The sequence below is a fragment of the Alsobacter soli genome (assembly GCF_003004785.1).
Lineage (GTDB): Bacteria > Pseudomonadota > Alphaproteobacteria > Rhizobiales > Beijerinckiaceae > Alsobacter > Alsobacter soli.
Genome location: NZ_PVZS01000020.1, coordinates 1 through 56,313 on the forward strand (window position 1 = coordinate 1; position 56,313 = coordinate 56,313).

The window sequence follows — 56,313 nt, forward strand, 5'->3', positions numbered from 1 at the left end:
GTGAGCGCCGCCGCGCCCGGGCGCCGCTACCCCGGCCTGCCCGCGGACGCGGCCCGCGCCAAGGCGCACGCGCATCGGGCGCAGACGCCCGAGGACGCCTACGCGCGCTTCGCCCCGCTCGCGCGCCGCATGGGCGTCACGCGCGTAGGCGCGCTCACGGGCCTGGACACGCTGGGCGTGCCCGTGTGCTTCGCCGCGCGCCCGAACTCGCGCTCGATCGCGGTCCACCAGGGCAAGGGCCTGACGCTCGCGGGCGCGCGCATCTCCGCCCTCATGGAGGCGGCCGAGACCTGGCACGCTGAGGACGTGCTCGCGCCCGTGCGCCTGGCGCGCGCGGCGGACCTGCGGGCGGCCGGGCTCGCCTGCGCGTGGCGCGGGCTCCCGCTGGCGCGCGCCTTCGACGACCACCAGCCCATCCCCTGGGTCGCGGCGCGGGACGTCGCGACGGGCGGGGAGGTCCTCGTTCCGCTGGAGGCCGTGTCCTCGGACTATACGGCCGAGGCGGAGCAGCGTTTCGGCGGCTATTTCGAGGCCACCACCAACGGCCTGGCCTCCGGGTCCACGGTGGCGGAGGCGCTGGCGCATGGGCTCTGCGAGGTGATCGAGCGCGACGCGGTCGCCTTGTGGCGCCTGCGGGAGGGCCATCGCGAGCCCGCCCTGGACCTGGACAGGATCCAGGACCCCGGCTGCCGCTGGCTGCTGGAGCGCTTCGCTTCGGCCGGCGTGCGCGTCCGGCTCTGGGACGCGACGTCGGACGCCGGCGTCCCGACGTACCTGGCGCTGGCGGTTGACGCCGGCGAGACCGCAACCGACCCGGAGGTGGGCTCGGCCTGCCACCCCAGCCCGGTCGCGGCCATGGTCAAGGCGCTGGCGGAGGCCGCCCAGGCGCGCACCACCTGGATCGCCGGAGCGCGGGACGACTTCGAGCCGGCGCTGTACCAGGCCTCGGCCCGGAGCCGACGGCGCCGGGACAGCACGCGTTGGCTCGACGGGCCCGCCGACGCGCCGCCCGAAGCCCGGCCGGATCTGTCGACCGACAGCGTCCTCGGCGATCTCGAGGCTATCCTGGACAGGCTCGCCGCGGTCGGGATCGAGCAGGTCCTCTATGTCGACCTGACCCGGCCCGATATCGGGATCCCGGTCGTCCGGACCCTCGTGCCCGGTCTGGAGTCGCCCCTGACCGGTGAGGACCCGGCCAAGGCGGGCGGGGCCCGCGCCGCTCAGGCCGGGTCCGGGCGAGGAGGCCGGCCGTGAGCGGCCTCCTGTTCCTCGGCCCAAGCCTGCCTGTTGAAGAAGCCCGCGCGCTCACGGAGATGCGCATCCTGCCGCCAGCGGCCCAGGGCGACCTCTACCGGGCGATCCTGGACCATCGGCCGCGGGCGGTGGGGATCGTGGACGGCTATTTCCACCAGGTCCCGTCGGTCTGGCACCGGGAAGTCCTCTGGGCGATGTCCGAGGGCGTCGCGGTGTTCGGCGCGGCCAGCATGGGGGCGCTGCGGGCCGCCGAGCTGTGCGACTTCGGCATGGTCGGGGTGGGCCGGGTGTTCGAGGCCTATCGCGACGGCCGATATGGCTCCTTCCCGGAGCTTTTCGAGAATGACGACGAGGTCGCGGTCCTGCACGGGCCGCCGGAGACCGGCTTCCTGCGCCTGAGCGACGCCCTGGTCGATCTCCGGCAGGGGCTGATCGAGGCCAGCGACGCCGGCGTGATCAGCGCCGCGCTCCGGGACCGGCTCGCGGCCGAGGCCGCCGCCTTGCCGTATGGCGAGCGCAGCGCGGAGGCCCTCCTGGCCAGCCCGAGCCTCGAGGGCGAGGCGGCCCAGGCGCTCAGGCTGTGGTGGGAGCGCGGCTACGAGTCGCAGAAACGGCGGGACGCCATCGCCTTGATCGCGCGGATGGAGGCGTGGCTCTCCACTGGGGAACCTGCGCCGCCGCCCTCGTTCGTCTTCCAGCGAGCGGGCGTGTGGGAGGCGTTCGTGGCCGGGGAGGCGAGGCGGCGAGCGGAGACGCTCAGCCCTGACGAGCAGCTTGTGATCGATGACTTGCAGCTGGATCCGCCGGCCTGGGCCGCCCTGCGCCGCGCCGCTGGCCGGGAGCCAGGCGGCTCGCTTGCCGAAGATGCGCGGGATTGCTTGCTGCGGTGGCGCGAGAGCCGGGGGCTGCGGTCGCGGCCCGCCCTCGATGCGTGGATGGCGGCGAACGGGCTCGACCAGGCCGGGCTCGCCGCCCTGTTCGAGCGGGTGGCGCGCCGGGGTGGAGCCCACGTCACGCCCGCCGGATTCCGCGATGTGATCGACCACCTGCGGATTACGGACCGGTATGCGGCGGCGCTGGCGCGCGCCCGCCGCCATGCCGAGCTGCTTTCCGCCAATCCGGACGCGCCTCCGGCGCGGCCGTCGGCCATGAGCCTCGCCGAGCGCTACGGCGTGATCGACGCAAGCGCGCTCGGCGCCGAAACCCTGGAGCGGGCGGCCCGGCGGCTCTGCTATGGGGACGCGTCGGCCCTCGCGCAGGCTCTAGAAATGCGCCGCAAACTCGAGCTCGCCGGCGTCGCTGATTTCGAACGGGAGGCGCGATGAGCATGCGGGGCACGCTGTTCCGATTATTTCCCCAGGCCGGCGACGCCTATCCGGAGCCCGAGGTCATCGAGGTCTCGTCTCCCGCCGGAACCGTCGGTCCGGGCCCGTCTGACGGCCTCCTCGCCGTGGTGGACGCCATCGACAAGCCTCCCTACGATCCTCCCGCCTTCGCGCCGCCCTATCTGGGCCCGGTGCGTCCGCCGGCGTGGCCGGACCAGCATGGCGATTTCTCGCATATTCCCGTCGACACCCAGCAGTTCCTGCAGGCCCATCTCTATGGCTCTGTCCGGCTGACGCTCGATGTCTGGGAGAAGTATCTCGGCCGCCATCTGCGGTGGATGGACCTGGAGGAGGGCCAGCGTATCGAGTTGACCCCCGTGCTCGGCTGGCCGAACGCCCAGTCAGGACCCGGCTTCCTGGAGATGGGGGCCCAGGTGAACGACCAGGGCGAGTTGCGCCTGTTCTGCCTCAACCTGGACGTCGTGGCGCACGAGACCGGCCACGCCGTGCTGTTCGGCGAACTGGGGACGCCGCCATCCGGGCGGGTCACGGCCGACTTCCTCGCCTTCCACGAGTCGATCTCGGATCTCACGGCGCTTTTGACGGCCCTGCATTTCGAGTCGGTGATCGCCCATGTGCTGGGTCAGACCAACGGCAACCTCTACGTCCTGAACGACATGAACCGCATCGGCGAGCTGTCGGACACGCAGCAGATCCGCATCGCGGACAACCTGACCCGCATGAGCGACCTTGCGGACTTGCGCCTGGCGGCCGATGGCGAGTGGATCGACCTAACGGGACAGAAGCGAAACGCCCACGCCTTGGCGCAGCCGCTCACCGGCGCGCTGTTCGATTTCCTGGTCGACCTCTACCAGGACAACCTCGTCGCCAAGGGGGTGATCGGCCCTGACCTCGACGCCCGCGGCTGGGACCGGCAGGAAGTTGAAGCGGCCATGGACGGGCTCGCGGCCGCGTTCGGGGCGCGCCTCTCGAGCCTGAAGGGCGCTTTCCGGGCGGCCCTGGTCGAGGCTCGGGACGCCCTTGGGCGGGTGCTGGGCGCCATGCTCGACCAGATCGACGTCGAGGACCTCACCTACGAGCAGGTCGCCCGCGCGCTCGTGGATGGGGCCCAGCAGGTGGTCTCGCCCCGGGCCGCCGCCATGCTGACCGATAACCTGCGCTGGCGCCAGATCGAGCCCACTCCCCGGCCGCTGGAGAGGGCGGTTGCGGCCAGCATGCTGTCGCGGGCTCGCCAATACCGCTCCGGCGTTCCGTTCGCAGCCCAGATGGGCCGCGTCCAGGCCTTCAGGCGCATCGCCTGCTGCCCGCCGGGCCGGCATCACGAGCCCCTGCACGCTGCGGTCCTGGGCCAGATCATTCGCGCGGAGCACAGACGTCCGGTCTGATCTGTGAAGACGTTCACACGTGTGGGCGAGTCGTCGTGACAGATTAGTCAAGTCGATTGCCATCCGGCATTTTTAAGGTCTTCAATAAAGAACGACGAGAGCCGGCTGCCCAGAAGCCGGCCTTTGAACCATGTCGAAGGAGGGGCGCATGGTGAGCCTGGACGAGACCCTGCACGCAGGTTCGGTCGTGCGCCTGTTCGGCCGCAAGATGACGGACATCAAGCTCGTCGGAAATGAGTCCGCGGACAATGCGGCGCTGGCCCGCATCTACGGCTTCAGCTTCGAGGGCCAATACTACAAGCTCGCTGCGCCAAGCCTGTTCAAGGTGCATGGCGACGGGGCCGATGTTCCTGCGGGGACCTCCCCGATCAGCCTCGGACTGTCAGGCGTCGAGTTGAGCAGCGAAGTTTTCGCCGAGGACGTCCGCATGTGGGCCTACGGCAAGGACGACCACTCGATCCGCCTGGACACGCTGGCCGGCACATTCGCGGACATCCTGCTCACCCCCGAGCTCTCCGACGACGGCGTGACCGCCCGGGCCCAGATGACCGGGCGAGCCCAGCTCACGGGACGCGCCCAGATGACCGGCCGCGCGCAAATGACCGGCCGAGCCCAGCTGACGGGCCGGGCGCAACTGACCGGACGCGTGGAGTAGGGCGTCTCCCCGTCATTGCGAGCGAAGCAAAGCAATCCAGGGCGGCGCGCTCGATCGGGATTGCTTCGTCGCTGCGCTCCTCGCAAGGACGGCGAGGTTCCCGGAAGGCATTCGCTTCAATCCAGACGTCATGGCCGGGCTTGTCCCGGGCCATCTGCGCAGTCCGGAAAGCGTGAAGCCCGGGACAAGCCCGCCCGATGATCATCCGCGTCATCCCCGGCGGCCTGCGCAGCAGGCCGGGAAGGGGATCCAGGGGACTGGCGCCATCCCGGGCTTGTAGGACCGGGCGAACGCCGCCATCCCGGCGCGCGCTGCCCCTGGATCCCCTTCCCCTCCGCGCCTGCGGCGCTCCGGCCGGGGATGACGGGGCAAGGTGGGGAGCGACTGGATCGCTTCGTCGCTGCGCTCCTCGCAAGGACGGCGAGGTTCCCGGAAGCCGGTCGCTTCAATCCAGACGTCATGGCCGGGCTTGCCCCGGCCATCCGCGCAGTCCGGAAAGCGTGAAGCCCGGGACAAGCCCGCCCGATGATCATCCGCGTCATCCCCGGCGGCCTGCGCAGCAGGCCGGGAAGGGGATCCAGGGGACTGGCGCCATCCCGGGCTTGTAGGACCGGGCGAACGCCGCCATCCCGGCGCGCGCTGCCCCTGGATCCCCTTCCCCTCCGCGCCTGCGGCGCTCCGGCCGGGGATGACGGGGCAAGGTGGGGAGCGACTGGATCGCTTCGTCGCTGCGCTCCTCGCAAGGACGGCGAGGTTCCCGGAAGCCGGTCGCTTCAATCCAGACGTCATGGCCGGGCTTGCCCCGGCCATCCGCGCAGTCCGGAAAGCGTGAAGCCCGGGACAAGCCCGCCCGATGATCATCCGCGTCATCCCCGGCGGCCTGCGCAGCAGGCCGGGAAGGGGATCCAGGGGACTGGCGCCATCCCGGGCTTGTAGGACCGGGCGAACGCCGCCATCCCGGCGCGCGCTGCCCCTGGATCCCCTTCCCCTCCGCGCCTTCGGCGCTCCGGCCGGGGATGACGGGGCAAGGTGGGGAGCGACTGGATCGCTTCGTTGCTGCGCTCCTCGCATTGACGGCGAGGTTCCCGGAAGGCAGTCGCTTCAATCCAGACGTCATGGCCGGGCTTGTCCCGGCCATCCACGCGGTCCGGAAAGCGTGGACCCGGGACAAGCCCCGCCCGATGATCATCCGCGTCATCCCCGGCGGCCTGCGCAGCAGGCCGGGAAGGGGATCCAGAGGACTGGGCGCGATCTTGGGTTTGTTGGACGGGGGCGAACGCCGCAATCTCGGCGCGCGCTGCTATTGGATCCCCTTCCCCTGCGCGCCTTCGGCGCTCCGGCCGGGGATGACGGGGCAAGGGTGGGGGGCTGCTCACCGCGCGCCCGGCATCTGGTCCGGAGGGATCCAGGGGCCGGCGGTGTCGGCGAGGCGGGGCGGGCAGGGGACGCCGCGCTGGGCGTAGGCGTCCGCGAGCCGCCGGTCGCCATCGTTGCTCAGGTAAGGTTCGGAACTCTCGAAATGGACGCGGCGAGCGCCTGCCTCGGCCGCGGGCTGGCGGCGCGACCTGGCGCGGAGCCGGGCGACGCGAAGGCGCTCGGCCAGGCGCTGCGTCGCAAGGCCCAGGAGGTCGCGGGACACAATGGCGACCGCCGCCGCGTCCGACAGCACGAAGGCGAGGCTGCGGCGCTGGAGCGTAAGGCCGATCGCGGCGAAAACGCCGGCGAGACCGAGGAAGGAGAGGGCGAACGTGATCGCCTGGCCGGGTCCGCGCGAGGTCGCGGCGGACAGCGCGGGCGCGATGGAGCCGGTGGTGAGCGGGTCGGACAGGGCCGGAACGGCGGCCGCCGCCCGCGGCGCCACAGCCGCGGGCGACATGGCCGCGGCTGAAGCGGAAGCCGTCTCGATCGGAGTTGCGGCGGGCGCTGGCAGAGAGGCGCCGGCCGGAGCGGGCGCCTTGGCGGCCGACGCGACCAGCGCCGGCGCCGCCTCAGCCTGGTCGATGGTGCGGTTCACCAGTTCGGCCATGTGGTCGTCGCGGCTCTTCTGCGTGATTCCGCCCATCACCACGGCGATCACGCTCTTGTCGCCCCGCCGGACCGAGGCCAGCAGGTTGAACCCCGACGCGTTGGTGAAGCCCGTCTTGATGCCGTCCATGCCCTCCAGCCGGTTCATCAGCCGGTTGTGGCTCGGCACCTTGGCGCCCGCATATTCGAAGCTGCGGGTGGCGAAATAGGCGAACAGATTCGGAAAGCGTTCGCGAACCGCCTTGCCCAGGGTGGCCAGGTCGCGGGCCGTGGTGATCTGCGCCTTGTTGGGCAGGCCCGAGGCGTTCTCGAAATGCGTGTTGCGCATGCCGAGCTCGAGCGCCTTCTCGTTCATGCGCTCCGCGAAGGCCTTTTCCGACCCGGCGATATTCTCGGCGATCACCACGGCCACGTCGTTGGCCGAACGGGTGACGATGGCCTTGATCGCATCCTCGACCCGGATGGTCTCGCCCTTTTTCACGCCGAGGCGTGACGGGGCCTGGTTCATGGCGGCGGCGGAGACCTGGAGGGGAGTGTCCAGGGTCATGGCGCCCTTGTCGAGCTGCTCGAAAAGCAGGAACAGGGTCATGACCTTTGTGAGCGAAGCGGGATGGCGCGGGCCGTCGATGTCCTGCGCGTAAAGGATTCGGCCCGAGGTCGGATCGAGCACCATGGCCGAGGTCGGGGGCGCATAGCCGCCGCCGTGGGACTTGCGGCGGGCTTCGGCCGGCGAGATCGACAGCAGGGCCAGCAAGGCCACCAGCGCGGTCGTCCACCCCAACCCGACGACACCACGCCCCCGCGGCCCAACCGCGATCCGCACCATGTTCAACGCTCCGGACTCAACGCTCTCACACCCCGTGGGGCGGGGATGACCAGAGCGTCAAAGCGGTGAATCCCGGGTTAAAGGAGCGCGTGTTTTCACCCTTGCGGACGTGCCTCGTGGGAGCGGAGCCGGGCTCTCCGGGCGAGAATTGTTCCTGACGGGGCTCGGCTTGACAGCATTTGCGGCGTGTGAACGCTCGGGGCGCAGAATTCCGGAGATCCCCATGGCTCACGCCCTCTCGCCGTCCTCCACCCCCGTCGACCGCGCCGGCTCCGGCGGCAACCAGCCGAGCCTCGACGGCGAGGCGGTCTGGGAGGCCAAGGTCAACCTGGCCGCGTGTTTCCGCATGGCGGCGCGTTACGGCTTCGAGGAGGGCATCTGCAATCACTTCTCGGCCGTCGTCCCGGGCTACGACGACCTGTTCATCGTGAACCCCTATGGCTACGCCTTCCGCGAGCTGACCGCCTCGAAGCTCCTGGTCTGCGACTTCCACGGCAATGTGGTTTCGGGCGAGGGGCAGCCGGAGGCGACGGCGTTCCATATCCATGCGCGCCTGCACAAGAACCTGCCGCGCGCCAAGGTCGCGTTCCACACGCACATGCCCTACGCGACGGCGCTCGCCATGACGGAAGGCGACCCGCTGATCTTCGCCGGGCAGACGTCGCTCAAGTTTTATGGGCGCACGGCAGTGGACGCGAACTACAACGGCCTCGCCTTGGACGAGCGGGAAGGGGACCGCATCGCGGCGGCGGTCGGCGACGCCGACATCGTGTTCATGAAGCACCACGGCGTGCTGGTGCTGGCGCCCACCATCGCGGAGGCGTGGGACGACCTCTACTACCTGGAACGGGCCTGCGAGGCGCAGTGCATCGCCCTGTCGACCGGCCGCAAGGTGTTGCCCGTCGCCCCCGCGGTGGCCGAGTCCGCGGCCCGGCAGATGCGGGAGGGCGATCCCGAATCGGCCCGCCTGCACCTCATCAGCGTGCGCCGGCAGCTGGACGCCGAGGAGCCGGCCTACCGCAGCTGAGCAGGGGCCGACCGGCGTGGAGGGCGCTCCCCAACCCGCCGGCGGAACCCCGGTTGAATCTCTGGGATCTGATACATCAGGGGACTTCTGCTCAGCCCTGAGCCGTCGTATAGTGCTTTTCGTGACAGGGCTTCCGGTTGACCTCGGGAGGCCCCAACACGTTCGAAATGGCCGCCCGGCCCCATTGCAAGCGCCGCGGCTAAATCGATCAAATTCGGCAGCTTACGCACGCTACGGAAGCGGAAAAGCTCCGGGCGACTCAGGGAGGAACACTCGCATGACGGATTTTCGTCTCTCGCGCCGCGGTCTCATGGGGGCCGCCGCGGGCCTCGCGGCCTTGGGCGCCAACCGCGCCTTCGCCCAGCTCGCGATGCCGAAGGAGGCCGTGGCCATCAACATCGTCGACGTGGCCGGCAACCTGGCGCTGACGCAGAAGGCCTTCGAGGCCTACCGCAAGGCCAAGCCGAACGTCGTGTCCAAGTTCACCTTCACCAAGGCGCCCGCGCCCGAGCTGCCCGGCAAGATCAAGGCCCAGCAGGACGCCGGACGCCTGGACATCGACCTCGTGCTCACCGGCACGGATGCGCTGGCGGCCGGCATCGAGCAGAAGCTCTGGGTCGACCTCCTGGGCCAGTACGCGTCCCAACTGCCCAAGCTGGACGACATCTACCTCAAGGGCGCGGCCATGATGCAGTCGCTCGCCCGCGGGCAGGGCGTCACGGTCGCCTACTACCCGTCCGGCCCGCTGCTCGAGTACATGCCCGACAAGGTCAAGACGCCGCCGACCTCCACGGAGGAGCTGCTCGCCTGGGCCAAGCAGAACCCGAACAAGTTCCTCTACGCCCGCCCGGCCAACTCCGGCCCGGGCCGCACCTTCCTGATGGGCCTGCCCTACATCCTGGGCGACAGCAACCCGAAGGATCCGATGAAGGGCTGGGACAAGACCTGGGCCTACCTGAAGGAGCTCGGGCAGTACATCGAGTACTATCCCACCGGCACCGGCGCGACCATGAAGGAGCTCGGCGAGGGCACCCGCGACATTATCGTGTCCACCACCGGCTGGGACATCAACCCGCGCGTCCTCGGCGTCGTGCCGAAGGAAGCCAAGATCGCCACGCTGAAGAACTTCAAGTGGGTGATCGACGCCCACTACATGGTCGTGCCGAAGGGCATCTCCAACGACAAGCTCGCGGTGCTCTTGGACATCATGAAGTTCATGCTGACCAAGGAAGCGCAGGCTTTCACCTATGACGAGGGCTACTTCTATCCGGGCCCGGCGGTGAAGGACGTGCCGATCACCATGGCTCCCAAGGAGAGCCAGGAGGCGATCAAGGAGTTCGGCCGCCCCGAATACGAGAAGCTGATCGCCGACGTGCCCCTCGAGCTGCCGCTCGACCCCGAGCCCATGGTCGCCGCGTTCCGTCGCTGGGACGAGGAGATCGGCTCCAAGAAGACGAAGTAAGGCGAAGGGCGGCGGCCCGGTCTCCGGCCAGTCGCCGCCAATGTTCGCCGCCGTCATCCCCGGCCGGAGCGCCGAAGGCGCGGAGGGGAAGGGGATCCAGGAGCAGCGCGCGCCGGGCTCGCCCGGTTCGCGTCGCTCGATATGCACCTGGTCCCCTGGATCCCCTTCCCGGCGCTTCGCGCCGCCGGGGATGACGTGGCGACACGCCGTGAAATCCGACGCATTTGCGCCTTCCTCCCCCGCCGCCGGCGGCGGGCCCTTGATCGAGACCCCCTATGAGCCTGCTCTCATCCTTCAAATCCCTGCGCCTCGAGGGCGTCAGCCGCGATTTCGGCGTCGTCAACGCGCTGCGCGACCTCACGCTCGAGATCAAGCGGGGCGAGTTCATTGCGCTGCTGGGCCCGTCCGGTTGCGGCAAGTCCACGGCGCTGAACTGCATCGCCGGCCTGCTGCCGACGACCCGCGGGCAGATCATGCTCGACGACAAGCGCATCGACACGCTGCCGACCGAGGACCGCGGCTTCGGCATGGTGTTCCAGAACTACGCCCTGTTCCCGCACATGACCGTGCGGGCGAACGTGGGCTTCGGGCTCAAGATGCGGGGCGTCTCCAAGGCGGAGGCCGCGCCGCGCGTGGAGCAGGCGATCCGCACGGTGCGGCTCGACACGCAGGCGCACAAGCTCCCCGGCCATCTCTCGGGCGGCCAGCAGCAGCGCGTAGCCATCGCCCGCGCCATCGCCATTGACCCGCCGCTGGTGCTCATGGATGAGCCGCTGTCGAACCTCGACGCCAAGCTGCGCCTCGAGATGCGCCAGGAAATCCGGCGCATTCACCAGAGTCTCGGCTGCATCACCATCTACGTCACCCACGACCAGGACGAGGCCTTGTCGCTGGCCGACCGCATCGTGGTGCTGCGCGACGGAACCATCCGCCAGGTCGGCGCCCCCGAGGATCTCTACGCCCGACCGGCGCACCTCGACGTGGCCGAGTTCATGGGCTTCCGCACCCGCATCGCCGGGCGCGTGCAGGCGAAGGACGGCAACCGGGTGCAACTCGCGGTGAGCGGCACGACGCTGGACGGCGTGGTGCAGGAAGCCCTGACCGGGGATGCGGCCATCGCGGCGATCCGGCCGGACGACCTCGTGCCCGTCGCGCCGGACGCTCACGGCATCGATGGCGTCGTGGAGGCGATTGAGTACCGCGGCCGTGACTTCTTCGGGCAGGCCCGCACGAAAGGCGGCGACGAGCTGTTCTTCCGCTCGGAGCAGCGGCTCGCCCCCGGCGCCTCCGTCCGGCTCGGCGCCGAGCCGCACCGCGTCCTCGTGTATCCGGGAGCCTGACCATGGCCGACGCCATCCCGCTGCGCGCGCGGCTCGCGGCCAAGGGACTGGACGGAGTGACTCTCCTGGTCCTGCCCGCCGCCGCCCTTCTGCTCGCGCTGTTCCTCTACCCTTTCGGCTACGGCCTGTGGCTGTCGTTCCGTCCCAAGGACGGGTCGCTGCTGGGGAACTACGCCCGGTTCTTCTCGGACCCGTTCCTGTACGACACGATCTTCACGACCCTGGCGCTCGCCGTGCCGGTGACGATCGTGAACCTGCTGTTCGCCGTGCCGGTCGCCTTCCGGGTGCGCCTGATGCGACACCAGCGGCTGCTGACCACCATCCTGGTGCTGCCGATCACGCTCGGCACCGTGCTGGTGGCCGAGGGCATGCTGAACTATTTCGGCCCGCAGGGCTGGTTCACGCGCGCTCTGGTGTCCACGGGGCTGTTCAACGCCTCGTCGATCAAGCTGGTGCATAACTACTGGGGCGTGTTCCTTTCGCTCCTGATCACCGGCTTCCCGTTCACCTTCCTGCTGACGCTGTCCTACGTGACCGGCATCGATCCGGGACTGGAGCAGGCGGCTGCGACGCTGGGCGCCCGCGCGGCGGAGCGCTTCCGCCACGTGTTCCTGCCGCTGCTCGTGCCGGGGCTGGCGATCACCTTCTGCCTCAGCTTCGTGCAGGCCTACTCGGTGTTCCCGTCCGCCGTGCTGCTCGGCGCGCCGGCTGGTCCGACGCGCGTGATCTCGATCGCGGCCTACCAGGCGGCCTTCGAGGAGTACGACTACAGCCTGGCCTCCGCCATCGCGATGATCATGGGCGCCGTGCAGCTCGTGGTCGTGGTCGCCGTGCTCGCCCTCCGCAACCTGTTCTATCGCGGCCCCGCCGCGGGCGCGAAAGGCTGACCCCATGACCGCCGTCACTCTCGAAGCCCCTCCCGCCGTGGCGACCGGGCCCTCCGGCCTGCGCTCGGTCGGATCGCGGCTGTGGATCGTCGCCGTCTGGTCGGCCGTGATCTTCTTCATCGTCAACCTGCTCGGAATCATCGCCGCCGTGGTGACGAGCTCCTTCGCCACGCGATGGCTGCGCTCCTGGCTGCCGAACGACTACACGACGCGCTGGTATCTTTCGGCATGGGACGAGTTCCAGCTGCACGACGTGCTGCTGGTCACCTTCCAGATCGTGGGAGCGGTCGTGCTGCTCTCGGGCCTGCTCGGGGTGCCGGCCGCCTACGCCATGGCGCGGCGGGACTTCCCCGGCAAGAAGGTCATGATGCTGATCTTCCTGCTGCCGCTGCTGGTGCCGCCGGTGACCTTCGGCATCCCGCTGGCGACGGTGCTCTACCAGTCGGGCCTCGGCGGCACCATGGCGGGCGTGGTCCTGGCGAACCTGGTGCCGACGGTGCCGTTCGTGATCCTGGTCATGATCCCGTTCATCGAGCAGATCGACCCCCGGGTGGAGGCTGCGGCGCGCGTCTTCGGCGCGGGCACGTTCCGGATGTTCGTCCACGTGCTGCTGCCGTTGCTCATGCCCGGCGTGCTGGCCGCCCTGCTGCTGGTGCTGGTGCGCACCATCGCCATGTTCGAGCTGACCTTCCTGACGGCCGGCCCGAGCAGCCAGACGCTGGTCGTGGCGCTCTATTACGCGGTGTTCGCGGCCGGCGTCCGCGCCGTGCAGTCGATCGACGCCATGGCGGTTGTCTATATGGTGACCACGCTCATCTGGCTGGTGATCGCGCTGCGTTTCGTGAACCCGACCCAGATGGTGACCCGGTCCAAGCGCCAGTCGGCGCATTGAACCCGGGCCGACTGCAGCCGTCGACGACATGGCCGGGTTCGTCCCGGCCATGTGCGTTTCCAGGGGGCGCCAGCGCCCGATGCGCGTCTATAGCCAGGCGCGCGATGTGGCTCCTGCGACCGGCAGATCCGGCTTCACGCTTCCATCCCGTCCTGGCCGGGCTTGTCCCCGCCATCCACGGGGTTGGGCAGGCGTGGATGACCGGGACGAGCCCGAGGATGATACTGGAATCGGATTAGCCGGCCCGCCGAAGATCTCTCGCCGTCATCGCGAGGAGCGAAGCGACGAAGCAATCCTGGATGGGTCGGCGGGCTCAGCCCTCCGGCGTTGATCGAGGGCTATTTCGCCGGCTCGAAGTTCTGGTTGGCGTATGGCGAGCGCGTCGGCACCTGGATCGCGATGAAGGAGAAGCCCGCCGCCTTGTGGCACTGGTTGCAGGCGTCCGTGAGCTTCAGGAAGCCGGATTCGAAGATCTGCTGGTTCTTCCCGGCGATCCCTTTGGCGATCTCGTCCAGCGCCGGGTCGGACTTTTCCCGGATGAGCTTGGCCTGTGCGACGCTGGAGGCCTCCGGGTAGAGCTTTGCAATCCGCTCGATGGTGCTCCGGAAGCGGTCGAGCTCATATTGGGAGAGCTCCCAGTTCTCGACCTTTTGCGCATACCACAGCTTGTAGTGGCGCAACTGCGTCAGCGTCATCAGGTCGGCGAGGGCCGGCTTCAGCGCGTCCTCGTCACTCTTGGGCGGTTCGGCCGCCAGCGCGGGGGCTATCAGCGCCCCCGCGACCGCAAGCGCCGCGCCCAGCCCCCGGAAAAGCCCCTGAGCCATCGACCAACTCCCCTGCCTTTGACGGGAGATGATGCCGGCCCGCGGGGCGCCTGACGCTGTTTGCGCTCAGTTTTTTAGGCGTGCTCGTAGGCCCGTTCGCCGTGGGTGGCCAGGTCGAGGCCGTCGAATTCTTCCTCCGCGCCGACGCGAAGCGGCGTGATCGGGGCGAGCAGGCGGGCGAGGCCGAAGCTAATGGCCAGCGACCAGGCGGCGGTGACCGCCACGGCCAGGACCTGGACGCCGAGCATGGCCAGGAAGGGCGTGGGCAGCCCCGCGCCGCCCAGCGCCTTCTGGGCGAAGACCGGCAGCAGGACGCTGCCGAGCATGCCGCCGACGCCGTGGACCGCGAAGACGTCCAGGCTGTCGTCGATCTCCAGGCGATGCTTCACGAAGAGCGTCGCGCCAAAGCAAACGGCTGCGCCGATGGTGCCGACCATCATGGCCCCGGCGGGTCCCACATAGCCCGCCATTGGCGTGATCGTGGCGAGACCGGCGATGCAGCCGGTCGCGATGCCGATGGAAGTGGGCTTGCCGATCTTGAACCACTCGGCGCCGATCCAGGTGAGGGCGCCGGCGGCAGCAGCGAGGTGGGTGGCGATGATGACGGAGGCGGCGGAGCCGTCGGCTGCGAGCGCGCTGCCGCCGTTGAAGCCGAACCAGCCGACCCAGAGCATGCCGGCGCCCATCATGGTCAGGCCCGGGCTATGGGGCGGCGCCATGTGGCTCGGAAAGCCCTTGCGGCGGCCGACCAGGATCGCGAGCAGCAGCGCCGAGACGCCAGCCGTGGTGTGGACCACGACGCCGCCGGCGAAATCCAGGGCCCCGAGCGCCGCGAGCCAGCCGCCGCCCCACATCCAGTGCGTCACGGGTGCGTAGACCAGCAGGAGCCAGAGCGCGCTGAAGGCCAGCACGAAGGGGAAGTTCACCCGCTCCGGATAGGCGCCGACGATCAGCGCCGGCGTGATGATCGCGAATGTCATCTGGAACAGCGCGAACACGTTCTCCGGGATGGCGGTCGCGCCGTAGCTGTCCGACAGGTTCGCGAGGAACAGCTTGCCGAAGCCGCCCAGCAGGGAGCCCGTCCCGTCGAAGGCGAGGCTGTAGCCCACGGCGACCCAGAGCAGCGAGCCGATGCAGCAGATCGCGAAGCACTGCATCATGATCGACAGCAGGTTCTTGGCGTGCAGCAGGCCGCCGTAGAACAGGGCAAGGCCCGGCAGGGTCATGAACAGCACCAGCGCCGAGGCGGTCAGCAGCCAGGACACGTGGCCAGCCGTTTCGCCCGAGGCGGCGAAGACCGGGGTGGCGGCGAAAAGGGCGGGGAGGGCGAGCGCGACGCCCGCGCCCTGCCTTACCAGACGCCAATGTGACCTTTGACCGGGCATGGCGCCCTGATCTGCAGCGTTTAATGCACAAAAAACAGGCGCCGTGGCCGGGCCACGCGAGGACGACTTGGGCAAGGGGCGGGATCCTTTGCACGCTGGGTGAGCATTCGCGTGACCCGTTTGCAAGCGTCTTGCCACTTCGCTGGGCAGCGCGGTGTGCGCGGCGAGTGAAGCTGCCCGGTCCGGCCGATCGCCGGGTTCTTTGTGGAAGCGCAAAAACGGGTGGCGCGGTCGCCTGTAGGCCTTCCGGATACCGACCTTCTCCCCCGGCGTCCCATGGTCTCGCTCGACATCTCCCACACCCGCCACCGCGCTCCTCGGCAGGAAGCGCCAGCTCCCCAGCCCGGCGCCCGCCGGCCGATCCCCGCCCGCAAGGCGGCGGGCCGTCGTCCCAGCGGCCCCGTGGTCCCGCAATCGGTCAAGGGGCGGTTCCGGCGCATCAAGTGGACGACGCTGGCGCTATGCCTCGCCATCTACGGCCTGCTGCCCTTCCTGCGCTGGACACGGGGGCCCGGCGAGCCGGACCAGGCGGTGCTGTTCGATTTCGTGAAGGGCCGTCTCTACTTTTTCTTCGTCGAGATCTGGCCGCAGGAGCTCTACTACGTCACCGGGCTGCTGGTTCTGGCCTCGGTATTCCTGATCTTCCTGAACGCGGTCGCCGGGCGCGTGTGGTGCGGGTTCCTGTGCCCGCAAACCGTGTGGACGGACCTGTTCCTGGCCGTGGAGCGGCTGGTCGAGGGCGACCGCCGGGACCGGCTGCGGAAGCGCGAGGCGGGGCTGACGCCCCGGCGGGTCGCGGAGCTCGGCGTCAAGCACGCCATCTGGCTGGCCATCGCGATATGGACCGGGGCGGGGCTGGTGCTCTACTTCGGCGACGCGCCGCAGACCCTGCGCGAGTTCGCCACGGGCGAGGCCTCGCTGCTCGCCTATTCCTGGGTCGGCATCATCGCGGCGCTCACCTACACGCTGGCGGGCTTCGCCCGCGAGCAGGTGTGCACCTGGATGTGCCCCTGGCCGCGCCTGCAGGGCGCGATCTGGGATCCGGAGGCGCTGACCGTCAACTACCGCGACTACCGCGGCGAGCCGCGCGGCTCGGCCAAGAAGGCGGCGGAGCTGCGCGCCGCCGGCGAGCCTGCGGGCGACTGCGTCGACTGCCTCCAGTGCGTCAACGTCTGCCCCATCGGCATCGACATCCGCGAGGGGCCGAACTTCGCCTGCATCAACTGCGGCCTCTGCGTGGACGCCTGCGACAGCGTGATGACCAAGCTGGGGCGGCCCACGGGCCTCATCGCCTACGAGAGCTGGCGCAACATCGAGCGCGGGCGGAGCAGGGAGCCGCAGGCGCGCCGGGTGATCCGGCCGAAGACGGTCGGCCTCGCGGCGGCGCTCGTCGTGCTCTCGGGCGGCATGGGGGCCGTGCTGGCCTCGCGCACCATGGGCGGTCTCACGGTGCTGCACGACCGCAATCCCGTCGCAGTGCGGCTCTCGGGCGGCGCCGTGCGCAACGGCTACATGCTGCGCATCCTCAACAAGGAGGGGCGCCTGCGCTCCTTCGCCGTGCGCATCGCCGGCATCGCCGAGGCCAAGGCGGCCGTGGTGGGGCCGGAGCCCGTGGTGGTGGACGGCGACTCCACCGCCGAGGTGCGCGTCACCGTGACCGCGCCGGCCGGCTCGGAAGGCGCGCTGCGCTTCAGCGTGGTGGACCGGGAGACCGGCGCGGCCTACGCGGCTGACGACGTGTTCCTGCCTGCGCCCTAGACGGGAGCGCCCCCCAGCCGAACCTTCGCGGCGTCTCGCAAGTTCTCCTTCCCGGCAAGGAGAACCGCATGCAGGGCGCGCATCTCACCGGCGAGGTGGTGGAAACGGACATCCCGTCCCGGCTGGACCGGCTGCCGTGGGGCCGCTTCCACAAGCTCGTGATCGCGGCGCTCGGGGTGACGTGGATCCTGGATGGGCTCGAGGTGACGCTCGCGGGTTCGCTCGCCGGCGCGCTCAAGGAGAGCCCGGCGCTCCACCTCACCAACACCGACATCGGCCTCGCCAGCAGCGCCTACCTGGCCGGCGCGGTGATCGGCGCGCTGTTCTTCGGCTGGCTCACGGACCGGCTGGGGCGCAAGAAGCTCTTCTTCATCACGCTGTTCCTGTATCTCGCCGCCACCGCGATGAGCGCCTTCTCGTGGGACGTGTGGAGCTTCTGCTTCTTTAGATTCCTGACGGGCGCCGGCATCGGCGGCGAGTACACGGCCATCAACTCGACCATCCAGGAGCTGTTGCCGGCCCGCGTGCGGGGCTGGAGCGACCTCGTGATCAACGGGAGCTTCTGGATCGGCGCGGCGCTGGGCGCGGCGGGCTCCGTGGTGGTGCTCAACCCGGCGATCTTCGGCATCGACACCGGCTGGCGCGTGGCCTTCTTCATCGGCGCGGTGCTCGGCCTCGTGATCCTGTTCATGCGGCTGTGGATCCCCGAAAGTCCGCGATGGCTGATGACGCACGGGCGGGCGGCCGAGGCGGACGCCATCATCGCCGGCATCGAGGAGCGTTTTCGCGCGGAAGGTCACACGCTCACGCCGGGGCCCTTCCCCAAGGCGCGCCTGCACGCCCGCAGCCACACGCCGCTCAGCGAGGTCTTCACGGCCCTGTTCAAGACCCACCGCCTGCGGGCCGTCGTCGGCCTGACCCTGATGGCGGCCCAGGCCTTCTTCTACAACGCGATCTTCTTCACCTACGCGCTGGTGCTCACCGATTTCTACCACGTGCCGTCCGACCACATCGGGCTCTACATCCTGCCCTTCGCGCTGGGGAACTTCATGGGCCCGCTGCTGCTCGGCCGGCTGTTCGACACGGTTGGCCGGCGGCCGATGATCGCTTTCACCTATGTGGCGTCGGGCGTGCTGCTCGCGATCAGCGGCTACCTGTTCAAGCAGGACCTGCTGACGGCCAAGAGCCTGACCGTGTGCTGGGTCGTGGTGTTCTTCTTCGCCTCGGCGGCGGCGAGCTCGGCCTATCTGACCGTAAGCGAGACCTTTCCCCTGGAGATCCGCGCCCTGGCGATCGCGGCGTTTTATGCCGTGGGGACAGGCATCGGGGGCGTGGCTGGGCCGGCCGTGTTCGGCCACCTCGTGCAGAGCGGCTCGCGCGACACCGTCTTCGCCGGCTACGTCTTCGGCTCCGTGCTCATGATCGCGGCGGCCGTCGTGGTGTGGCGCTGGGGCGTCGCGGCGGAGCGCAAGCCGCTCGAGGCCGTGGCGCGGCCGCTCGCCTTCGCGGACTGAAACGGCTTCCGGCCCCGCCGCGTTGAGTCTCCAAGAAGCCTGCCAACAACGGAAAGGAGCTCGACATGGGCGTTGCGCTGGACAGGGACATGGAATGGGCGATCGCCGAGACCGACCGCACCTGGACCGAATACCGCGACCACCTGAAGACCCGCACCATCGCGAACTCGTTCGGCGGCCAGGACGTGGACACGCCTGACCGGGACCGGACGGAACGCCTGCGCGAAGCGCATCGCGCCGCCCGCGAGAGGCTGGAGAACCTGCTCAGCAGCCCCGTTCCCGCCTCGCGGTAGGCGTTGGGGCGCTGGCGCGCCTCGTCGCTTGTTTCTCGCCGTCATCCCCGGCCGGAGCGGCGAAGCCGCGGAGGGGAAGGGGACTCGGGGCCATGCGCCTTGGCCCTGGATCCTCTTCCCGGCCTGCTCCGCAAGCCCCGGGGATGACGGCGCATATTCCCGCTGATATCAGCCACTTTTCGCGCGGTGCAATCTCCGTCCGTCACTCCGCTTGGATCTCCCGGGTCGCGGGTTCGAGGGAGGCCTCTGCGGGAGGGCTCATGCCGGTGCTCAGACCCGCCGCCATGGCCTTCAGCGGCGTCAGGGACGAGTCCGGGCGCGACGTCCGCCCGGCGGCGCGGCGGATCATCATGTGAACCATGCTGAGCTTGTAGACGGCCGGCGGCGAGAGCTGGAATGGGTAGAGGTCGGGCATGCCCATGCTCCGGTTGAGCAGGTTCAGCCCGTAGGCCAACCGCATCCAGGCCTCCACCATGCGGTCGAAGCGCGGTTCGACATAGGCGTCGAAGTTGAGCGGCTCCTGGCCTTCCCCTGTGTCGGCCAAGATGCGGAGGCTGCCGGCCGTCTCCAGCGTATCCACCATATGGAAGTAGTGTGCCCAGGTCTCGGCGAAGTCCTCCCACGGATGGGCGCTGGCGTACGCGCTGATGAAGAAGTCCTGCCACCGGTCCGGCGGTCCATCGCGGTAATAGGATTGGAGCGACTCGCCGTAGTCGGGCCGCTCATCTCCGAAGGCTTCGCGAAACTGCTGCAGCGCCTGCGGGTCCCGCGTCATGACGCCCCAGAAGTAATGGGCGATCTCGTGCCGGAAGTGACCGAGCAGCGTGCGGTAGCTCTCGCCCAGCGCTTCCCGGCGCCTCTCGCGCTCCACGTCGTCGGCTTCCGCGACGTTGACCGTGATGAGGCCGTCGGCGTGGCCCGTCATCACGGGCCGCGTAGGGTCGGGCGGGTCGGCCAGGAAATCGAAAACGAGGCCGTCCGGCGCCTCCAGCCGCGTTTCGGGGCGCAGCCCGAGGCGGAATAGGGAATAGAACAGCCGCCGCTTGGCGACCTCGATCCGCCGCCACCGGACCTCGTTCGCGGCGATCGACAGGTCCGGAATCATTCGGTTGTAGCGGCAGGCGGGGCAGAAGGTCTCGCCAGGCTCCGTCAGCCAGTTGCAGCCCCCATTCCCGGCGTTGGCGCACAGGAATTCGCCGCGGCCGGGCACGCCCGCCGGCACGAGCTCCATGGCCTCGGAATCCAGCCCCTGCGGAGTCCCGCAGCTCTCGCATCGGGCGGTCTCGAAGTTAAGCGGGTGTCCGCAAACGGCGCAGGCGAACAGCTTCATGGCGGCGGCCCAGAAGGGAAGGAGGTGCGGGGCAACGAGCCCGCCCGCGCCGAGTTCCAGGCTACGGCTCCGCAAGTCGGATGGAATGGGGCCCAGTTCCCCTGGATCGCTTCGCCGCCGCGCGCCTCGCGATGACGGCCAAGGAGAGACGCGTTCGACTGTCAGCCGTCATTGCGAGCGAAGCGAAGCAATCCAGTGGGATGGCGTCACGGCGCATGAACCGCGTGGCTGCGTTCAAGACCGTCGTGGCCGGGATTGCCCCGGCCCTCCACGCGGTGGGGGAGGGCGTGGATCGCCGGGACAAGCCCGGGGAAGACGGCCAAGGCAACGAGCCACGAGTTCTGACGATCCTTTCAGAGAGAGGCTCGTGGCCGCCCCCTGGATCGCTTCGTCGCTGCGCTCCTCGCGATGACGGGTGGAAAACCTGGGCGTTTCCACTCTTGCGGAACGGAGTCGCGGTTCGCGCGCTTGAAGCGTCACAGGAGGCGCGTGATGGCGAGTGCAGCGGCGAGCACGGGCACGTCTGCGAAGCGGGGAGAGGCGAGGCCGCTCGCCGTTCCGCTGACGCTGGAACCCATGGAGGCCAAGTCGGAAGACGTTCTGCCGCATGGGCCGGGGTGGCGGTTCGAGCCCAAGTGGGACGGCTTCCGCTGCGTCGCCTTCCGCTGGGGCGATACCGTGGAGCTGAGGGCCAAGTCGGGCAAGCCGCTGACGCGCTATTTCCCGGAGGTGGTCGCCGGGCTGAAGGCTCTTCCGGTGGAGCGTTTCGTGGTGGATGGGGAACTCGCCATCGCGGAGGGCGAGAGCCTCTCGTTCGACGCGCTGCAGATGCGGCTTCACCCCGCCGAAAGCCGCATTCGCAAGCTGGCTGCGGAAACGCCGGCCTTCCTGATCCTTTTCGACTGCCTGGCCACGCCTGAGCACGAGGACCTCCGCGCGGAGCCGCTCACCCGGCGGCGCGACGCGCTGGAGGCCTTCTACGCCGCCTGCGATGGCGCATCCGTCCTGCGGCTGTCGCCTGCCACGGGCGATCGCGCGGAAGCGGAGCGGTGGCTCGACAAGGTCGGGGCGGCGCTCGACGGGGTGGTCGCGAAGAAGGCCGGCGGCCGCTACGAGGAAGGCGAGCGCGCCATGGTGAAGGTGAAGCGCCTGCGCACGGCCGACTGCGTGGTGGGCGGCTTCCGCTACGAGAGCAAATCCCGCTTCGTCGGTTCGCTCCTGCTGGGTCTCTACGACGATGCAGGCCGCCTCAACCACGTCGGGTTCACGTCCACCATCACCAATGCGGAGCGGCCCGAGCTTACGAAGCGCCTGGAGGCGCTCGTCGAGGCCCCCGGTTTCACGGGCGACGCGCCGGGAGGCCCGAGCCGCTGGAGCACGGAGCGCTCCACCGAGTGGAGCCCGCTGCGGCCGGAGCTGGTGGTGGAGGTGCGCTACGATCACGTGACAGGCGGCCGGTTCCGGCACGGGACGAAACTGATGCGATGGCGGCCGGACAAGGCGCCCCGACAGTGCACCACCGAGCAACTGCGCGCCGAAGCGCGCCCGGGGCGGCTGATCGGCCGCCTGCAGGAGGCCTGACATGGCGGACAAGGAGGCGATCGAGATCGCAGGGGTGCGGCTGACAAGCCCAGACAAGGTGCTGTTTCCCGAACAGGGGATCACCAAGCACGAACTGGCGGACTACTACATGGCGGTCGCCGAAGTCATGCTGCCGCACGTGCGCAACCGGCCCATCACGCTGGTGCGCTGCCCGGCGGGCCGCCAGAAGAAATGCTTCTACCAGCGCCACGCCGGCTCGGGCGTGCCGCCGGAGCTGGGCGAGGTGGAGGTCCCGGGCTTCGAGGAGCCGTACCTCTATCTCCGGGACCTTCCCGGCCTCATCGCGATCGTGCAGATGGGTGTTCTGGAACTCCATCCCTGGGGCGCCTGCAAGGACCGGCCGGATCGGCCGGACCGCATGATCTTCGACCTCGACCCGGGGGAGGGGCTCTCCTTCCCGGACGTGGTCCAGGCGGCGCTGGACATCCGCGGCCGCCTGGCCGCGCTGGGCCTTGAGACCTTCGCCAAGACCACAGGCGGAAAGGGCATCCACGTGGTCGCGCCGCTGGAGCGCAGGCACGCATGGCCGGAGGTGAAACAGTTCGCCAAGGCCTTCTCGGCGGAGCTCGCCAAGGCTCAGCCGGAACGCTTCCTGACGCGCAACTCGAAGGCCGAGCGCAAGGGCAAGATCTACATCGACTACCTGCGGAACGACCCGACCTCGACAGCGGTCGCGCCCTACTCCACTCGGGCGAGGGCCGGCGCCCCGGTCTCGACGCCGCTGGACTGGTCGGAAGTCCGGCCCCAGCTTGATCCTTCGGCCTTCACCATCCGCTCCGTCCCCGAGCGCATGCGCAAGCTGGGAAGAGACCCGTGGGCAGGAATTTTCCAGGTGAAACAAAGGCTTCCGAGCGGCTACGAAGCCCAGGCTGGATCTCCTCGCAGGTCCAGGCGGCCTTCAAGGGCGGCCCCAACGGCCACGCCATGAACAGAGGAGAAAGTTGAGAACTCTTGAGGTTCATGCCCGGAAGACGTAGTCCGGTCGGTCTAGCTTCTCATGCTGATGTCAGACGGCGAAAACACCGACTAAGCTGATTCTCGTCCTTGCCAGCCTCAAGGACAGTCCTCTCCCTGAGGACATGCGAAGCCCCAAGTTCCTTCGGCGAGCGCTTGCTTTACAGCAGGCCTCGCCTTTTCTTTTTGTCGCGAGCCGTCTTGATGTTGACATGGCTCAACGCATTTGGGGAGGGCCTCCCGCATCGTTATCCAACGTTTTCGGAGGACGACCATGCAGGGTGTGAATAGCCCCGAAAATCCCGGCTTCCTGGCCCGCGCGGCGGCGTGGTGGCGCGAGCACACGGGTTCCGACGAACTCTCGGAACTGCCGTCGGGCGAACTTCAGCGGATGGCTCATGACCTGTCGCTCAGCGAAGACGACCTGAAGACCCTGGCAGCCTCCAGCGCGGGGCAGGCGGAGCTCATGGCGCGGATGATGGCTGCTCGCGGGCTGGACATCGACAAGGTCCGTGCGCAGGACCCGGACCTCATCCGGGACATGGCCGTGCTTTGCGCGCGCTGCGACGAGAAGCGCCGCTGCGCCAGAGACCTGCGCGACGGCGTCGCCGCCAGCGCGGGCGAGGAGTACTGCCTCAACGTCGGCGCATTCAAGCTGCTGGAGAGCTGAGTTTCCGTTCTGGCCTGTACGGGCGGCTTTGCGCGAAAGCGTTCAGCCTCGCCCCTGGCCGAACCAATGTCGCCGGCGGGACGTTTGCCCGGCGCTCGTTCCCCCTCCCGAGCGTGCGACCACCTCAGCCCCTGGCCAATGGCCGGGGGCTTTTTTCATCGGCGGCCGTCGGGGTTCAGGCGGCCTTGGGGCGAGCGCGGGACTTCACCGCCACGGCGCTGGCGATGGTGGCGAGCAGCCCGAACGCAATGAAGCCGAAGGCCTCGTGGGGCCGCCCGTGGTCGATGAAGGCGCCCAGCGCAAGAGGGGCGATCGTCGCTCCGATGTCGAGACCCGAATACACGAACCCGAACACCTTGCCCGTCGCGCCCGGAGGGGTGGCGCTGCGCACCAGCATGTCGCGGGAGGGCAGGGTGGCCCCGGTGAGGAACCCGGCCACCCCGAGCAGGACGAGCAGGACCGCGAGAGGGAGCGGCTGGAAGCCGAACACCAGCGTCAGCGCGCCTGCGGCCAGGAGGCCGACGCCGACGATCCGCTCATGGTTGGGCGTCCAGTCGGCCAGGTAGCCTCCCGCGAGCGCGCCGATGGCGCTGCACACGAGGTAAAGCGTGGTCGCCCGGGCGGCGGCGGCGAGGCTCACGTCCTGGACCAGCGGCAGCAGCGAGGGCAGGAAGTTCTGGGAGCCGATCTGGGCGATAGACAGCAGCACGAAATAAACGAGGCACGCGATGATCGGCGCAGTCAGCAGCATGCGCCAATCGCTCTTGCCGCTTCCGGACGGGGCGACCCGCTCCACCTTGAGGGTGCGCTGCTGGAGGGCCACATAAGCTGCGAGCACGAGGCCGCCGAGGCCCACCTGCACCAGCGCCATGCGCCAGCCGAAGCGCTCGGCGAGAGTGAGCATGGTGACGGGCGCGCTGGCCCAGCCGAGCGTGCCCAGCACCGTGTGGACGCTGTAGGCCCGGCCGATGCGGCTGCGGGTGATCCGGCCCGTGAGGATGGCGTAGTCGGCCGGGTGAAAGACGCTGTTTCCCATGCCGGCGAGCGCGGCGGCAGGAAGGAGGCCCCAGTAGCCGGGCGCCACGCCGGCCAGCGCCATGGCCCCGCCGCAAAAGGCGATGCCGAGCGGCAGCACGACCTGAGGGCCGATCCGGTCCACCACGAACCCGGCGAGCACCTGGCACACGCCGGACACGGCGAAGAACACCGCCATCACGGCGCCGAGCTCGGTGAAGCTGACGTTCAGGTCGCTGCGCATGAGGGGGAACAGCGGCGGCAGCACGAGCTGGAAGAAGTGGCTCGAGAAGTGGGCGGCGCCGACCAGGGACATCACGCGGATGTCACGGCCGAGGGGGGCGACGGCGTCGGTCATCGAAGCTCGGGGTCTCGGAGGAATTCGAGCCTTCCCGTACAGGCAATCGCCCGGCGGCGCCATACCGCCCTCCGCACGGCTGGCCTGCTGAAATATCAGGCTTTCTCGCCTGATCCGGCGCCCGGGCGCCGCTGGCTGCGCTGCTGCAGACGCAAGGCGCTCACATTGCGATCACAGTCCCGCGACTTACGGGAATTTAAGTTGAAGAGTGAAACTCGGGAGTTCATATCAGCCACGCTATGAAACCCGCCGGTTCAATTCCCGCAACCATGCTCCGCCGCGCCCGCATCGTGGACGCGGCGCTGCGGCTGTTTTCGGAGAGCGCCTACGACACCGTGCAGATGCACGACGTCGCGAAGGCGGCCGGCGTGGCGAAGCCGACCCTCTACCGTTACTTCCACACCAAGGAAGACCTGTTTCTGGAGAGCCTCGAGAAGGCGCTCGGCGACCTGGAGACCGAGGCGGAGCAGGCCGTTTCGCGGGCCGCAACCGCGCGGGACGGGCTCACGCTCGTGATCCGCTGCGTCATCCAGTCGCTGGGTCGCTGCACGGCAGCCATCCGCGCGTTTGACGGCGCGGACACCCGTCTCGGCGAACGGGGCAGGGCGGTGATCCGCCGCCGGGTCAGGCAGATCCAGAAGACCATCGCGGCCCTGATCCGGCGCGGGGTCGAAGCCGGCGAATTCCGGCCGCTCGACCCGGACCTCGTCGCGCTCGCGCTGCTGGGGGCCATGCGCATGACGGCGGCGCAAACGTCCGAGCGCCAGCAACCCGCCGCGGCGCGTCTGCTCGCAGATTTGATCGAGAACGGTCTTTCGCCCCTGACCCAGGCGGACGAGCCCGCGTTCTCAACCAACAACCACGCCCTGCTGGACGAAACGGTGAACCATTCATGAGCCGAGCAAGCTTCCTGATCACGACCGTGGCGATCGCCGCCGCCGGCTACGGCGCGTGGCGCTACTACGGCCAGCCGGACCTGCTCGCCATGGCGCGCGGGGAGAGGCCACAGCAGACGCAGGCGGCTCAGGGCGGCGCCAAGCCCGCAGCGCCCCAGGGCGGCCCGGGCGTCGCCGTGGTGACGGCCGCAGCCGAGCAGCTCGACTTCCCGATCCGACGCCGCTCCATCGGCAACATCGAGCCGAACGCGACCGTGGTGGTGAAGTCGCGCGTGGACAGCCAACTCGTGCAGCAGCACGTCAAGGACGGCCAGTTCGTGAAGGCGGGCGACCCGCTGTTCTCGCTGGATGACAAGGAGCTGCGCGCCGCCGTCGCCCGGGACGAGGCCAACATCGCCAAGGACCAGGCCAACCTGAACCGCGCCCAGGCCGACCTGCAGCGCAAGCAGGAGCTGATGGCCGCGCGGTCGGGCGCCCAGCAGCAGGTGGACCAGGCCGTCGCCGACGCCAAGGCAGCGGAAGCGCAGCTCGCGGCCGACCAGGCCGCGCTGCAGACGGACAAGCTGCGGCTGTCCTACACGCAGATCACCGCGCCCATCGATGGCCGCCTCGGGGCCATCCAGGTCACGCCCGGCAACCTCGTGCGCGCCTCCGACAACAGCAACAGCAGCAACGCCGGCCTGGTGACGATCACGCAGGTGAAGCCGGTCAAGGTCACGTTCGCGCTGCCCGAGCGGGAGCTCAGCGCGGTGCGCGACGCCATCGCCAAGGGCGCTCCGCCCACGGTCAGCGTGTTCCCGAGCGGCGGCAAGGATGCGTTGGCGAGCGGGCCGGTCACCTTCGTCGACAGCGGCGTGGACGTGGCCTCCGGCACCTTCACGGTGAAGGCGACCTTCCCGAACGAGGACCTCAAGCTGTGGCCGGGCCAGTACGTGGACGTCCAGGTCGAGCTGGGCAAGCGCCCGGGCTCCGTGGTCGTGCCCACGGTCGCGCTCCAGGCCGGCCAGAACGACCCCTACCTGTTCGTGGTGAGGCCGGACAACACGGTCGAGCTGCGCACGGTCAAGGTCGCGATGACCGATGGCGAGCGCACCGCCATCGCGAGCGGGCTGAAGGCCGGCGAGCGGGTCGTCGTGGACGGCCAGCTCCGGCTGGCGAACGGCGCCAAGGTCCGGGACACGTCCGCCGCCCAGGCCCGAAGCGTCCCTAAGGAGCCGGCCGAGGCGCGCGAGGAAGCGCCCGAGGCCGGCGGATCCAAGCGTTCCTGACCCAAGCCGCCCCCGACAGCCCCCATCGAGGGAAACAGGCCGTGAATATTTCGGAATTCTGCATCAAGCATCCGGTCGCCACGACCCTCATGTCGGTCGCCATGGTGGCCGGCGGCTTGTTCGCCTACACGTTCCTGCCCGTGGCCGCGCTGCCGCGCACCGAATTCCCGGTGATCAACGTGTCGGCCTCGCTGCCGGGCGCCTCGCCCGACACGATGGCGACCTCCGTCGCGACCCCCCTGATCAAGCAGTTCACCACCATCGCGGGCATCGACACGATCACGTCGTCGAGCGCCCAGAGCCAGACCCAGATCGCCATCCAGTTCAACCTGGACCGCAACATCGACGCGGCCGCCGCCGACGTGCAGGCCGCCATCGCGCGCACCCAGCGGCAGTTGCCGGCCGAGATGACGGACCCGCCGAGCTACCGCAAGGTGAACCCGGCGGACGCGCCCATCCTGCTCATGTCCATCCGCTCGGATACGACGCCGCTCTCCAAGCTCGACGCCTTCGCCCAGCAGGTGATCTCGCCGGCGCTCTCGACGATCGAGGGCGTCGCGCAGGTCATGATCTACGGTAGCCAGAAATACGCCGTCCGGGTCCAGCTGGACCCGAACGCGCTGGCGTCGCGCGGCATCGGCGTGAACGAGGTCCAGCAGGCGATCACGGCGGCGAACGCCAACACTCCCGTGGGCGCGCTGCAGAACCCGGACCAGCGGCTCACCATCCAGGCCGAGACGCAGCTCGCCAACGCAGCCCAGTTCAGCAACATCATCATCGCGGTGCGCAACGGCAGGCCCGTGCGCCTGGGCGACGTCGCCAAGGTCATCGACTCGGTCGAGAACTACCAGCAGGCGAGCTGGTACGATGGGACGCGCTCCATCGTGCTCGCGGTGCAGCGCCAGCCGGACGCCAACACGGTCGAGGTAGTGGATCGGGTGAAGGCGCTGATGCCGACGTTCGAGGCGCAGCTGCCGCCCAACACCACGATCCACACGCTGAACGACCGCTCGATCTCGATCCGCCACGCTGTTGAAGACGTGAAGTTCACCCTGGGGCTCACGATCGCCCTGGTGATTATGGTGATCTTCGTCTTCCTCCGCAGGGTCTCGGCGACGATCATCCCGAGCCTGGCGGTGCCGATCTCGATCGTGGCGACGCTCGGCGCCATGTATCTGTTCGGCTTCTCCATCGACAACATTTCCCTTCTCGGCCTGACGCTGTCGGTGGGCCTCGTCGTCGACGACGCCATCGTGATGCTGGAGAACATCTTCCGGCACATGGAGGAGGAGGGGAAAGGCCCTATGGAAGCCTCCCTCGACGGCAGCCGCGAGATCGGCCTCACCATCATCTCCATCACGCTCTCGCTGGTCGCCGTGTTCCTGCCCGTGCTGCTGATGGGCGGCGTAATCGGCCGCATCTTCAACGAGTTCGCGGTCGTGGTGACCGCCTCCATCGCCGCCTCGGCCTTCGTTTCGCTGACGCTGACGCCCATGCTGTGCTCGCGCATCCTGAGCCAGCCGGACCATGGGCACGACAACCGCAAGGGCATCGGCGGCTGGCTGGAGAAGGGCTTCGACAAGTTCCTGGCCGGCTACGACTGGGGCCTTCGCTTCAGCCTGCGCCACCAGTTCTTCATGCTGCTCGTCTTCTTCGGCACCTTGGGCGGCACCGTGTGGCTGTTCATGTCCATTCCCAAGGGCTTCTTCCCGCAGGAGGACATCGGCCAGCTGATGGTGACCACCGAGGCCCGGCAGGACATCTCCTTCGACTCGATGGTGACCCTGCAGAAGGAGGTGATGAAGGTCTTCCAGAAGTCGCCCTATGTGGCGCATGTGGCCTCGACCGCGGGCGTGGCGACCTCCGGCGGCGGGCCGAACAGCGGCATGAATTCCGGCCGGCTGTTCGTGGAGCTGAAGCCCCAGGAGTATCGACCGCCCTTGTCCGTGGTGCTGCCGGCGCTGCGCAAGCAGCTCGCCCAGGTCGCGGGCATCAACACCTACATGGTGCCGGTGCAGAACCTGAATATCGGCGGGCGCATCTCGAAGAGCCAGTACCAGTACGTGATGCAGGCCATCGACCAGAACGAACTCTATTCCTGGTCGCAGAAGATGGCCGACGCCATGCAGAAGGATCCGGCCTTCGCGGACGTCTCCACGGACCTGCAGAACAACGCCCTGCAGGCCACCCTCAAGGTGGACCGTGACAAGGCCAACTCCCTGGGCATCTCGGCCGACCAGCTGCGCTCGACCCTGTATTCGGGCTTCGGCGCCCGGCAGGTCTCGACGATCTACACCGCGGGCGACAGTTACAGCGTCCTCATCGAGTTCGACCCGTCCATCGCCTGGACGTCGGACCGGCTGGACGTGATCCGCATCCGCGCGGCCAACGGCACGCTGGTGCCGCTGAGCTCCTTCGCCCGCGTCGAGCGCACGGCGGGGCCGCTGACGGTGAACCAGCTCGGCCAGCTCACGGCCGTGACCCTGTCCTTCAACCTCCCGAACGGAGTGTCGCTCGGCGACGCCATCAACCGCATCGACCAGCTGAAGGCGCAGATGCAGATGCCGGTCACGATCGCGACGAGCTTCGCCGGCACGGCCAAGACGTTCCAGCAGTCGCTCGCCAACCAGGGCATCCTGCTCACGGCCGCGATCGTGACGATCTACATCGTGCTGGGCATCCTCTACGAAAGCTTCGTCCACCCGCTGACCATCTTGACGGGCCTGCCCTCGGCGGCGCTCGGCGCGCTGGCCACGCTGAAGCTCTTCGGAATGGACCTCAGCGTCATCGCGATGATCGGCCTGCTGATGCTGATCGGCATCGTGAAGAAGAACGCCATCATGATGATCGACGTCGCGCTGGTGATGCAGCGCGATGGCAAGGCGCCAAAAGAGGCAATTTACGAGGCCTGCCTTGTCCGTTTCAGGCCCATCATGATGACAACATTCGCCGCCATCATGGGCACGCTGCCGATCGCGCTGGGCGCGGGCGCCGGCGCGGAGCTGCGCCAGCCCCTCGGCGTGGCGGTGGTCGGCGGCCTGGTGGTCTCGCAGGCGCTGACGCTGTTCATCACGCCGGTCCTGTACCTCTACATGGACCGGCTCTCGAACGCCCTGCTCGGCCTGGGCGCGTGGTTCCGGAAGCCTCGGCAGGCCCGGGAGCATCGCCCAGAGGCGCAGGGCTCGGAAAGGCCGATGCCGGCGGAGTAAGCCCCCCCTCGACGGTCGGCCTTGAGCCCCCTCCCGCATGCGGGAGGGGGTTTTCTTTGCCCGTCAGAAGGGCAGGCCGACGTAGTTCTCGGCCAGCGCCGTCCGGGCGGCGCGGGAATCCTCCAGGTAGATGAACTCCGCCTCCTGCATCCGGCGGTCGAAGGTGTTCTGGTCGGAGAAGCGGTGGAGGAGCGAGGTCATCCACCAGGAGAACCGTTCGGCCTTCCAGATGCGGGCCAGGGCCCGGGCGGAATAGGCGTCGAGCGCGTCGCCGGAGCCCGCGCCGTAATGCTCCCGGAACGCCTCGGCGAGGTAATGGACGTCGCTCGCCGCGAGGTTCAGGCCCTTGGCCCCCGTGGGGGGGACGATGTGCGCGGCGTCGCCGGCCAGGAACAGGCGCCCGAAGCGCAGCGGCTCCGCCACGAAGCTGCGCAGCGGGGCGATGGATTTCTCGATGGAGGGGCCTGTCACCACGTGGGACGCCGCCTCAGGGTCGAGTCGGGCGCGCAACTCCTCCCAGAAGCGCCCGTCAGGCCAGGCGGCCACGTCCTCCTCCGCGCCGCACTGGATGTAGTAGCGGCTGCGCGTCTTTGATCGCATGGAGCACAGGGCGAAGCCGCGGTCGTGCCCGGCGTAGATGAGCTCGTGGGAGCAGGGCGGCACGTCCGCCAAAATGCCGAGCCAGCCGAACGGGTACACGCGCTCGAAGGTGCGCAGCTTGCCGACGGGCACGCTGGCGCGGCTGACGCCGTGGAAGCCGTCGCAGCCGGCGATGAAGTCGCAGGCGAGTTCGTGCGTGCGGCCGTCTTTCGTCCATGTCACGCGCGGTGAGGCGCCGTCGAATCCATGGAGGGCGACGTGGTCCGCCTCATAGACGGTGGTCAGCCCGGCGGCTTCGCGGGCGGCCATGAGGTCGCGGGTGACCTCCGTCTGCCCATAGACCGTGACCGCCTTGCCGGTGAGGTCCTTCAGGTCGATCCGCAGCCGGCGGTTGGCGAATCCGACGGCGAAGCCCTCGTGCACCAAGCCTTCTGCGTGCAGCCGCGCGTCCACGCCGACCTCGGCGAGCATGTCGACCGTGCCCTGCTCGAGCACGCCGGCGCGGATGCGGGACAGGACGTAGTCCTTGGATTTCCGCTCCAGGATGACGGTGTCGATCCCGGCCTTGCCGAGCAAGGCGCCGAGCAGCAACCCGGCCGGGCCGGAGCCGACGATGGCGACCTGTGTGCGCATGGACCTATCCCCCGAATGGCCGCGCCAGCGGCGCAGGGGCGCTCGGGCGCCCTTCTTCTGGCATGGTGGGACAGGGGACCCGGGCCTCGCAACGGGAAACGACAGGCTCGGGAGCCCGCGCTTTTCGCCTCCCTGCGCCCGGCGGGCCCCAGCCCTCCATCGGCGGATCTGACGATGGCGCGCCTTGCGACTATGATGCCCCCGAATCGAAGCCCCGAGGAGGCCCGCGTGCCGCGTTACATCATCCTGGACAACGTCACCGGATCCATCGTGGCGGACACGCTCGACCTCGATGGGCCGCCGCGGGAGGAGGGTCCGCTTGAGGCCGTGGAGCGCTTCGACGCCCTGACGCTCGAGGACAAGCGCAGCTATGCGCTGGAGCACCCCAGCGCGGCGCTCAACGAGTCGGTCGGCTACATCGTCTACCTGGCCCCGGACGACTATCCCAAGATCAAGGACGGCCGGGACCAGGACGTGATCGACGCCATGATCGCCGACTGCGAGCCCGTGGCCTTCGTGGAAGTGCGCGAACTCTGACCCCGACGCCTGCGACGGAGGTTTGATCGCCCGCAATGCGTGGGCGCGCGCGATCCTTCACCATGGCGCCACGATGACGCCTGGAGAGGGACCACGATCATGCTCAAGGACATTCTCGTCGAATTGACGAGCGGCCGCGCGGGGGACGCCACGCAGGCCTTCGCGCTCGCCTTCGGCTCGGCCATGCAGGCCCATGTGACAGGCGTGGCCACCATCGGCGAACTCGACAGCGGCTACCTGCTGGCTGAGGCCGGGGCCGTCATGCTGCAGCGGTCCCTGGCCGAGGCCACGGCCCGCGCCAACGCGGCCCGGTCGCGCTTCGAGGGGGCGGCGAACACCCGCGGCGTGCGCGCCGAAACGCTCAACATGCGCATCTCCACCCAGAACGGCGACCGCATGCTGGCCGAGCTGTCCCGGCACTTCGACCTGACGGTCGCGTGCCAGCCTGACACGGAGCGCTCGGCGGACGAGCCGTCGATCCTGGAGGCGGCGCTGTTCGGCTCGGGCCGTCCGGTTCTCGTAGTTCCCTATATCCAGCGCTCCGCGCCGACGCTCGACCATGCCCTCGTGGCCTGGGACGGTAGCCGCGAGGCCACCATGGCCATGGCGGGCGCCATGCCCCTGCTGCGCCGCGCGGCGCGCGTCGAGGTCGTTTCCGTGAACCGGGAGAAGGAAGTCGACTTCCCCGGCTTCAACGTCACGCGGCACCTGGCGCGCCACGGCGTGAACGCCGAGCTGCGCCGGATCACCACGGACCTCGACCTGGGCAACACGCTGCTGTCCCACGCCGACGACGTCCGGGCGGACCTGCTCGTCATGGGCGGCTACGCCCATTCGCGCTTCCGCGAAATGGTGTTCGGCGGCACCACGAGGACGGTGCTGGAAAGCATGACGCTCCCGGTCCTCATGGCGCACTGAACGTCAAGCTCCAGCGCCGCGCCGGGCATGGTAATCAGCCCGGCGCAGCCAGGCCGGCGCACACGAGCCGGACGAGCCCCTCGACCTGACTATCCAGGGCGTCGCGGGGCACGGCGACCAGCTTGTCGTCGAGCCCGATGACGTAGACGCCGTGCACCGCGGAGAAGAGCGTGCGGCTCATCATCTCGAGCTCCGCCTGGGAAGCGTTCGGAGCGACGCCGGCGAGCGGACCGAGCACGTGCCGGAACAGGCGCAGCTGCTCCTGCGCTGACCACTCCGGCACCTCCGCGTCGGGCGCCAGCCGGTATTCGAACAGCGTGCGCCAGAGGTTCAGGTTGTCGCGGGCGAAAGCTCCGTAGGCGAGGGCGATCGCGGCCAACCGTTTGGTCGCCTCCTGCGGAGAACCGGCCGGCGTTTCGCCGCCCGCCGCGGAAAGGTGCGCGTCCAGCCGGGCCAGGGTGCGCGAGCCCACACGGAGCACCAGTTCGTCCATGTCGCGGACCAGCGAATAGAGCGCTCCCAGGGCGCAACCGAGGTCGCGCGCGAGGTCGCGGGCCCTGAGGCCCGACAGCCCCACCTCGGCGATGCGCCGCTCGGCGGCGTCCACCAGGGCTTCGCGCCGGGCGGCGCGGGGATCCTGCTCCATATTTCCGACCTGCTATGAACACTGTTCATTCCGCTTGAACATAGTTCAGATATAACCTATTGTCACGAGCGTGAACAGTGTTCATGCACTCGCGAAATGGTCGCGCCGTAAGACTGCCGCAACTGCCGTGGCTTAGAATGCGCCTCGGCCGGGCCGCGTCGGCCGCCACGCAGAAGGGAAGGGGACCCATGGCGACTGGAAGCTTGATGGCCACGCGGCGGTTCGCGCCGCTGTTCTGGGCCCAGTTCTTCTCCGCCTTCAACGACAACTTCCTGAAGAACGCGCTGGTGTTCATCATCCTCTACAGGCTCTCGGGGCCGGACGCGGAGGCGCTGGTGACCCTGGCGGGCGGGGTGTTCATCCTCCCGTTCTTCCTGCTCTCAGGCCTCGGCGGCCAGATGGCGGACCGCTTCGACAAGGCGGTCGTGGCGCAGCGGCTGAAGCTCGCGGAGATCGGCGCGGCCGGTCTTGCGGTGCTCGGCTTCACGCTGCATTCGGTGCCCGTCCTGTTCGGGGCGCTGTTCCTGTTCGGCGTCATCGCGGCTCTGTTCGGGCCGATCAAGTACGGCATCCTGCCCGACCACCTCTCGCGGGAGGAGATCCCCGCGGGCAACGCGCTGATCGAGGGCGCGACCTTCATCGCCATCCTGCTCGGCACGGTCGCGGGCGGCGTCAGCGCGCGGGACGGCGGCGACCCCGCATGGCTCGCCGGGCTGATCATGGCCTTCGCGGGGCTGTGCTGGGCCTCCACGCTGATGATCCCGCTGACCGGGCCTGCCGCGCCGACACTGCGCGTGGACCCCAACATCTTCCGCTCGACAGGGGCGCTGCTGAAGGACCTCTGGTCCGATGCCCGCCTGTGGCGCACGGGCGTGATGGTCAGCATCTTCTGGCTCATCGGCGCGGTCGTGATGTCCCTGCTGCCCACCTTGGTGAAGAACGGGCTCGGCGGCGAGGAACTCGTGGTCAGCATCTATCTCGGCCTGTTCGCCATCGGCATCGCGGTCGGGTCCGGCATCGGCTCCTTCCTGTCGAGCGGGCGCATCGTGCTGCTGCCGGTGCCGGTCGCCTCGATCCTCATGGGGCTGTTCGCGCTGGACCTCGGCTGGGCCATCGGCGGCCAGGCGCCGCTGGGGCAGGGGCTCGGCGTGACGGCCTTCTTCGGCCACGCGCTGGCCTGGCGCGTGGGCCTCGACATGGCCGGCCTGGCGATCGCCGGCGGCGTCTTCATCGTGCCGTCCTTCGCGGCGACCCAGACCTGGGCGCCCGCCGAGAAGCGCGCCCGCATCGTGGCGGCCGTGAACGTGCTGAACGCCGCCTTCATGGTGGTCGGCGCTGTCGCCTTCGGCTTCCTGCAAAAGCTCGGGCTGAACCTGTCCCAGCTCTTCGTGGTCGTGGGCGTCATCGCGCTCGTCTCGGCCGCCTGGATCCTGAAGGTCCTGCCGACCAATCCGCTGCGCGACTTCATCTCCATCGTGCTGCGGGCCTTCTACCGGCTCGAGGTGAAGGGGATCGAGAACGTCGCCAAGGCTGGCCCGAACGCCATCATCGCGCTCAACCACGTCAGTTTCCTGGACGCGGCGCTGGCGCTCTCGATGCTGGACGACGACCCGGTCTTCGCGATCGACCACGGCATCGCCCAGCGCTGGTGGGTCAAGCCGTTCCTGAAGCTCACGCGCGCCATGCCGCTCGACCCCACGCGGCCGCTCGCGACGCGGTCGCTGATCAACGCCGTGAAGGGCGGCGAGACGCTGATCATTTTCCCCGAAGGCCGGCTGACGGTTACGGGCAGCCTTATGAAGGTCTATGACGGGGCCGGCCTGATCGCCGACAAGTCGGGCGCCATGGTCGTGCCGGTGAAGATCGACGGGCTGGAGTCGACCATGTTTTCGCGGCTCACCCGCGATCAGGTTCGGCGGCGCTGGTTCCCGAAGGTCCGCGCCACCATCCTGGAGCCCGTGGCCCTGACCGTGCCCGACGACCTGAAGGGCAAGGCGCGCCGGCAGGCCGCGGGCGCCGCGCTCTATCAGATCATGTCGGACCTCGTGTTCCGCACCACCGACATCGACCGCACGGTCTTCGACGCCGTGGCGGACGCCGCCCGCAAGCACGGGAAGGGCAGGGTGGCCGTGGAGGATCCAGTCTCCGGCGCGCTCTCCTACAAGCGCCTGCTCGTGGGCGCGGCCGTGATCGGGCGAAAGCTCGCGCCTCTGGCCGAACCGGGCGAGGCCATCGGCGTGATGTTGCCGAGCGCCAACGGCGCGGCTGTGACGATCCTGGGCCTCATGTCGGCCAACCGTGTCCCGGCCATGATCAACTTCACGGCGGGCGCGGGGAACGTGCTGGCGGCGTGCCAGGCCGCCAAGGTGGGGACCATCGTGACTTCCCGAGCCTTCGTCGATAAGGCGCGGCTGGCGGGCCTGCTCGACGCGCTGCAGGATCGCGTGCGGGTCGTGTTCCTGGAGGACGTGCGGGAGACGGTGACGACGGGGGACAAGCTGCGGGCGCTGCTCGGCTACGCGAGGGCCATCGTCCCCGCACAGGCCTCGTCGCCGGCCGCCATCCTTTTCACCTCAGGCTCGGAGGGCGCTCCCAAAGGCGTGGTGCTCTCGCACACCAACATGCTGGCGAACGCCGCCCAGGCCGCCGCCCGCATCGACTTCGGCCGCCAGGACAAGGTCTTCAACGTCCTGCCGGTGTTCCACTCCTTTGGCCTGACGGTGGGCCTCGTGCTGCCGCTGGTCTCGGGCGTGCCGGTCTACCTGTACCCGTCGCCGCTGCATTACCGGCTCGTGCCGGAGCTGGTGTACGGCTCGAACGCGACGATCCTGTTCGGCACGGACACCTTCCTGTCGGGCTACGCCCGGGCGGCGCATCCCTATGACCTGCGCTCGGTCCGTTACGTGCTGGCCGGCGCGGAGCCGGTGAAGGACGCCACGCGCCGGACCTACATGGAGAAGTTCGGCCTGCGGATCCTGGAAGGCTACGGCGTCACCGAGACCGCGCCGGTGCTCGCCATCAACACGCCCATGTTCAACCGCTTCGGCACGGTCGGCCGGCTCATGCCGGGCATGGAGGCGCGGCTGGAGCCTGTTCCGGGGGTGGTCGAGGGCGGTCGCCTGTTCGTCCGGGGTCCCAACCTCATGCTGGGCTACCTCCGCGCCGAGAACCCCGGCGTGCTGGAGCCGCCTGCGAACGGCTGGCACGACACGGGCGACATCGTCGCCATCGACCGGGACGGGTTCATCGCCATCAAGGGCCGCGCCAAGCGCTTCGCCAAGATCGGCGGCGAGATGGTGTCCCTGGCGGCGATCGAGGCCATGCTGGCCGAGTTGTGGCCGCATGCGCTTTCGGCCGTGGCCAGCGTGCCGGACGCCCGCAAGGGCGAGAAGCTGGTCATCGTCACGCAGCAGCCGGACGCAACCCGCGCGGCGTTCCAGATCTTCGCGAAGGGGAAGGGGGCTTCCGAACTCATGATCCCCGGCGAGGTGATCGTGGTCCCGCACGTGCCGGTGCTGGGCTCCGGCAAGCTCGACTTCGCGGGCGTGAATCGCCTCGTTGCGGAGAAAATGGCCGCTTCCGCTGCGGCGTGATGCGCATCTGGCGAGCGCGCGATGCGCGCTTGCGCACGTTCCCCGCGGCGCCTGTCTTTATGGTATAGTTGCGCTTCCGGCGACTCAGGCCGCCGGGGCGTAAGCCGCGAGCGCCGTCCTGCGACGACGGCCGCATCCCCGCCCCGCAAGGGCGGCGCTCACGACCTCTTCCTTCCACAGCGCAAGGGCAGCGACGGGACCGCCGATCGCCGCCCATGGAGGAACGTCATGCAGCTCCAGACCGCCACTCCCCCGACAGCCTCGCCCCCCATGCCCCTGGACGAGGGCAAGCTGAACGCCTTCGTCGAGAAGATGCTGGGCGACATGGGCGCCGTGTTCAGCGGCGCGCTCGTGCTGCTGGGCGACAAGCTTGGCCTCTACAAGGCCATGGCCGAATCCGGCCCGATCGGGCCGCAGCAGCTGGCGCTACGCACCCACACCAACGAGCGCTACATCCGGGAGTGGCTCTCCGGCATGGCGGCCGCAGGCTACATCGACTACGACGCCGCGACCGAGCGCTACACGCTGCAGCCCGAGCAAGCCGCCGTGCTGGCCGACGAAAACAGTCCGGCGTTCATGGCGGGCGCCTTCGACATCGCCGCCGCGATCTATCGCGACGAGCCCAAGGTGGAGGCGGCGTTCCAGTCGGGCAGGGGGCTCGGATGGCACGAGCACAGCCAGTGCCTGTTCAGCGGCACCGAGCGGTTCTTCCGGACGAGCTACAAGCACCACCTCGTCGCGGAATGGCTTCCCGCCCTGGACGGCGTGGTCGACAAACTGCGCGCCGGAGCCCGGGTGGCGGACGTCGGCTGCGGGCACGGAGCCTCGACCATCATCATGGCCCAGGCGTTTCCGAAGTCGCACTTCTACGGCTACGACTACCATGAAGCCTCCGTCGACAAGGCTCGGCGCGAAGCCCAGGCCGCCGGCCTCGGCGACCGCTGCCAGTTCGACGTCGCTGACGCCCGCGGCTATCCCATCAAGGGCTACGACCTGATCGTCTTCTTCGATTGCCTGCACGACATGGGCGACCCGGTCGGCGCCGCGCGCCATGTGCGCGAAGCGCTGGCGAAGGACGGAACCTGGATGGTGGTTGAGCCCATGGCGGGCGACACGGTTCAGGACAACCTCAACCCGGTCGGCCGCATCTACTACGCCGCATCCACGATGATCTGCACGCCGGCCTCCATGGCGCAGGACGTCGGCCTGGCGCTGGGCGCCCAGGCCGGCAAGGAACGGCTGTTCGATGTGATGCGCCAGGGCGGCTTCAGCCGCGTGCGGGTGGCGGCGCAGACGCCGTTCAACCTGGTCATCGAGGCGCGGCCCTAGGCTCGGAGCGCCGCGGCCTGGCTCAATCGAGCCAAAGGCCGTGGCGCCGGTGCCAGTCCTCGATGGATTCCTCTGGATAGAGCTCGAACGTCAGATCGTTGGGGCCGATGTCCGGCACGACCCAGGACGCCTTGTAGCGCAGCATCAGGTGCGTGCGCGCCGGCGGAACCGGCAGGTCCGTATCGATAGCCGACGCGTGCGGATGGATCAGCTCCGGCCAGGTCGGGTCATAGAGCCAGAGCGCCGAGCCGCAACGCGTGCAGAAGTTCCGCTCACCGGTGCTGGCCCGGCAGGCGCCGTCGTCCTCGACGATGGCGGCGCGGTACACGCCGATGGCCTCGCGGCCCGTGACCTGGAGGCTGTCCGACACCGCCGAAAGGTTGATGGCGAAGCCGCCGCCGCCGGCGGTCTTCCGGCAGATCGTGCAGTAGCACAGCTGGTACGGCTGCGGCGCGTGGGACTGCACCGAGAAGCGAACCGCGCCGCAACGGCAGGATCCCTCGAGCGTCATCATGACGAGCCTCCGGTTCGGCGCTGCGGATGCGCGCCGTCGATCATGCTCCGGCGGCAAGGCGGCGGGAGCAAGACGGCGGGAGGGAGAGGGGCTGTGACGAGCCCTGAGCGGCCATGCCAACACAGCGCTGGAAGCCAGGGATCACAGAGGTGGCCGCGCCAAAGGATGATTCGCATAAGATATATTATGGAACCTAACACCGCGGGCCTCTGCGGCGTCTTACGTTTCGCTCCGTCATGCCCGGGCTTGTCCCGGGCATCGACGCGGTTCGGCTTCGTGGATGGCCGGGACAAGGCCGGCCATGACGGCTGGAGGTGGATGGGGATTCGTCAGGCAAGCGCAGCCGACCTGATGCCGGCTCCTTGACCTTCAGGCTTCCAGCACGAGCCCGTCGTAGGCCGGCTCGACGTTCGCCGGCAGCTCGCGGCGCAGCGTCTCGTAGTCCAGGTCCGTATGCAGGTTCGTCACCACGGCGCGCCTGGGTTTCATGCGCGCGATCCAGTCCAGCGCCTCGGGCAGCGAGAAATGCGTGGGGTGCGGCGTCGGCCGCAGCGCGTCGATGATCCAGAGATCGAGGTCGGCCAGCAGTGGCGCGCTGGCGGCGGGAATCCCATTCACGTCAGGCGTGTACGCGATGTTTCCGAAGCGGAATCCCAGCGCGTCGTAGTTCGGCCCGTGATGCACCGGGATCGGCGTGGCGGCCAGTTCGCCGCCGGCGCCGTCGACGACCACGTCGTGGCCCGGCGTGATCCGGAATTCGCGGACGATCGGCGGATAGTCGCTGCCTGGCGGCGTGGCGAAGCAATAGCCGAAGCGCTGCTTCATGACGTGCGCCGTGGTCTCGTCCATGTAGACCGGCAGCACGCGGCGCATGTGGATCACCAACGGCCGGACATCGTCGATGCCGTGGGTGTGGTCGGCGTGGTCATGGGTGTAGAGCACCGCGTCGAGGTGCTTCACATCCGCGTCGAGGAGTTGCTCGCGGCAGTCCGGCGTCGTGTCGACCAGGACGCTGGTCAGGCCGTGGCGGCCAGCCTGTTCAACCATGATCGAGCAGCGCCGGCGGCGGTTGCGCGGATTATTCGGATCGCATTTGCCCCAGCCGCTGCCGACACGCGGCACGCCGCCGGATGAGGCGCAGCCCAGGATGGTGATCCGGTGGCTCATGCGGCGCTGGCCGCCTGGGCCGGCCGCTCGGCCTTGCTGAACAGCCGGAAGAAGTTTTCCGTCGTCGCTTGCGCCATGGCCTCGGCGCTGACGCCCTTCACATCCGCCAGCACGGCGTTGGTGCGCGCCACGAAGGCCGGCTCGTTGCGCTTGCCGCGATGCGGCAGCGGGGCCAGGAACGGCGCGTCCGTCTCCACCAGCAGCCGGTCCATGGGGACCTCCGCCGCGATGGCGCGGATCTCTTCGGACTTCTTGAAGGTCAGGATGCCCGAGAACGACACGTAGAGCCCCAGCCTCACGCCCACCCGCGCGAGCTCGGCCCCGGAGGAGAAGCAGTGGAGGACCGCCTTGAAGGCGCCCTTCCCCGTCTCGTCCTCCAGGATCGCGATCATGTCGTCGTCCGCCTCGCGGGCGTGAATGACGAGCGGGAGCCCCGTCGTGCGCGCGGCGCCGATGTGGGTGCGGAACACGCGCTCCGACACATCCTTGGGGCTGTAGCCGTAATGGTAGTCCAGCCCGGCCTCGCCAATGCCGACGCAGCGCGGATGCGCGGCCAGCGCCACGATCTCGGCTTCGGTGACGTCCGGCTCCTCGGCCGCCTGGTGCGGATGCGTGCCGACCGTGAAGAACACGTCCGGGTACGCCTCCGCGATGGCGCGGTAGCGGTCGAACTGGCGGACTCGCGTCGAGATCGTCAGCATGCAGCCGACGCCCGCCGCCCGGGCCCGGGCAACCACGGCGTCGAGTTCGGGCGCGAAATCCGGGAAATCGAGATGGCAGTGGCTGTCGACGAGCATGGGAGACGTGTAACTCACAATCCTGACAATGGGTTGGCGGCGATCATTCAGGCTCTACGTAACGCGGGAAGATCGGCGCCGGCCCCGGAAGCTTGGCGCCCGGGGCGATGCGGTCCCCCTCCCCGACCTGCGCGAAGCCCCGGCTCTCCGGCGCGACCCCCAGCAGGTCCAACAACGCGGAAGCCGCGCCCGGGATCACCGGCCGCGCCATGATGCCCACGGCCCGCAGGGTCTCGGCGGTGACGTAGAGGATGGTCGCGAAGCGCTCGGGATCGCTCTTGCGCTTCACCCAGGGCTCCTCTGAGGCGAAGTAGCGGTTGGCGTCGCCCACCACGCGCCAGATTTCGGCCAGCACATGGTGCAGGGCCAGGTTCTTCATCGCCTCGCGCGCCTTCTCGGGCAACGCGTAGGCGCTCGCCAGGATGGCGCTGTCGGCCTGCGTGAAGGCGCCCGGCGCAGGCACGACCCCGTCCAGGTTCTTGGCGATCATGGACAGCGAGCGCTGGGCCAGGTTGCCCAGGTCGTTCGCCAGGTCGGCGTTGATGCGGTTGACGATCGCCTCGTGCGAGTAGTTGCCGTCCTGTCCGAATGGCACCTCGCGCAGGAAGAAGTAGCGCAGCTGGTCGACGCCGTAGTGGTCGGCCAGGGTGAAGGGGTCGATCACGTTGCCGACCGACTTCGACATCTTCTCCCCGCGGTTGAAGAGGAAGCCGTGGCCGAAGACGCGCTTCGGCAGCGGCCAGTCCGCGGACATCAGGAAGGCCGGCCAGTACACGGCGTGGAAGCGCACGATGTCCTTGCCGATGATGTGCACGTCCGCCGGCCAGTAGTGGGAACGCGGCGTCTCGTGCGGGTAGCCGGTGGCGGTCACGTAGTTCGTGAGCGCGTCCACCCAGACATACATGACGTGCTTGGGATCGCCGGGCACCGGGATGCCCCAGTCGAAGGCCGTGCGGCTGACCGATAGGTCCTTGAGGCCGCCCTTCACGAACGAGACGATCTCGTTGCGGCGCTCCTCGGGGGAGATGAAGTCGGGCTGGCTCTCGTAGAGGGCGAGCAGACGATCCTGGTATGCGGACAGGCGGAAGAAGTAGCTTTCCTCTTCCACCCACTCGACCGGCGTGCCCGTCGGCCCGCGGCGCACGCCGTCGCCGCCGACGGTCGTCTCCGACTCGGCGTAGTAGGCCTCGTCGCGCACGGAGTACCAGCCGGAGTACTTGGCGAGGTAGATGTCGCCCTTGTCCTGCATCCGCTGCCAGATTTCCTGGCAGGTGCGATGGTGGCGCTCCTCGGTCGTGCGGATGAAGTCGTCGTTGGATGCGTTCAGCGCGGTCGCCATGCGGCGGAACACGGCGGCGTTGCGGTCCGCAAGCTCGCGGGCCGTGACGCCCTCCTTGGCCGCCGTCTGCAGCATCTTCTGGCCGTGCTCGTCCGTGCCGGTGAGGAAGAACACGTCAAAGCCGTCCAGGCGCTTGAAGCGCGCGATGGCGTCCGTCGCGATCAGTTCGTAGGCGTGGCCGATATGGGGCGCGCCGTTCGGGTAGGAAATCGCGGTCGTGATATAGAAGTGCGGCTTAGCAGCCATGACGGCCTCAGGTTTCTTGCCGAAAACTCTAGGCCGCGCGCGATGCCCGGAGCGCGTCCGAGAGGTCCGTGAACAAGGTCAGAACGAGCGCCCGGCGGTCCAGATTGTAGCTGTCCGTCTCTCGCACCGTGCGCGTCGCCTTCTCCCATACCTCCGCAAGGGGCGCAAGGCGACGAGGTCCCTCCCCGGCCCGCGCAACCGTCTGCTCGCCAAGCCAGGCGAAGATGGTCTCGATGGCGGTCTCGTAGGCGGCGTCGTTGGCGCGGCCGGCGAGGCCCTCCGCGATGGCGTGCGCATCCTTCCAGTCGATCTCGGGCAGTCGCTCGAGCGCCTGGCGGATGTGCTCCACGATGGCGAGCGCGCTCTCGTCCATGATCTTGAAGGCGCCGCGCACCGTTCCGCCGGACAGGGCGGCCGCGCGCTGCACGATGGACGGATCGGGCGCGTCCTCTTCGGCGGCGATTGTCACGGCGCGCGCCACCTCCACTTCGGACAGGGTGCGGAAGCGCAGCATGCGGCAGCGTGAGCGAATCGTCGGCAGCAGCCGCCCGGGCAGGTGCGAGACGAGGAGGAAGAGCGAGCGCGGCGGCGGCTCCTCTATGACCTTCAGGAGCGCGTTCGCGCCCTGCACGTTCAGGTCCTCGGCGCTGTCCACGATGCAGACGCGCCAGCCCCCCTCCCCGGCCGTCGAGCCGAAGAAGGCCACCGCCTTGCGGACGAGCTCGACCGGGATCTGGGTCGGCATCGACTTCTTCTCGGCGTTGTACTGCCGCCGGACCACGAAGAGGCTGGTATGGGCGAGGGCCGCGACCCGGCGGAACACGCCGCTCTCGGGCGAGACGTCGAGATTGCGGGCGGCCCGCACCTCGGGCGCATGCGGGTCGGGATGGGCCAGAACGAAGCGCGCGGCGCGATACGCGAAGGTCGCCTTACCGATCCCCTCGGGCCCGCCCAGGATCCAGGCGTGCGGGAAGCGCCCGCCGCGATAGGCGTCCAGGAACGCCGCCTCGGCCGCCTCCTGGCCGACCAGCGCGTGGGCGAAGCGCGGATGGGGCGCATTGGGAAGTCGGTCGACTTCCGGGATGTCGTCGTCCTGGGCCATGGCCGGTCAGGCGCTCCGGGCGGCCACGGCGTCGGCGGAGGGACGCAGGCGGCGCGCCACTTCCGCCCAGATGGCGGCCGCAACGGCGTCCTCGCTCCCGCTCGCGTCGACCACGGCGCAGCGCGCGGGCTCGGCGGCTGCAATGCGCAGGAACGCCTGGCGCAGCGCCTGGTGGAAGCCGAGCGACTCCTGCTCGAAGCGGTCGACCTCCCCCTGCCCCCGACGCGCAGCCGCCCTGGCGAGCCCGGTCTCGGCGGCGAGGTCGAGCACCAGGGTCAGGTCCGGCCGCGTGTCGCCGACGGCGATCCGCTCAACGGCGGACAGCGTGTCATCCGGCACGCCGCCCAGCGCGCCCTGGTAGGCGCGGGTCGAGTCCGCGAAGCGGTCGCACACCACCCACGCGCCGCGCGCGAGCGCCGGCCGGATGGTCTTGTCGAGGTGGTCGGCGCGGGCCGCGGCGAACAGGAGGGTCTCGGCCACGGGCGACAGCCTTTCGGCCGCGCCGGACAGCAACACGGCCCGGATCTCCTCCGCCCGCGGCGATCCGCCGGGTTCGCGCGTCGCGATCGCGGCGACGCCGCAGGCCGACAGCGCGGCGACCAACCGGCGCGCCTGGGTGGACTTGCCGGCCCCCTCCCCTCCTTCCAGGGTGATGAAACGACCGCGGCCCGGACTGGTCATGACCCGGTCGCCTTCGGGAACTTGCTGCGGATGAACCCGATGGCGAGCTCCATGGCCGAGTCGAGCGCCCGCTTGGTGAGCTTGCCGGGCGAGGCGTCCTCGTCCGCATAAACGGGCACGTCGAGGACCTGGATGTCGCCCCGGCTGATCCGGAGGCGCCCCACCTCCTGCCCGGCCTTCACCGGCGGCCGCAGCGGGCCCTGGTAGATGATCTTGCCGCTCAGGCGCTCCGAGCCGTTCCGCGGCACCAGCACGCGGACCGGGCCCTTCGCGCTCAGCTTCACGTCGCCGGGCTCGCCGCCGAAGACCTTGGCCTCGCCGACCGTGGCTCCCGCCGGGAAGACCTCCTTCATCTCGAAGGAGCGGAAGCCCCAGTTGAGGATGCGCCTGGCCTCCTCCGACCGGTCCTTGTTGGTCTTCAGCCCGTTGATCACCGTGATCAGGCGCTGGCCGTTCTGCACGGCCGTGCCGACGAGCCCGTAATAGTCCTTGTCGTTCCCGGTCATCAGGCCGTCCGCGCCCAGGTCCAGCGTGAGCAGCGGGTTGCGGTTGGTCTGGCGGATCTTGTTCCAGGTGAATTCCTTCTGGGAAAACACCTTGCACTGCTCCGGGTAGGTCTGAAGCAGGTGGCGCGCCAGGATGGCAAGGTCGCGCGCCGTGGTCTTCATGTCCGGATCCGGCAGGCCGGTCGCGTTCGTGAAGACGGAATGCGTCATCCCGAGTTCCTTGGCCCGGGCGGTCATGCGGGTCGAGAACGCGCCCTCGCTGCCGGCGATCCCCTCCGCCACGGCGATCGCCGCATCATTGCCGGCCTGCACGGCGATGCCCTGGATCAGGTCGGACACCTTCACCCGGCTGTTCAGGATCGCGAACATGGAAGCGCCGCCGGAGGGGCCGCCGCCCCGGCGCCAGGCGCTCTCGGAGATCGGATATTCGTCGTCCGGCTTGATGCGGCCTTCCGCCATTTCGCGGAAGAGAAGCTCCAGCGTCATGAGCTTGGTCATGCTCGCCGGGACCATGGCCTCGTCCGCCGCCTTCTCGTAGAGAACGGCGCCTGTGTCGTAGTCCATGAGGATCGCGTAGGGCGCCGCGCTCTGGAAGCCCTGCTGTTGCTGTTCCGCGGCCAGCGCGCCCTCGGGCGAAAACGCCGCCGCAAGCGCCAGGAAAGCCAAAAACACCCAAAGACCGAGCTTCACGCCCGCGTCCACGCCATACCGCCGCATCGACCGCACTCAACCGCCTCTGGGTCCAGCATGAGCGGACCGCACGCGGAAATCAACGGCGCGCGGCGCGGCTCAGGCGCGCCTTACAGGCGGGAACCGGAGCGAAGCGGAACGAAGTTCTGCTCGATCAGGCGCGCCATCGGGTCTTCCTTGCGGAACGTGGAGGCGGCCGCATCCGGCTCGGCGAAAAACAGACCCGCGGTGACGTTGGCGGGCGCCCGGCCGGCGGAGCGCGCCAGCGGAGCCGGAACCGGCTTGCCGGCGTTCGGGATCGTGCCCAGATCGAAGGGCCGGTCCGGCGGCAGCGGCACGCCCGGCGCCGGCTTGCCGACGGGCAGCGCAGCGACGACCGCCGGCGCGGAGGGCGCAGGGGCCGTGCGCGGCGCAGCGGCGGCAGGAGCAGCAGACGGGGCGGCCGCGACTGTCGCGGGAGCGGCCTCGTCGTCGTCATCCTGCTGCACGGGCCGGCTCGCGGCCTTTGTCGGCGCCTTCGGCTCTGCGCTCGCCACCAGGGTGTCGGCGCCGCGGATCTGGGCCGGCATGCCGTCGGTCCGCAGGGTCATCGCGAGCTTTTCGTCGTCGCTGCCGGCCAGGGAGGCGCGGCCGACATAGTCCACCTTCACCCGGGCGGTCCCGATGTGGCGGAAGCGCAGCGACTCGGCGACGCGCTGCGACACGTCGATGAGGCGGTTGCCGTGGTACGGGCCGCGATCATTGACGCGGGCGATCATCGAGTAGCCGTTGTCCAGGTTCGTGACCCGAATGTAGCTGGGAAGCGGCAGCGTCGGGTGCGCCGCCGAGATCGAGCCACGGTCGAAGACTTCGCCGTTGGCGGTGCGGCGGCCATGGAAGGCCGTGCCGTACCAGGACGCCGTGCCGACGGCTGTATAGTTCGGCATCTCGCGCGGGGTGTAGAGGCGCCCGGCGACGACATAGGGCTTGCCGACGAGATCGCGGCCGCCGCCCTTTGGAACGGGTTCGCCTTCGGCGACCACCCGCGGGCTCGGCGACACGCCATATTTCGGATCCACGCTGCTCTTTGCCATGCGCGTCGGCGCGGAGGAGCAGTTGGCGACGAGGAGCCCAGCCGCGACTGCGGCCCCGATGCGGGCCGCGCGGGCCATCGCGGAGCCAGCGGAAGACGACGATTGATCGGGGGACGATTCGGATACGAGGGTCTCGGCGCTTGAGATCCGCTTCGTGTCCATGTGCTCACCCTCTCCAGACGCTGACTACGCCGCGCGTCTCGGTGCGGCCGCGCCCCAGCCTGGGCGCACGCTTCCACGGACGCGTCAGACCATTGTCTGACGTGCTGACGTGAACGAAGGGTTAAGATGGTCTGCTCCGGCCCCCCGGCGCTCGCCCCGCCCCTTCTGCTCCCCAGACTCGGAGCACCGAACCCGGGGTCTCGCCCAGAAGCAGCCACCAATCGGCCGTGAGATCAAGGCGTAAATGTGTCAGCTTGGCCTTAGAGCCGGCGCACGCACGAAATCCACAGCGATGGTGGTTGGGAAGCCACAATGATCACGGTCTGGAACACGCCAGAGGCGCGTTTCCTGGTGGCGCAACCCGGTCGGGAGACCGCTGGCCGTGCGCTGTCTCCTCCGCCTGACTGACCGCTTGCCTTCCGACCCGCGGCGCGGCATGGATGAGCCGCGCAAGGCCAGCGGCCTGCGGAAGGGTGGCCGAGTGGTTTAAGGCAGCGGTCTTGAAAACCGCCGTGGGCGCAAGTTCACCGTGGGTTCGAATCCCACCCCTTCCGCCACATCGCTTTGTTTTTGCTATGGGAATTCCTGAAATCTGTCTTCTGCCCCAACGCTTGCCCCAACTCTCGCCTCAGGTTTCGGTTTGTTTCCCATTGACGGGTGATGAATAAGGTAGAAGAGATCAGCCGAAAGACTTGGGCTTGAGACTATGCTGGTTGATTCACGATCTCGTTTCTTCCTTCAATTCGAACTCACTCTTAAGACCCCACGTAAGAAGGGCTTGCCACTTGCCTTTCGCGAGGCTGGGGACACGCTTGACGTGCTCCACCTTCTTGAGCGGGCGCGGGCGCGAGGCGACGCCAAGATCACGATTCGGGGCGGAGACGAATGCGCTCTGACCAACATCTCAGTTCGTCCGGCCGACAACGTGGCCGTGCTCCTCTTCCGGCGCAGCGACGCATCCGCCGCCACCCCGTATTTTGAGCACGCCAAGACGCGCGCCATTCGAAAGGCCGACAAACTGGCCGACGAAGCGGTCGCCGTGTCCGCGCATTTGTTCGTCGAATTGTCCGGGAACGGATCGCAGCCACGTCGCAATCGAGCTGTGCTCGAAGAAATGCCCGGACTCGGCCGGAGCTACATCGAGAGCATTCTGAAGAGCGTGCTCCAGCCTCATAAATACAGCTACACAGAGGCGAACGGCGAAGACGCGGAGACGTACACCATTGCGGAGCTCGAAGGGTTCCTGTCCGCGACTCTCGGCGAGGCTCTCAAGGACGGGCGTGTGCCGTTTGTGCAACTCGTTCGCGAAGGCAAGGCAACCGGGTTCGACACGGAGGCATTCATCCCGAAGGAACAGAAGATGAAGCTGGCTGTTAAGGCCAGCGGGCCTTCGCTCCTGGAGAAGCTGCGCGGGTTGCGCGCATGGGCAACTCGGGAGGGATGGGACGACGTTAGGGTTCAAATTGTCATGCCGGAGGGGCGCTCTCGCCTGGTCTCAGTCCCTCGCGACGAGGATGCCGGCACCGTCCTTTTCGTCCGCTCGGAGCAGGTGTATGTTAAAAATGATCTCGAAGTGTGCCACGAGGACGTTAGCGAGGAGCTGACGGAAAAGGCCAAAGAGATCCTCTCGAAGGCGTGGCATCCCTGACCATAGGTAACCCCATGTGGCGCCTCGTATATCCACTCAAATATTTCCGGCTCCAGAACTCTGAAAAGAAGCGCTTTGATCTACTCCCTACCTTACTCTTGGCGGCGCTGCTCGCTGCGCCGTTTCTAATTCTGCCCGGAGCGTCGTTCTTTAAGCCGAATGGGCTTCTTGACAAACTTCTGGCGCTTACGAGCGCGCTGACTGCCTTCTACGTCGCGGCGCTGGTTGCGGTTGCGACATTCAGTCACCCAAGCCTGGACAAGGTTATTCGGTCCGGCCCAATCGCCTTGATTACGCGCGATGACGACGGGCACAAAATCCAGCAGGATCTCACGCGACGCGAGTTCGCCTGTTTCATCTTCGGCTATCTATCGTTTTCCGCGCTCCTCATCTCGATTGGAGCCGCAGCAGCGGTCGCACTCAGTGGCACGGCTGGCGCATTCGGTGAGGCATTTTTGTGGGTCCGTTCGGTAGTGATCGTGGCTTTTTGCCTAGCGCTCGCCCACCTCGTCGTAGCCACGACATTGGGACTCTACTACCTGATGGATCGACTCTACCGGCACGATCGAGAAATCACGTCGAAGAAGAGCGACCTGGCTGCTTAGGCCCCTGGCGCCTGGACAAGGGTGCCGTCGCTCCCCTGCCCCGCGGCACCACGAACCCCACCGCCATCCACTGACCCCAGGGCCGGACGTCATCAGGCTTCCGGCCGCACCGCGAGCACCGCGCCCGGGCGGCGACGTCCTCGAACTCCTCGTCAGGCCTGGCGCGCAGCAACGCCCATGGCGCCATGACGGTGACGCCGCAACACCGGAACTCCGCATGGCTGATGCCGTCGCGCTCTAGGCCGGCGATAGTCATGTCAGGGAACATGCCCAGAACATAGCCGAGTCGCCCGAAAGCGATGAGGCCCCCGGCGTGATGGACGCCGCCGAGGGCCTCTTCCGAGCGACCGAGACCGGCCATGGCCGGCCGCCCGAACTCTCAGCGGCCGGGCTTCTGCGCGAGCCAGACGCTGCCCTGGATGCTCGGGGTCGTGCCGGCCACCACCCAATAGGCACGGATGTACCGGAAGATCCTGTCCGCCTGCTCGTTGGTGAAGCCGATCTCGTAGCGGCCGACCACGGGAGTCGCCCCCACGCCGCCGGCGCCGGGCAGCACTGCAGGCGCGCCCCATTCCTTCACAGCCAGGTTCTCGACCCCGGACGCGAAGTTCACGTCGTTCGAGCCCTGGATCAGCAGGCGATACACCTCATCGTTGCTGCTGATGTCGATGCCTGTCAGGTCGATGATCACCTGCAGGTCAGAGCGAGGATTGTCCGACAGGCCGAAGCCGCCGCCCAGGTCGATCTCGCTCGCCGTCTCGGAGATGCCGCCGATGCGTCCCTGCCGGCTGCTCGTGTTCGCGAACTTGCCGTCGTCCAGGATCATCTTGACGTCGAGGTTGTAGGTCCGTGCCCCCATGGGTCTCTCCTATCGCTGCCGGGCACGGGTGCGGATCTGGGCGTACGCCAGCCGCTCGGCCTGGGTCATGCGGTCATACTCAGCGTCCGTGACGCCGCGGGTCGCCCAGCTCTGGTGCCGGGCGGCCTCCTGCTCGCGCGCGGTCTCCCCGGCGCTCTTGATTGGAGCGGGCTGGAAGAACGGCTTTTGCGCCGGCGGCGTCGCCGCGGCAGCCTTCTGCGGAACGCCATAGAAATGGGCCATCGCGACGTCAGCGATGCCTCCGGCCGAAGTGGATTCGCCGCTCATGCCGCGCTCCTCTTCGAGGTCGCCTTGATGTGGGCCAACAGCCGTTCATCCTCACCGCCGAGGCGAACGCTCTCCCGGTCGCTGTCCAGGAGCGTCCGGCTGATTGGCACGGCAACGGTGCCTCCGAAGGTGAAGCCGGTCGCCTGGATGGCCCCCACGATCACCGACAGGTTCCCGGGCGAGAGTTGAGCCGTGGTCCTGTCATTGTGCAGCCCGTTCGCAACCAGCTCGCGACCGATCGCCTCACGTTCCTTGAGATCGTCGATCCAATCCTGCAGGCGCTTGTCCGCACGGGCGCTCACAGCATGAAGCCTCGCAATCAGCTTCTCCGCCCGGAGAACGCGCTGCTTCTTCTCCTCGGAGGCCTCTTGCGGCACGTAGATGGCCCGCAGCCGATGCACGCCGTCGATCGCATCCCTGAGGGTCTTCATGTTGTCGAGGAAGGCCGACTCCTCGGCGGCGAGTTTCTCCAACTCCGCGGCCGCGTCAGGCTCGCCGAGCATGGCGCGCAGCGACACCTCGCGGCGGAGATGCGGCAAGTCGCCCATTCGCTCCTCAAGCTGGTGCTGCCGCAACTCGAATTCGGCGATCAGGGCGTCGCATTCCGCGACTGTGGTGGGCTTCTTGTCCATCGTGGTCTCCTCAGGCGGCAGTCAGGTCGAAGTGCTTGGAGCGGCGCAGGCGAGCGGTCGCCCAGGCGCGCACGGCCGAGCGGGGGTAATAGAAGCGGCGGCCCAACTTGATGCAGGCTGGGCCCGAGTTGTCGGCCCGAAGCTTCTCCAGCCAGCGGAGCGAGATGCGGAGCATGTCCGCGGCTTCTTCGGCAGTGGCGAGGTCGTCCAGGTCGATCTCTTCGCGAGTCGGCTCGGTGGCCTCCGTCAGGCGGATCAGGTCAGGGTCGTGGGGGTTGATGCTGGCCGTCATCGTCAATCTCCGAACATCGCGGCGCGGTCGCCGAACTGCTTCGAGGGGTCCCCGGACTCGAGTGCCTGGGCAGCGCCAATGAAGCCGCCGTGCTTCACGCCGAAGTCGGCGCGAGCGGCATCCTGGTAAGGGGCGGCCTTGGGGGTGAACCGGGCCGGCTTGCCGTCCGGCTGTGTCAGAAGCTGAAACCGTCCGCCCACATTGACGACGACCTGGTAGGACGGCGGCTGCTTGTTGGCGATCGCCACCCTTGTCATGTCGTCCGAGACGAGGGCCCGCGGGGCCGCATACTTCTCCGCAGCGGTCTTCTGAGCGTCGGTGAGTGGCGCCTGAAACGCCTGCGTCCGGGGCTTCCCGGGCGCCTCTCCGCCCATGTCGCCGAGTGTCTTCGCCACGAACGAGTCGAGGTCCTTCCCGACCCAATCCGTCGACCCGTTGACGGGCGTCACGTAGCGCTCCGGAGGGAAGCGCATCACGCGGTTTCCGTTTGCCGTCGAGGGGCCCCAGACCTGGCCCACGCGCTCCACCGCGAGCTCGCGCGCCTTTTTCTCATCGAGGCCGCGGCCCATGTAGGTGCGGACCACGTTGCGGTAATCGCCCAGGAGTTCCTCCTGCAGGACCGGCGTGGCCGGCGGCCGGGCGGCGCCCGTCAAGCTGTCCGTCAGCGAGGGCGTCCAGCTTTGGGCCCAGCTGCGGTTAAAGGCGTTCGTGACCGACTGCACGCTGTCCTTTTTCAGGAGCTCGTCGGCCTGGCTTTCCAGCGCTTCCCGCGCGGCCCGAGCGGCCGGCGTGTCGGCGTGCTTGCGCTCCTCCGCGATCTGATCGGCAGGCCAGAACGAGGACTTCGCCTTCCAGACGTCCAGGTCTTTCATGACCGACTCGCCGAAGTCAGCGCGGAAGGACGCGTTGTTCCGCCTGTCCAGAAGCTCAAGCAGCGAATACGCCGCGTCCATCTTCGCCGGATCGCCGGTCTGGGTGAGGCCGACGATGGCCTCTTTCATCACGGGCATCGCCGCAGCCGCTTCCAACTGCTCGGCGCTCATGTTCGCAGCCATCGTGCCGAACAGGTTACGGACCTGCTGGCCGTTCATCGCCACCAGAGCCTGGCGGGCGCTCGCGGCCTCGGCCGGCCGGACGAGAGACACGACTCCGAGGTCTTGGTGATCCTGCAACATCGGCACGTCTGCGGCGCGGGCCTTCAGTCCGGCAGCCAGGGTCGCGGGGTTGCTGAAGTCGAGAGATAGCCCGGTGGACTTGAGCGGGAGGCCGATCTCGGCAGCCGTGCCCCACGGGTCGGACTTCATGCCGGCCTTGATCTTGGTGTCCAGCCCGCGCAGGTAATCGAGGTCCTCGCGGTCCTTCTTCGCGGCGCCCGTGGCGAACTGCGCGGCCTTCTGCGCGATCAGGGTCTCCCGGTCAGCCGGGCTCAGGCTGTGCACGAAGGCCGCGCCGAGGTCCGCCCGTGCGGCGAGCTCGGCCACCCGGCGCTGCTGCTCAGGGGTGCCAACCTGCGCTGCCATGGCGCCCAGCGCGTGAAGCTCGGAGTCGGCGGGCCGCTCGAACTTGGTCATGGCATTCTCGAAGTCGGGCAGCGCGCGCGAGAGCTCCTCCTTGAGGCCTGCCCGCAGCTGGCCCGCAATTCCGGGGTCGATGGAAGGCGAGACAGCACCGCGGCCTATTGCGTCCAGCCGGGCCGCTTCCGCAGCCTGGGCGCCCTGCATGGCCTGCGCCCGGCGATTGCCGACGCCCGTCATGGCCGAGGACGCCTCACCCGTGGCAGCTGGCGCGGCGGTCCCGTCCATGGCCCAGAACCGGCGCGTGGTCTCGACTCGCCCGTTCCAATTGTGCCCAGCCTGCGGCAGCCCCGGGCGGTATCCCTGCGGCTGCTCAAATGCCATCTGGGCGGCAGTCAACTCCTCCGGGGTCTTGGCCGCGTTCACCGCTGCAGCTTCCGGCCGGGTGCGTAGCTCCTTCAAGGCGAAGCTCGCCTGCTGCTGCCAGCTGGGCGCCGCCGTGCCTGCGCTCGCCACCAAGGCCTGCAGGCGCGAGCCGTTGTGGCCGAACAGGCCAAGCCCGATTCCGTCGTCGTGCCGCGAGTACGGGTTGAGGCCCGACTCCGAGGCTGCGGCAGAGGTCAGCATCAGCGCCTCATTGCGCGAGGCGCCCTGGGACAGCAGGTAGGAGAACATCGCCTTCGGAGAGGGCGCGCCGGCCATATCGGCTTTATCGAGGTCGCCCTGATAAACGATGTTGATCCGGCCGACGCCCACGCCGCCCGAGACCGTCGAAGTCTGCCCGCCCAGAAGGGCGGCCCGCTGAGCCGCTGGATAGGCGCCATAGGTCGTCAGGAGGTCGCGCCGGCGCTCGGCGTTGATCACCCTATTGAACACCTCGGCGGCGCCAGCCTTGGCCGCACGCTCCCGCAGGTCCTGCGCGGCCGCGCGGTCGTAGTTCGGATCGGCCAGGATGTTCCCGACCATGGCGCTGGCCTCGGTGCCCAGCGCCGAGATCTGGGCGCGGCGCTCCGTCTCCTGGAGTCGGATCTGGCCCAGCGCCAGGGTGTGGTAATGCGCGCGCTGCTGCTCGGAGAGGTTCAGGGACGGATCGGTCAGGATCCCATCCGCCGTTTTCTGGGCCGTGTCGAATCCGCGGTCGCGATAGGCGGTCTCCACGGCGCCGACGATGGAGTTGGCTTTGAAGCGCGCGTCCGCATCCGCCAGTTGCCCGGCCACCCAGGCAGCCGATTTCCCCATGCGCGGATCGCGCGCGAGGTCCGCATAGGCTCCCTGCAATTGTTGGTACGCCTGGCGGAATTCATCGCCGTTGTAGTTGCCCCGCGCCAAAGCGGTGAGCCGGTTGTCCAGATCCCCAATGCGGTTGACGATGGCGTCCTTCGTCTGGCTCGCGTCGCGCTTGAAAGCATCGTCCACGAGGCTCCGATAGTGCTGGTCCGCCGTCTGCAGGCCCGTCCGCATCGCCGTCTCGCGGAACTCGGCCGGCGCATTCTTCGCGTACTGCTTCACCCAGGCGTCGGCGGCCGTCCTGAACTGCTGTGGATCACCGCCGAAGCCACCCTGGTCGGCCGGCAGCATCGCCTTCTTGCGCAGGTCCAAGAGACCGTTCTCGATCGAGGAATCCGCCCGCACGGCATAGGCCGTGGCTGCCGAGGCGCGGTAGATATCGCCGAGCTTGCCGAAGACCGGCATCTCGGAAACCTGGACTTGCCCGTTCTCGTCCAGCGTGACCGCCTGCGCGCCCGCTTCCTTCGCGAGTGGAGCAAGCCCTTGGTCGATGCCAGCCGAAACGGCGTCGAGCGCCTTCTCGGTCGAATTTCCGAGTGCGGTGTAATCCTTCTGCGAGACAGCGGAGGTCGGAGCGACAAGCGTGCTCAGGCGCCGCGGCGCGGTGGGGAGATCGACCATTTCAGGGAAGCCTCACGGGGAAGAGTTCGCGGGCGTTCAGGCCGGCGTCGGTGACCATCTGCTCGAGCACGCCGTGGCGCCGGCTTCGCTCGCGGCTTTGGCGGGCCACGCGCTCGATGTTGTCGAGCGTGCGGCGAAGCTCGTCCACGTAGCCGGGGTTCGGGTCGACTTCCGGGCCTGGTTCGCCGTCGGGCTTCGGAGAGAGGGGCGTCGTCATGAAACGAGCCTGCACCGAACCGAAATGGCCCGCACCGCACCGCACTTGAGGCGACTTTGACCGACTGCGGAGCTCGCGCTTATCCTAAGCCGCGGGCGGGGTTGGGGAGTTTACCGATGGCGAAACAGGAGGCGTTGGAGAGGCAGCAAGCTTGGGCTGATGCTGTCCTTACGGGGCTCGAGAGGCTCGGCGGGATCGCTCACCTTTCGGCGATCTATCGCGAGACCGAACGCATCCGACGAGACGCCGGATATGAGATCCTCAGAAGCCATGAGGAAACTGTTCGGCAGACATTGCAGGCGCATTCTTCTGGATCGCCCAGCTTCAGAGGCGGCTATGACCTCTTCAGGCCTGTGCCGGAGCGGGGGCGCGGCTATTGGGGCCTCAATGTCGTGGGCGCCACCAGTTTCAGGGCGTTCCAGAAAGAAGCGGAGGAATTCTTGAAGGCGATCGGGCTCTAAGTTTCAGATCAGTGCGCGCACGGCGCAAAGATCGCGGACCACAGCACGTGGTGAGCATCCTCATGCCAGCGCTCAGGGTGGTCCTGCAGATACTTTCTAAGCTGGGCGACCAGTTGGCTATTGGTCCGGCCCTCGATACAGGCATGGAACTGCTCCGTGCATGCATGTGGGGCGTTCATAAACGGGGCCATGGCTACCCCATTTACGAATCCCATTACGTGGGCAAGCAGGATCTGCTCAGACATTTGCGTCAGATCTTCGCCCTTGAAGAAGCCGTTTCGGATCAGTCGCGGCCCTGTTTCGCAGCTGTCAGCCGCAAAGGCCTGCCCCGAAGCGGTTACGGTCAGGATCGCCAGAGCGAGCGCAATTGCCTTCATTGTCCAGTTCCAGCCTTGCCCTTTGGCATAGGAGCACCCGGAAATTCCGCGGAAAAGAAAATTCCCGTGGTCGGGGTGTTTTTGTCGAGAGCGCGTGAGCAAGGCTGGACGTCGACGACGATCGCCGCGTTTTCCCCTACCCGGGTCGCCGCGGGCTTCGCGATGGGGCGGGACCCCCACCCCATCCCCCTCCGTGAGCGCTGGGCAGGTCGCGAGGGCCCGGAGGAGGGTCCCGCGGCCTGCCCGTTGGGGCTGGCGTTGGGGCAGAGCGTGCGGTGAGCGCTGAAACCCTTGCTACGCCTCGAATGTGGGCGGACGGGTGATCCGCTAATCCCTTCCACCGTCGACAAACTCGTCCTCGTCGCGGTTGGCCTGGAGCTCGATGACAGGCGCAACCCGGCCGGTGGCGCGGTCCGGGTTGACGTTGATCTCGATGACGTAGCCTGCGCTGCGCTCGCGGGCCGTCCCGGCGCCCACATCGGCCGCCATGGCCTCGAGCTCCTTGACCGCGTTCACCCGGGCATTGGCGTTGGCCGAGTTGTCCCGCACGTCCACGAGAGCTTGCAGGTTGCGGATGCGCTCGCCTGCCAGCAGGGCCCGCCGTTCGGCCTCCAGGTGCTGCATCACGGCCGGGATCCGCATGGCCTCGCGGGCGCTCCACATACTCATTCCGACATGCTGGGCAGCCTCAGCCAGCGGCAGGGCCTTCCAGATCAGGGCCTCGACCAGCGCCTCGCGCTTCTCGTTCAAGCGCCCATTCTCGTAGCGCTTCAGGGCCTTCCGCGGCCTGCCGCCGACGCGCTTC

Annotated in this window: 47 protein-coding genes, 1 tRNA gene and 1 pseudogene (1 of these 49 only partly in view); 26 read left to right on the plus strand and 23 right to left on the minus strand. The window is 68.6% G+C overall.

What is annotated here, in order from left to right; translation table 11 throughout:
• The 4 genes from SLNSH_RS16785 to SLNSH_RS16800 form a co-directional block, all read left to right on the plus strand.
• On the plus strand, positions 1-1,254 hold a 1,254-nt coding region (locus SLNSH_RS16785; protein ID WP_158266792.1), incomplete at its 5' end, for a YcaO-like family protein.
• The gene (locus SLNSH_RS16790) at positions 1,251-2,579 is read left to right on the plus strand and encodes a TfuA-like protein (RefSeq protein ID WP_210202527.1); all 1,329 of its coding nucleotides are present in this window, start codon (positions 1,251-1,253) and stop codon (positions 2,577-2,579) included. The genes SLNSH_RS16785 and SLNSH_RS16790, both read left to right, overlap by 4 nt.
• Positions 2,576-3,985: a gluzincin family metallopeptidase gene (locus tag SLNSH_RS16795; protein ID WP_146140290.1), complete on the plus strand. Its 1,410-nt coding sequence runs from the start codon at positions 2,576-2,578 to the stop codon at positions 3,983-3,985. The genes SLNSH_RS16790 and SLNSH_RS16795 overlap by 4 nt, the downstream gene beginning before the upstream one ends.
• 148 nt (positions 3,986-4,133) lie before the next feature.
• A complete protein-coding gene (locus tag SLNSH_RS16800; protein WP_106338174.1) occupies positions 4,134-4,640 on the plus strand; it encodes a hypothetical protein in 507 nt (168 codons plus the stop codon).
• Positions 4,641-6,012: 1,372 nt separating this feature from the next.
• Here the strand turns inward: SLNSH_RS16800 and SLNSH_RS25395 are convergent.
• The gene (locus SLNSH_RS25395) at positions 6,013-7,491 is read right to left on the minus strand and encodes a D-alanyl-D-alanine carboxypeptidase family protein (RefSeq protein ID WP_245422391.1); all 1,479 of its coding nucleotides are present in this window, start codon (positions 7,489-7,491) and stop codon (positions 6,013-6,015) included.
• Between the two features lie 223 nt (positions 7,492-7,714).
• Between SLNSH_RS25395 and SLNSH_RS16815 the strand changes: the two genes are divergently transcribed.
• The 5 genes from SLNSH_RS16815 (at position 7,715) to SLNSH_RS16835 (ending at position 13,099) form a co-directional block, all read left to right on the plus strand.
• The gene (locus SLNSH_RS16815; RefSeq protein ID WP_106338175.1) at positions 7,715-8,518 is read left to right on the plus strand and encodes an aldolase; all 804 of its coding nucleotides are present in this window, start codon (positions 7,715-7,717) and stop codon (positions 8,516-8,518) included.
• 277 nt (positions 8,519-8,795) lie between these two features.
• Positions 8,796-9,980, plus strand: a complete 1,185-nt coding sequence (locus tag SLNSH_RS16820; RefSeq protein WP_106338176.1) for an extracellular solute-binding protein — start codon at positions 8,796-8,798, stop codon at positions 9,978-9,980.
• Positions 9,981-10,255: 275 nt separating this feature from the next.
• Positions 10,256-11,320 carry an ABC transporter ATP-binding protein gene (locus SLNSH_RS16825; RefSeq protein ID WP_106338177.1) on the plus strand — a complete coding sequence of 355 codons (1,065 nt, stop codon included), beginning with the start codon at positions 10,256-10,258 and terminating at the stop codon, positions 11,318-11,320.
• Positions 11,321-11,322: 2 nt separating this feature from the next.
• Entirely contained in the window at positions 11,323-12,207 is an 885-nt protein-coding gene (locus SLNSH_RS16830) for an ABC transporter permease (protein WP_106338178.1), read from the plus strand.
• Between the two features lie 4 nt (positions 12,208-12,211).
• The gene (locus tag SLNSH_RS16835) at positions 12,212-13,099 is read left to right on the plus strand and encodes an ABC transporter permease (protein ID WP_106338179.1); all 888 of its coding nucleotides are present in this window, start codon (positions 12,212-12,214) and stop codon (positions 13,097-13,099) included.
• Between the two features lie 338 nt (positions 13,100-13,437).
• Here the strand turns inward: SLNSH_RS16835 and SLNSH_RS16840 are convergent, their stop codons facing one another.
• Together SLNSH_RS16840 and SLNSH_RS16845 are read right to left on the minus strand one after the other, a co-directional pair.
• Positions 13,438-13,923, minus strand: coding sequence for a hypothetical protein (locus SLNSH_RS16840; RefSeq protein ID WP_106338180.1), 486 nt, complete (start codon positions 13,921-13,923; stop codon positions 13,438-13,440).
• Positions 13,924-13,997: 74 nt separating this feature from the next.
• A complete protein-coding gene (locus SLNSH_RS16845) occupies positions 13,998-15,308 on the minus strand; it encodes an ammonium transporter (RefSeq protein ID WP_106338181.1) in 1,311 nt (436 codons plus the stop codon).
• A 276-nt stretch (positions 15,309-15,584) separates the two neighbouring features.
• Here SLNSH_RS16845 and ccoG point away from each other — a divergent pair, with 276 nt between their 5' ends.
• From ccoG to SLNSH_RS16860, 3 genes are all read left to right on the plus strand, one after another.
• On the plus strand, positions 15,585-17,066 hold the full coding sequence (ccoG, locus tag SLNSH_RS16850) for a cytochrome c oxidase accessory protein CcoG (RefSeq protein WP_106338182.1): 1,482 nt from the start codon (positions 15,585-15,587) through the stop codon (positions 17,064-17,066).
• A gap of 68 nt (positions 17,067-17,134) precedes the next feature.
• A complete protein-coding gene (locus tag SLNSH_RS16855) occupies positions 17,135-18,580 on the plus strand; it encodes an MFS transporter (protein WP_106338183.1) in 1,446 nt (481 codons plus the stop codon).
• Positions 18,581-18,645: 65 nt separating this feature from the next.
• Positions 18,646-18,873 (plus strand): hypothetical protein, encoded by a 228-nt coding sequence (locus SLNSH_RS16860; RefSeq protein WP_106338184.1) that lies wholly within the window; start codon positions 18,646-18,648, stop codon positions 18,871-18,873.
• Between the two features lie 202 nt (positions 18,874-19,075).
• Here the strand turns inward: SLNSH_RS16860 and SLNSH_RS16865 are convergent, their stop codons facing one another.
• Positions 19,076-20,203, minus strand: a complete 1,128-nt coding sequence (locus SLNSH_RS16865; RefSeq protein WP_106338253.1) for a zinc-binding metallopeptidase family protein — start codon at positions 20,201-20,203, stop codon at positions 19,076-19,078.
• A gap of 492 nt (positions 20,204-20,695) precedes the next feature.
• Here SLNSH_RS16865 and SLNSH_RS16870 point away from each other — a divergent pair, with 492 nt between their 5' ends.
• From SLNSH_RS16870 to SLNSH_RS16880, 3 genes are all read left to right on the plus strand, one after another.
• The gene (locus SLNSH_RS16870) at positions 20,696-21,784 is read left to right on the plus strand and encodes an ATP-dependent DNA ligase (RefSeq protein ID WP_106338185.1); all 1,089 of its coding nucleotides are present in this window, start codon (positions 20,696-20,698) and stop codon (positions 21,782-21,784) included.
• 1 nt (position 21,785) lies between these two features.
• Positions 21,786-22,733 carry a non-homologous end-joining DNA ligase gene (gene ligD / locus SLNSH_RS16875; RefSeq protein ID WP_106338186.1) on the plus strand — a complete coding sequence of 316 codons (948 nt, stop codon included), beginning with the start codon at positions 21,786-21,788 and terminating at the stop codon, positions 22,731-22,733.
• Positions 22,734-23,033: 300 nt separating this feature from the next.
• Positions 23,034-23,429 carry a DUF6455 family protein gene (locus SLNSH_RS16880; protein ID WP_106338187.1) on the plus strand — a complete coding sequence of 132 codons (396 nt, stop codon included), beginning with the start codon at positions 23,034-23,036 and terminating at the stop codon, positions 23,427-23,429.
• Positions 23,430-23,604: 175 nt separating this feature from the next.
• On the opposite strand, the gene SLNSH_RS16885 is transcribed toward SLNSH_RS16880, so the two are convergent.
• Positions 23,605-24,801 carry an MFS transporter gene (locus tag SLNSH_RS16885; protein ID WP_158266793.1) on the minus strand — a complete coding sequence of 399 codons (1,197 nt, stop codon included), beginning with the start codon at positions 24,799-24,801 and terminating at the stop codon, positions 23,605-23,607.
• A 269-nt stretch (positions 24,802-25,070) separates the two neighbouring features.
• On the opposite strand from SLNSH_RS16885, the gene SLNSH_RS16890 reads away from it, so the two are divergent.
• The 3 genes from SLNSH_RS16890 to SLNSH_RS16900 all read left to right on the plus strand — a co-directional run bounded on the left by SLNSH_RS16890 (position 25,071) and on the right by SLNSH_RS16900 (position 30,174).
• Positions 25,071-25,697, plus strand: a complete 627-nt coding sequence (locus tag SLNSH_RS16890; protein ID WP_158266794.1) for a TetR/AcrR family transcriptional regulator — start codon at positions 25,071-25,073, stop codon at positions 25,695-25,697.
• Complete coding sequence (locus SLNSH_RS16895; protein WP_106338190.1) at positions 25,694-26,965, plus strand: efflux RND transporter periplasmic adaptor subunit; 1,272 nt, start codon at positions 25,694-25,696, stop codon at positions 26,963-26,965. The genes SLNSH_RS16890 and SLNSH_RS16895 overlap by 4 nt, the downstream gene beginning before the upstream one ends.
• Positions 26,966-27,054: 89 nt before the next feature.
• Entirely contained in the window at positions 27,055-30,174 is a 3,120-nt protein-coding gene (locus SLNSH_RS16900; RefSeq protein WP_106338254.1) for an efflux RND transporter permease subunit, read from the plus strand.
• Positions 30,175-30,237: 63 nt separating this feature from the next.
• Here SLNSH_RS16900 and pobA read toward each other — a convergent pair whose 3' ends face one another.
• The gene (pobA, locus tag SLNSH_RS16905; RefSeq protein WP_106338191.1) at positions 30,238-31,407 is read right to left on the minus strand and encodes a 4-hydroxybenzoate 3-monooxygenase; all 1,170 of its coding nucleotides are present in this window, start codon (positions 31,405-31,407) and stop codon (positions 30,238-30,240) included.
• A gap of 228 nt (positions 31,408-31,635) precedes the next feature.
• On the opposite strand from pobA, the gene SLNSH_RS16910 reads away from it, so the two are divergent.
• Complete coding sequence (locus SLNSH_RS16910; RefSeq protein ID WP_106338192.1) at positions 31,636-31,944, plus strand: hypothetical protein; 309 nt, start codon at positions 31,636-31,638, stop codon at positions 31,942-31,944.
• Between the two features lie 99 nt (positions 31,945-32,043).
• Complete coding sequence (locus SLNSH_RS16915) at positions 32,044-32,862, plus strand: universal stress protein (protein ID WP_106338193.1); 819 nt, start codon at positions 32,044-32,046, stop codon at positions 32,860-32,862.
• A 34-nt stretch (positions 32,863-32,896) separates the two neighbouring features.
• Here SLNSH_RS16915 and SLNSH_RS16920 read toward each other — a convergent pair whose 3' ends face one another.
• Positions 32,897-33,508 (minus strand): TetR/AcrR family transcriptional regulator, encoded by a 612-nt coding sequence (locus SLNSH_RS16920; protein ID WP_106338194.1) that lies wholly within the window; start codon positions 33,506-33,508, stop codon positions 32,897-32,899.
• A gap of 188 nt (positions 33,509-33,696) precedes the next feature.
• Between SLNSH_RS16920 and SLNSH_RS16925 the strand changes: the two genes are divergently transcribed.
• Complete coding sequence (locus SLNSH_RS16925; protein WP_245422392.1) at positions 33,697-37,101, plus strand: acyl-[ACP]--phospholipid O-acyltransferase; 3,405 nt, start codon at positions 33,697-33,699, stop codon at positions 37,099-37,101.
• Positions 37,102-37,371: 270 nt separating this feature from the next.
• Positions 37,372-38,430 (plus strand): class I SAM-dependent methyltransferase, encoded by a 1,059-nt coding sequence (locus tag SLNSH_RS16930; RefSeq protein WP_106338255.1) that lies wholly within the window; start codon positions 37,372-37,374, stop codon positions 38,428-38,430.
• Positions 38,431-38,452: 22 nt separating this feature from the next.
• On the opposite strand, the gene SLNSH_RS16935 is transcribed toward SLNSH_RS16930, so the two are convergent.
• The 8 genes and pseudogenes from SLNSH_RS16935 to SLNSH_RS16970 all read right to left on the minus strand — a co-directional run bounded on the left by SLNSH_RS16935 (position 38,453) and on the right by SLNSH_RS16970 (position 46,623).
• Positions 38,453-38,941 (minus strand): GFA family protein, encoded by a 489-nt coding sequence (locus tag SLNSH_RS16935; RefSeq protein WP_106338256.1) that lies wholly within the window; start codon positions 38,939-38,941, stop codon positions 38,453-38,455.
• Positions 38,942-39,313: 372 nt separating this feature from the next.
• A complete protein-coding gene (locus SLNSH_RS16940) occupies positions 39,314-40,111 on the minus strand; it encodes an MBL fold metallo-hydrolase (RefSeq protein ID WP_106338196.1) in 798 nt (265 codons plus the stop codon).
• Positions 40,108-40,908, minus strand: a complete 801-nt coding sequence (locus tag SLNSH_RS16945) for a TatD family hydrolase (protein WP_106338197.1) — start codon at positions 40,906-40,908, stop codon at positions 40,108-40,110. The genes SLNSH_RS16940 and SLNSH_RS16945 overlap by 4 nt, the downstream gene beginning before the upstream one ends.
• A gap of 43 nt (positions 40,909-40,951) precedes the next feature.
• Positions 40,952-42,565 (minus strand): annotated as a pseudogene (metG, locus tag SLNSH_RS16950) (methionine--tRNA ligase); the annotation flags it as partial.
• Complete coding sequence (locus SLNSH_RS16955; RefSeq protein WP_106338199.1) at positions 42,522-43,595, minus strand: DNA polymerase III subunit delta'; 1,074 nt, start codon at positions 43,593-43,595, stop codon at positions 42,522-42,524. The pseudogene metG and the gene SLNSH_RS16955, both read right to left, overlap by 44 nt.
• Positions 43,596-43,601: 6 nt before the next feature.
• Complete coding sequence (gene tmk / locus SLNSH_RS16960; protein ID WP_106338200.1) at positions 43,602-44,276, minus strand: dTMP kinase; 675 nt, start codon at positions 44,274-44,276, stop codon at positions 43,602-43,604.
• On the minus strand, positions 44,273-45,499 hold the full coding sequence (locus SLNSH_RS16965) for a D-alanyl-D-alanine carboxypeptidase family protein (RefSeq protein ID WP_106338201.1): 1,227 nt from the start codon (positions 45,497-45,499) through the stop codon (positions 44,273-44,275). The genes tmk and SLNSH_RS16965 overlap by 4 nt, the downstream gene beginning before the upstream one ends.
• An 83-nt stretch (positions 45,500-45,582) precedes the next feature.
• Positions 45,583-46,623 carry a septal ring lytic transglycosylase RlpA family protein gene (locus SLNSH_RS16970; protein WP_196240272.1) on the minus strand — a complete coding sequence of 347 codons (1,041 nt, stop codon included), beginning with the start codon at positions 46,621-46,623 and terminating at the stop codon, positions 45,583-45,585.
• A gap of 551 nt (positions 46,624-47,174) precedes the next feature.
• Between SLNSH_RS16970 and SLNSH_RS16975 the strand changes: the two genes are divergently transcribed.
• The 3 genes from SLNSH_RS16975 (at position 47,175) to SLNSH_RS16985 (ending at position 48,960) form a co-directional block, all read left to right on the plus strand.
• A tRNA-Ser gene (locus SLNSH_RS16975) sits at positions 47,175-47,264 on the plus strand.
• A gap of 260 nt (positions 47,265-47,524) precedes the next feature.
• Entirely contained in the window at positions 47,525-48,355 is an 831-nt protein-coding gene (locus tag SLNSH_RS16980; RefSeq protein ID WP_106338203.1) for a hypothetical protein, read from the plus strand.
• A 14-nt stretch (positions 48,356-48,369) separates the two neighbouring features.
• Positions 48,370-48,960, plus strand: coding sequence for a hypothetical protein (locus SLNSH_RS16985; protein ID WP_106338204.1), 591 nt, complete (start codon positions 48,370-48,372; stop codon positions 48,958-48,960).
• 379 nt (positions 48,961-49,339) lie between these two features.
• Here the strand turns inward: SLNSH_RS16985 and SLNSH_RS16995 are convergent, their stop codons facing one another.
• Genes SLNSH_RS16995 through SLNSH_RS17020 form a run of 6 tightly spaced genes read right to left on the minus strand, consistent with a single transcriptional unit; the run spans position 49,340 to position 54,670 of the window.
• Positions 49,340-49,819: a hypothetical protein gene (locus tag SLNSH_RS16995; RefSeq protein WP_106338206.1), complete on the minus strand. Its 480-nt coding sequence runs from the start codon at positions 49,817-49,819 to the stop codon at positions 49,340-49,342.
• A gap of 9 nt (positions 49,820-49,828) precedes the next feature.
• Positions 49,829-50,107 carry a hypothetical protein gene (locus tag SLNSH_RS17000; protein WP_106338207.1) on the minus strand — a complete coding sequence of 93 codons (279 nt, stop codon included), beginning with the start codon at positions 50,105-50,107 and terminating at the stop codon, positions 49,829-49,831.
• Positions 50,104-50,739, minus strand: a complete 636-nt coding sequence (locus tag SLNSH_RS17005) for a hypothetical protein (protein ID WP_106338208.1) — start codon at positions 50,737-50,739, stop codon at positions 50,104-50,106. Before SLNSH_RS17005 ends, SLNSH_RS17000 begins: the two co-directional genes overlap by 4 nt.
• Positions 50,740-50,749: 10 nt before the next feature.
• Positions 50,750-51,031, minus strand: a complete 282-nt coding sequence (locus SLNSH_RS17010; RefSeq protein WP_106338209.1) for a helix-turn-helix transcriptional regulator — start codon at positions 51,029-51,031, stop codon at positions 50,750-50,752.
• Positions 51,032-51,033: 2 nt separating this feature from the next.
• Positions 51,034-54,453, minus strand: coding sequence for a phage tail tip lysozyme (locus SLNSH_RS17015; RefSeq protein WP_106338210.1), 3,420 nt, complete (start codon positions 54,451-54,453; stop codon positions 51,034-51,036).
• A 1-nt stretch (position 54,454) separates the two neighbouring features.
• Positions 54,455-54,670, minus strand: coding sequence for a hypothetical protein (locus SLNSH_RS17020; RefSeq protein ID WP_106338211.1), 216 nt, complete (start codon positions 54,668-54,670; stop codon positions 54,455-54,457).
• A gap of 116 nt (positions 54,671-54,786) precedes the next feature.
• On the opposite strand from SLNSH_RS17020, the gene SLNSH_RS17025 reads away from it, so the two are divergent.
• A complete protein-coding gene (locus SLNSH_RS17025) occupies positions 54,787-55,131 on the plus strand; it encodes a hypothetical protein (RefSeq protein ID WP_106338212.1) in 345 nt (114 codons plus the stop codon).
• An 8-nt stretch (positions 55,132-55,139) separates the two neighbouring features.
• On the opposite strand, the gene SLNSH_RS17030 is transcribed toward SLNSH_RS17025, so the two are convergent.
• Positions 55,140-55,508, minus strand: a complete 369-nt coding sequence (locus SLNSH_RS17030) for a Rap1a/Tai family immunity protein (protein WP_106338213.1) — start codon at positions 55,506-55,508, stop codon at positions 55,140-55,142.
• Positions 55,509-55,835: 327 nt separating this feature from the next.
• A protein-coding gene (locus SLNSH_RS17040) for a hypothetical protein (RefSeq protein ID WP_106338215.1) crosses the window boundary here: on the minus strand, positions 55,836-56,313 show its 3' portion. 8 nt of this gene lie beyond the right edge of the window; only the last 478 of its 486 coding nucleotides appear in the window; its start codon lies off the right edge, out of view; its stop codon occupies positions 55,836-55,838.

Bases quoted from the DNA above. Each gene is read 5' to 3' on its own strand.
- SLNSH_RS16955 (WP_106338199.1), bottom strand. From the start codon at position 43,595: ATGGCCCAGGACGACGACATCCCGGAAGTCGACCGACTTCCCAATGCG.
- SLNSH_RS16890 (WP_158266794.1), top strand. From the start codon at position 25,071: ATGCTCCGCCGCGCCCGCATCGTGGACGCGGCGCTGCGGCTGTTTTCG.
- SLNSH_RS16930 (WP_106338255.1), top strand. From the start codon at position 37,372: ATGCCCCTGGACGAGGGCAAGCTGAACGCCTTCGTCGAGAAGATGCTG.
- SLNSH_RS16825 (WP_106338177.1), top strand. From the start codon at position 10,256: ATGAGCCTGCTCTCATCCTTCAAATCCCTGCGCCTCGAGGGCGTCAGC.
- SLNSH_RS16845 (WP_106338181.1), bottom strand. From the start codon at position 15,308: ATGCCCGGTCAAAGGTCACATTGGCGTCTGGTAAGGCAGGGCGCGGGC.
- SLNSH_RS16835 (WP_106338179.1), top strand. From the start codon at position 12,212: ATGACCGCCGTCACTCTCGAAGCCCCTCCCGCCGTGGCGACCGGGCCC.
- tmk (WP_106338200.1), bottom strand. From the start codon at position 44,276: ATGACCAGTCCGGGCCGCGGTCGTTTCATCACCCTGGAAGGAGGGGAG.
- SLNSH_RS16935 (WP_106338256.1), bottom strand. From the start codon at position 38,941: ATGACGCTCGAGGGATCCTGCCGTTGCGGCGCGGTTCGCTTCTCGGTG.
- SLNSH_RS16855 (WP_106338183.1), top strand. From the start codon at position 17,135: ATGCAGGGCGCGCATCTCACCGGCGAGGTGGTGGAAACGGACATCCCG.
- SLNSH_RS17020 (WP_106338211.1), bottom strand. From the start codon at position 54,670: ATGACGACGCCCCTCTCTCCGAAGCCCGACGGCGAACCAGGCCCGGAA.
- ccoG (WP_106338182.1), top strand. From the start codon at position 15,585: ATGGTCTCGCTCGACATCTCCCACACCCGCCACCGCGCTCCTCGGCAG.
- SLNSH_RS16915 (WP_106338193.1), top strand. From the start codon at position 32,044: ATGCTCAAGGACATTCTCGTCGAATTGACGAGCGGCCGCGCGGGGGAC.
- SLNSH_RS16830 (WP_106338178.1), top strand. From the start codon at position 11,323: ATGGCCGACGCCATCCCGCTGCGCGCGCGGCTCGCGGCCAAGGGACTG.
- pobA (WP_106338191.1), bottom strand. From the start codon at position 31,407: ATGCGCACACAGGTCGCCATCGTCGGCTCCGGCCCGGCCGGGTTGCTG.
- SLNSH_RS17030 (WP_106338213.1), bottom strand. From the start codon at position 55,508: ATGAAGGCAATTGCGCTCGCTCTGGCGATCCTGACCGTAACCGCTTCG.
- SLNSH_RS16795 (WP_146140290.1), top strand. From the start codon at position 2,576: ATGAGCATGCGGGGCACGCTGTTCCGATTATTTCCCCAGGCCGGCGAC.
- SLNSH_RS16820 (WP_106338176.1), top strand. From the start codon at position 8,796: ATGACGGATTTTCGTCTCTCGCGCCGCGGTCTCATGGGGGCCGCCGCG.
- SLNSH_RS16800 (WP_106338174.1), top strand. From the start codon at position 4,134: ATGGTGAGCCTGGACGAGACCCTGCACGCAGGTTCGGTCGTGCGCCTG.
- SLNSH_RS16925 (WP_245422392.1), top strand. From the start codon at position 33,697: ATGGCGACTGGAAGCTTGATGGCCACGCGGCGGTTCGCGCCGCTGTTC.
- SLNSH_RS16870 (WP_106338185.1), top strand. From the start codon at position 20,696: ATGGCGAGTGCAGCGGCGAGCACGGGCACGTCTGCGAAGCGGGGAGAG.
- SLNSH_RS16985 (WP_106338204.1), top strand. From the start codon at position 48,370: ATGTGGCGCCTCGTATATCCACTCAAATATTTCCGGCTCCAGAACTCT.
- SLNSH_RS16945 (WP_106338197.1), bottom strand. From the start codon at position 40,908: ATGCTCGTCGACAGCCACTGCCATCTCGATTTCCCGGATTTCGCGCCC.
- SLNSH_RS16995 (WP_106338206.1), bottom strand. From the start codon at position 49,819: ATGGGGGCACGGACCTACAACCTCGACGTCAAGATGATCCTGGACGAC.
- ligD (WP_106338186.1), top strand. From the start codon at position 21,786: ATGGCGGACAAGGAGGCGATCGAGATCGCAGGGGTGCGGCTGACAAGC.
- SLNSH_RS17025 (WP_106338212.1), top strand. From the start codon at position 54,787: ATGGCGAAACAGGAGGCGTTGGAGAGGCAGCAAGCTTGGGCTGATGCT.
- SLNSH_RS16865 (WP_106338253.1), bottom strand. From the start codon at position 20,203: ATGAAGCTGTTCGCCTGCGCCGTTTGCGGACACCCGCTTAACTTCGAG.
- SLNSH_RS17005 (WP_106338208.1), bottom strand. From the start codon at position 50,739: ATGGACAAGAAGCCCACCACAGTCGCGGAATGCGACGCCCTGATCGCC.
- SLNSH_RS17015 (WP_106338210.1), bottom strand. From the start codon at position 54,453: ATGGTCGATCTCCCCACCGCGCCGCGGCGCCTGAGCACGCTTGTCGCT.
- SLNSH_RS16885 (WP_158266793.1), bottom strand. From the start codon at position 24,801: ATGACCGACGCCGTCGCCCCCCTCGGCCGTGACATCCGCGTGATGTCC.
- SLNSH_RS16815 (WP_106338175.1), top strand. From the start codon at position 7,715: ATGGCTCACGCCCTCTCGCCGTCCTCCACCCCCGTCGACCGCGCCGGC.
- SLNSH_RS16895 (WP_106338190.1), top strand. From the start codon at position 25,694: ATGAGCCGAGCAAGCTTCCTGATCACGACCGTGGCGATCGCCGCCGCC.
- SLNSH_RS16880 (WP_106338187.1), top strand. From the start codon at position 23,034: ATGCAGGGTGTGAATAGCCCCGAAAATCCCGGCTTCCTGGCCCGCGCG.
- SLNSH_RS17000 (WP_106338207.1), bottom strand. From the start codon at position 50,107: ATGAGCGGCGAATCCACTTCGGCCGGAGGCATCGCTGACGTCGCGATG.
- SLNSH_RS16900 (WP_106338254.1), top strand. From the start codon at position 27,055: ATGTCGGTCGCCATGGTGGCCGGCGGCTTGTTCGCCTACACGTTCCTG.
- SLNSH_RS16840 (WP_106338180.1), bottom strand. From the start codon at position 13,923: ATGGCTCAGGGGCTTTTCCGGGGGCTGGGCGCGGCGCTTGCGGTCGCG.
- SLNSH_RS17010 (WP_106338209.1), bottom strand. From the start codon at position 51,031: ATGACGGCCAGCATCAACCCCCACGACCCTGACCTGATCCGCCTGACG.
- SLNSH_RS16940 (WP_106338196.1), bottom strand. From the start codon at position 40,111: ATGAGCCACCGGATCACCATCCTGGGCTGCGCCTCATCCGGCGGCGTG.
- SLNSH_RS16965 (WP_106338201.1), bottom strand. From the start codon at position 45,499: ATGCGGCGGTATGGCGTGGACGCGGGCGTGAAGCTCGGTCTTTGGGTG.
- SLNSH_RS25395 (WP_245422391.1), bottom strand. From the start codon at position 7,491: ATGGTGCGGATCGCGGTTGGGCCGCGGGGGCGTGGTGTCGTCGGGTTG.
- SLNSH_RS16970 (WP_196240272.1), bottom strand. From the start codon at position 46,623: ATGGCCCGCGCGGCCCGCATCGGGGCCGCAGTCGCGGCTGGGCTCCTC.
- SLNSH_RS16920 (WP_106338194.1), bottom strand. From the start codon at position 33,508: ATGGAGCAGGATCCCCGCGCCGCCCGGCGCGAAGCCCTGGTGGACGCC.
- SLNSH_RS16860 (WP_106338184.1), top strand. From the start codon at position 18,646: ATGGGCGTTGCGCTGGACAGGGACATGGAATGGGCGATCGCCGAGACC.